The organism is Aeromonas sp. S19(2024) (assembly GCF_041402625.1).
GTDB lineage: Bacteria > Pseudomonadota > Gammaproteobacteria > Enterobacterales > Aeromonadaceae > Aeromonas > Aeromonas caviae.
Map to the genome: position 1 here is coordinate 856009 of NZ_JBGLQU010000001.1, position 56062 is coordinate 912070.

General features: G+C 61.6%; 48 protein-coding genes (1 of these 48 cut by a window edge). 24 read left to right on the forward strand and 24 right to left on the reverse strand.

Going from position 1 to position 56062, the window contains the following annotated elements; all coding sequences use genetic code 11:
- On the forward strand, positions 1-1606 hold the 3' end of the coding sequence (locus tag ACB037_RS04130) for an ATP-binding cassette domain-containing protein (protein ID WP_371174916.1). It extends 1955 nt beyond the left edge of the window; the window shows 1606 of its 3561 coding nt (coding positions 1956-3561); the start codon falls outside the window, past its left edge; it ends in the stop codon at positions 1604-1606.
- Positions 1607-1661: 55 nt separating this feature from the next.
- Here the strand turns inward: ACB037_RS04130 and ACB037_RS04135 are convergent, their stop codons facing one another.
- Positions 1662-1868 carry a YgdI/YgdR family lipoprotein gene (locus ACB037_RS04135; protein ID WP_010675497.1) on the reverse strand — a complete coding sequence of 69 codons (207 nt, stop codon included), beginning with the start codon at positions 1866-1868 and terminating at the stop codon, positions 1662-1664.
- 205 nt (positions 1869-2073) lie between these two features.
- Positions 2074-2475, reverse strand: a complete 402-nt coding sequence (locus ACB037_RS04140; protein ID WP_371174917.1) for a hypothetical protein — start codon at positions 2473-2475, stop codon at positions 2074-2076.
- Positions 2476-2744: 269 nt separating this feature from the next.
- Between ACB037_RS04140 and ACB037_RS04145 the strand changes: the two genes are divergently transcribed.
- The 6 genes from ACB037_RS04145 to ACB037_RS04170 all read left to right on the forward strand — a co-directional run bounded on the left by ACB037_RS04145 (position 2745) and on the right by ACB037_RS04170 (position 10186).
- Positions 2745-5285, forward strand: a complete 2541-nt coding sequence (locus ACB037_RS04145) for an SLBB domain-containing protein (protein WP_371174918.1) — start codon at positions 2745-2747, stop codon at positions 5283-5285.
- A 47-nt stretch (positions 5286-5332) separates the two neighbouring features.
- Positions 5333-6292, forward strand: coding sequence for a Wzz/FepE/Etk N-terminal domain-containing protein (locus ACB037_RS04150; RefSeq protein ID WP_371174919.1), 960 nt, complete (start codon positions 5333-5335; stop codon positions 6290-6292).
- A gap of 107 nt (positions 6293-6399) precedes the next feature.
- A complete protein-coding gene (locus tag ACB037_RS04155; protein ID WP_199770528.1) occupies positions 6400-6642 on the forward strand; it encodes a hypothetical protein in 243 nt (80 codons plus the stop codon).
- 66 nt (positions 6643-6708) lie between these two features.
- Positions 6709-7353, forward strand: a complete 645-nt coding sequence (locus ACB037_RS04160) for a YjbF family lipoprotein (RefSeq protein WP_371174920.1) — start codon at positions 6709-6711, stop codon at positions 7351-7353.
- Complete coding sequence (locus ACB037_RS04165; RefSeq protein WP_041212433.1) at positions 7350-8099, forward strand: capsule biosynthesis GfcC family protein; 750 nt, start codon at positions 7350-7352, stop codon at positions 8097-8099. The genes ACB037_RS04160 and ACB037_RS04165 overlap by 4 nt, the downstream gene beginning before the upstream one ends.
- Positions 8099-10186, forward strand: coding sequence for a YjbH domain-containing protein (locus ACB037_RS04170; RefSeq protein ID WP_048207000.1), 2088 nt, complete (start codon positions 8099-8101; stop codon positions 10184-10186). The genes ACB037_RS04165 and ACB037_RS04170 overlap by 1 nt, the downstream gene beginning before the upstream one ends.
- Positions 10187-10268: 82 nt before the next feature.
- Here ACB037_RS04170 and ACB037_RS04175 read toward each other — a convergent pair whose 3' ends face one another.
- The 4 genes from ACB037_RS04175 to trmB form a co-directional block, all read right to left on the reverse strand.
- Entirely contained in the window at positions 10269-11552 is a 1284-nt protein-coding gene (locus ACB037_RS04175; RefSeq protein WP_371174938.1) for a sulfurtransferase, read from the reverse strand.
- Between the two features lie 38 nt (positions 11553-11590).
- Positions 11591-12511: a glutaminase B gene (gene glsB / locus ACB037_RS04180; protein ID WP_371174921.1), complete on the reverse strand. Its 921-nt coding sequence runs from the start codon at positions 12509-12511 to the stop codon at positions 11591-11593.
- A gap of 96 nt (positions 12512-12607) precedes the next feature.
- On the reverse strand, positions 12608-12940 hold the full coding sequence (locus ACB037_RS04185) for a YggL family protein (protein ID WP_371174922.1): 333 nt from the start codon (positions 12938-12940) through the stop codon (positions 12608-12610).
- 26 nt (positions 12941-12966) lie between these two features.
- Entirely contained in the window at positions 12967-13680 is a 714-nt protein-coding gene (trmB, locus tag ACB037_RS04190) for a tRNA (guanosine(46)-N7)-methyltransferase TrmB (protein WP_010675501.1), read from the reverse strand.
- Positions 13681-13940: 260 nt separating this feature from the next.
- Between trmB and ACB037_RS04195 the strand changes: the two genes are divergently transcribed.
- On the forward strand, positions 13941-15008 hold the full coding sequence (locus ACB037_RS04195; RefSeq protein ID WP_045525680.1) for a M28 family metallopeptidase: 1068 nt from the start codon (positions 13941-13943) through the stop codon (positions 15006-15008).
- A 199-nt stretch (positions 15009-15207) separates the two neighbouring features.
- Positions 15208-16389, forward strand: coding sequence for a PLP-dependent aminotransferase family protein (locus ACB037_RS04200; protein ID WP_268451377.1), 1182 nt, complete (start codon positions 15208-15210; stop codon positions 16387-16389).
- Between the two features lie 65 nt (positions 16390-16454).
- Here ACB037_RS04200 and ACB037_RS04205 read toward each other — a convergent pair whose 3' ends face one another.
- Positions 16455-17996 (reverse strand): cyclic diguanylate phosphodiesterase, encoded by a 1542-nt coding sequence (locus tag ACB037_RS04205; protein WP_039040184.1) that lies wholly within the window; start codon positions 17994-17996, stop codon positions 16455-16457.
- A gap of 246 nt (positions 17997-18242) precedes the next feature.
- On the opposite strand from ACB037_RS04205, the gene ACB037_RS04210 reads away from it, so the two are divergent.
- A complete protein-coding gene (locus ACB037_RS04210) occupies positions 18243-19148 on the forward strand; it encodes a TIGR01777 family oxidoreductase (RefSeq protein WP_371174923.1) in 906 nt (301 codons plus the stop codon).
- 42 nt (positions 19149-19190) lie between these two features.
- Here ACB037_RS04210 and ACB037_RS04215 read toward each other — a convergent pair whose 3' ends face one another.
- A complete protein-coding gene (locus ACB037_RS04215) occupies positions 19191-21632 on the reverse strand; it encodes an ABC transporter permease (protein ID WP_049636604.1) in 2442 nt (813 codons plus the stop codon).
- 64 nt (positions 21633-21696) lie between these two features.
- Positions 21697-22407 (reverse strand): ABC transporter ATP-binding protein, encoded by a 711-nt coding sequence (locus ACB037_RS04220; RefSeq protein ID WP_042016058.1) that lies wholly within the window; start codon positions 22405-22407, stop codon positions 21697-21699.
- Between the two features lie 57 nt (positions 22408-22464).
- Between ACB037_RS04220 and ACB037_RS04225 the strand changes: the two genes are divergently transcribed.
- Positions 22465-23073, forward strand: a complete 609-nt coding sequence (locus ACB037_RS04225; RefSeq protein WP_319907159.1) for an arylesterase — start codon at positions 22465-22467, stop codon at positions 23071-23073.
- 86 nt (positions 23074-23159) lie between these two features.
- Here the strand turns inward: ACB037_RS04225 and ACB037_RS04230 are convergent, their stop codons facing one another.
- From ACB037_RS04230 to ACB037_RS04240, 3 genes are all read right to left on the reverse strand, one after another.
- The gene (locus tag ACB037_RS04230; RefSeq protein ID WP_041212426.1) at positions 23160-24104 is read right to left on the reverse strand and encodes a chemotaxis protein CheV; all 945 of its coding nucleotides are present in this window, start codon (positions 24102-24104) and stop codon (positions 23160-23162) included.
- A 335-nt stretch (positions 24105-24439) separates the two neighbouring features.
- Positions 24440-25540, reverse strand: coding sequence for a porin (locus ACB037_RS04235; RefSeq protein ID WP_029314791.1), 1101 nt, complete (start codon positions 25538-25540; stop codon positions 24440-24442).
- A gap of 329 nt (positions 25541-25869) precedes the next feature.
- On the reverse strand, positions 25870-26280 hold the full coding sequence (locus ACB037_RS04240) for a CBS domain-containing protein (RefSeq protein WP_010675511.1): 411 nt from the start codon (positions 26278-26280) through the stop codon (positions 25870-25872).
- Positions 26281-26427: 147 nt separating this feature from the next.
- On the opposite strand from ACB037_RS04240, the gene ACB037_RS04245 reads away from it, so the two are divergent.
- Genes ACB037_RS04245 through ACB037_RS04255 form a run of 3 tightly spaced genes read left to right on the forward strand, consistent with a single transcriptional unit; the run spans position 26428 to position 29640 of the window.
- Entirely contained in the window at positions 26428-28338 is a 1911-nt protein-coding gene (locus tag ACB037_RS04245) for an ABC transporter ATP-binding protein (RefSeq protein ID WP_151027891.1), read from the forward strand.
- Complete coding sequence (locus ACB037_RS04250) at positions 28331-28792, forward strand: DUF2390 domain-containing protein (protein WP_371174924.1); 462 nt, start codon at positions 28331-28333, stop codon at positions 28790-28792. The genes ACB037_RS04245 and ACB037_RS04250 overlap by 8 nt, the downstream gene beginning before the upstream one ends.
- On the forward strand, positions 28786-29640 hold the full coding sequence (locus ACB037_RS04255) for a 23S rRNA (adenine(2030)-N(6))-methyltransferase RlmJ (protein WP_180911392.1): 855 nt from the start codon (positions 28786-28788) through the stop codon (positions 29638-29640). The genes ACB037_RS04250 and ACB037_RS04255 overlap by 7 nt, the downstream gene beginning before the upstream one ends.
- A gap of 49 nt (positions 29641-29689) precedes the next feature.
- On the opposite strand, the gene ACB037_RS04260 is transcribed toward ACB037_RS04255, so the two are convergent.
- Positions 29690-30619 carry a LysR family transcriptional regulator gene (locus ACB037_RS04260; RefSeq protein WP_371174925.1) on the reverse strand — a complete coding sequence of 310 codons (930 nt, stop codon included), beginning with the start codon at positions 30617-30619 and terminating at the stop codon, positions 29690-29692.
- A gap of 109 nt (positions 30620-30728) precedes the next feature.
- Here ACB037_RS04260 and ACB037_RS04265 point away from each other — a divergent pair, with 109 nt between their 5' ends.
- Positions 30729-31328, forward strand: a complete 600-nt coding sequence (locus tag ACB037_RS04265; RefSeq protein WP_239052990.1) for an FMN-dependent NADH-azoreductase — start codon at positions 30729-30731, stop codon at positions 31326-31328.
- Between the two features lie 110 nt (positions 31329-31438).
- On the opposite strand, the gene ACB037_RS04270 is transcribed toward ACB037_RS04265, so the two are convergent.
- Positions 31439-31660, reverse strand: a complete 222-nt coding sequence (locus ACB037_RS04270; protein ID WP_010675517.1) for a hypothetical protein — start codon at positions 31658-31660, stop codon at positions 31439-31441.
- A 180-nt stretch (positions 31661-31840) separates the two neighbouring features.
- Here ACB037_RS04270 and ACB037_RS04275 point away from each other — a divergent pair, with 180 nt between their 5' ends.
- The 7 genes from ACB037_RS04275 (at position 31841) to ACB037_RS04305 (ending at position 36574) form a co-directional block, all read left to right on the forward strand.
- Positions 31841-32209 carry a DUF2061 domain-containing protein gene (locus tag ACB037_RS04275; RefSeq protein WP_048206987.1) on the forward strand — a complete coding sequence of 123 codons (369 nt, stop codon included), beginning with the start codon at positions 31841-31843 and terminating at the stop codon, positions 32207-32209.
- A 110-nt stretch (positions 32210-32319) separates the two neighbouring features.
- The gene (locus tag ACB037_RS04280) at positions 32320-32913 is read left to right on the forward strand and encodes an MliC family protein (RefSeq protein WP_069652043.1); all 594 of its coding nucleotides are present in this window, start codon (positions 32320-32322) and stop codon (positions 32911-32913) included.
- A 380-nt stretch (positions 32914-33293) separates the two neighbouring features.
- A complete protein-coding gene (locus tag ACB037_RS04285; protein WP_161470199.1) occupies positions 33294-33722 on the forward strand; it encodes a VOC family protein in 429 nt (142 codons plus the stop codon).
- 162 nt (positions 33723-33884) lie between these two features.
- Positions 33885-34493: a hypothetical protein gene (locus ACB037_RS04290; protein WP_339331789.1), complete on the forward strand. Its 609-nt coding sequence runs from the start codon at positions 33885-33887 to the stop codon at positions 34491-34493.
- Positions 34494-34572: 79 nt separating this feature from the next.
- Positions 34573-35325, forward strand: a complete 753-nt coding sequence (locus ACB037_RS04295; protein WP_371174926.1) for a hypothetical protein — start codon at positions 34573-34575, stop codon at positions 35323-35325.
- A gap of 157 nt (positions 35326-35482) precedes the next feature.
- A complete protein-coding gene (locus ACB037_RS04300) occupies positions 35483-35914 on the forward strand; it encodes a MerR family transcriptional regulator (RefSeq protein ID WP_041212963.1) in 432 nt (143 codons plus the stop codon).
- A 54-nt stretch (positions 35915-35968) separates the two neighbouring features.
- Positions 35969-36574, forward strand: a complete 606-nt coding sequence (locus ACB037_RS04305; protein WP_216987659.1) for an NAD(P)H-dependent oxidoreductase — start codon at positions 35969-35971, stop codon at positions 36572-36574.
- A 71-nt stretch (positions 36575-36645) separates the two neighbouring features.
- Here the strand turns inward: ACB037_RS04305 and putP are convergent, their stop codons facing one another.
- The 8 genes from putP to ACB037_RS04345 all read right to left on the reverse strand — a co-directional run bounded on the left by putP (position 36646) and on the right by ACB037_RS04345 (position 45539).
- On the reverse strand, positions 36646-38154 hold the full coding sequence (gene putP, locus ACB037_RS04310; protein WP_171865867.1) for a sodium/proline symporter PutP: 1509 nt from the start codon (positions 38152-38154) through the stop codon (positions 36646-36648).
- A gap of 274 nt (positions 38155-38428) precedes the next feature.
- Positions 38429-39355, reverse strand: a complete 927-nt coding sequence (locus ACB037_RS04315; RefSeq protein ID WP_010675523.1) for a L,D-transpeptidase family protein — start codon at positions 39353-39355, stop codon at positions 38429-38431.
- A 185-nt stretch (positions 39356-39540) separates the two neighbouring features.
- Positions 39541-40782, reverse strand: coding sequence for a mechanosensitive ion channel family protein (locus ACB037_RS04320; RefSeq protein ID WP_010675524.1), 1242 nt, complete (start codon positions 40780-40782; stop codon positions 39541-39543).
- Between the two features lie 131 nt (positions 40783-40913).
- On the reverse strand, positions 40914-42113 hold the full coding sequence (locus ACB037_RS04325) for an acetate kinase (RefSeq protein WP_041215759.1): 1200 nt from the start codon (positions 42111-42113) through the stop codon (positions 40914-40916).
- 218 nt (positions 42114-42331) lie between these two features.
- On the reverse strand, positions 42332-42802 hold the full coding sequence (locus tag ACB037_RS04330) for a YhcH/YjgK/YiaL family protein (RefSeq protein WP_010675526.1): 471 nt from the start codon (positions 42800-42802) through the stop codon (positions 42332-42334).
- A 309-nt stretch (positions 42803-43111) separates the two neighbouring features.
- The gene (locus ACB037_RS04335; RefSeq protein WP_113068921.1) at positions 43112-44218 is read right to left on the reverse strand and encodes a 1-acyl-sn-glycerol-3-phosphate acyltransferase; all 1107 of its coding nucleotides are present in this window, start codon (positions 44216-44218) and stop codon (positions 43112-43114) included.
- A 174-nt stretch (positions 44219-44392) separates the two neighbouring features.
- Positions 44393-44947 carry a GNAT family N-acetyltransferase gene (locus ACB037_RS04340; protein WP_286700844.1) on the reverse strand — a complete coding sequence of 185 codons (555 nt, stop codon included), beginning with the start codon at positions 44945-44947 and terminating at the stop codon, positions 44393-44395.
- A 37-nt stretch (positions 44948-44984) separates the two neighbouring features.
- Complete coding sequence (locus tag ACB037_RS04345; protein ID WP_042879697.1) at positions 44985-45539, reverse strand: GNAT family N-acetyltransferase; 555 nt, start codon at positions 45537-45539, stop codon at positions 44985-44987.
- A 351-nt stretch (positions 45540-45890) separates the two neighbouring features.
- On the opposite strand from ACB037_RS04345, the gene ACB037_RS04350 reads away from it, so the two are divergent.
- Complete coding sequence (locus ACB037_RS04350; protein ID WP_371174927.1) at positions 45891-47663, forward strand: M4 family metallopeptidase; 1773 nt, start codon at positions 45891-45893, stop codon at positions 47661-47663.
- 57 nt (positions 47664-47720) lie between these two features.
- Here ACB037_RS04350 and ACB037_RS04355 read toward each other — a convergent pair whose 3' ends face one another.
- Entirely contained in the window at positions 47721-48620 is a 900-nt protein-coding gene (locus ACB037_RS04355; protein ID WP_371174928.1) for a LysR family transcriptional regulator, read from the reverse strand.
- Positions 48621-48822: 202 nt separating this feature from the next.
- Here ACB037_RS04355 and mdtH point away from each other — a divergent pair, with 202 nt between their 5' ends.
- On the forward strand, positions 48823-50016 hold the full coding sequence (gene mdtH / locus ACB037_RS04360; RefSeq protein WP_029314794.1) for a multidrug efflux MFS transporter MdtH: 1194 nt from the start codon (positions 48823-48825) through the stop codon (positions 50014-50016).
- A 202-nt stretch (positions 50017-50218) separates the two neighbouring features.
- Here mdtH and ACB037_RS04365 read toward each other — a convergent pair whose 3' ends face one another.
- Positions 50219-56023, reverse strand: coding sequence for an Ig-like domain-containing protein (locus tag ACB037_RS04365; protein ID WP_371174929.1), 5805 nt, complete (start codon positions 56021-56023; stop codon positions 50219-50221).
- Positions 56024-56062 lie beyond the last annotated feature (39 nt).

A 56062-nucleotide genomic window follows, 5' to 3' on the forward strand; every position in this document is an offset into this window, starting at 1 on the left:
GGGCCAGGAAGGGCTGCGTATCGCCTCGGATCTCTGGCTCGGCGGCAAGGCCGAGGTGAGCGACGTCACGACCCTGCTCGGCATCTATGTGCTGCTGGGGGCGGGCTCCCTCACCTGCATCATGGCGGTGCGAGTCATCAACTACAAACTCGGCCTCAAGCTGGCCTGGACCCTGTTTGACGGCATGCTGGGACGCATCAGCCGCGCCCCCATGGCCTTCTTCGACAAGGTCCCCCAGGGGCGCATCCTCAACCGCTTCGACCGGGATCTGGGGGAGGCGCAGGAGATGCTGCTCTCCATGCTGGTGGGACTGTTCGGCATGCTAGTGTCCGTGGCCTTGCAGGTGGTGGTGATCGGCATCAATATTCCCCTGCTGCTGCTCATCGCCCCCCTGGTGGGATGGGCGCTCTATGTGTTGCAGCGCCGCTACCGGGCGGTGCAACTCAAGCTGCGGCGCCAGTCCTCGGTGCTGCGCTCCCCGCTCTACATCAGCATCAGCGAGACCATCCGCGGCGCCCCCGCCCTGCGCCTGGCCGGGGCCGAGCGTTTCGCGCTGGACCAGGTGCTGCACCACTATGACAACAACCTGCGCAGCTGGTACACCACCACCTCCATCAACCGCTGGCTCGGCATGCACCAGACCCTGCTCTCCGCCGCCCTGGTGGGGGCCGTGGCACTCATGGTGGCCTTTGGCAACAGCCCGCTGTTGGGGGCGGTTGCCATCACCTATGCCTTTACCGCTTCCGCCATGCTCAACTCCCTCATCCGCACCTTTGCCGAAGTGGAACAGGTGATGAACGCGGTAGAGCGGGTGCGCGAATACAGCGAAATAGAGAGCGAACGCCAGGAGGGGGAGGCCCTCGCCACCCCTCACCCCGCAGTGCGCTTCGACAACCTGGGGCTGCGCTACCCCCAGACCAGCCAGTGGGCGCTGCACAAGGTGAACTTCGAGCTGGCCCCAGGTGAAAAGGTGGGTGTGTGCGGGCGTACCGGGGCAGGCAAAAGCTCCCTGCTGGGGGTATTGCAGGCCATGTATCCCGCCTCCCAGGGGGAGATCTTCTACGGCAATCAGCCACTGTCACGACTTGCACCGGAGGCGGTGCGCGATCTCTACGACACCGTCTCCCAGATCCCGCTCACCTTCTTCGGTACCCTGCGGGCCAATCTGGCGCCCCTGACCGAGCATGAGGACGCCGTGCTTGAGCAGGCGCTTGCCCGGGTGGGCCTCGCCGAGCGCTGCGCAGGGCGGCTGGACGAGGATCTCGACAGGCTGCAACTCTCCGCCGGCGAGACCCAGTTGTTGGTGATCGCCCGCATCCTGCTGTCGCGCCGACCGCTCATCGTGCTGGACGAGGCCACCTCGGACCTCGATCACGGCGGCATGCGAAAGATGGCCGAGCTGCTCTACCGCTACCGGCCGGAGGCCAGCTATCTGGTGATCGCCCACCACCTGGAGCCGCTCTTGTCGGTGGACAAGGTGGTGGTGATGGAGGCCGGCACCGTGGTGGAGCAGGGGTCGCCGGTGAGCCTGCTGGCCAACTCCCACTCCCGCTTCCACCAGCTGTTCGTGGGTCAGGTGAACCGCCAGGTGCCCCAGACGGTGTGAGGGCTGAAAATGACAAGGGCTGCCCCCGGGCAGCCCTTGTTGCTTGAGGAGAGCCTCAACGCTCCATGATCTGGGTGATGTCGTCCTTGTTGATATGCACCTCCCGCCCCTCTTCATCGTAATAGCGATACATGCCTGTGGTCTCGTCCAACCTGGGTTTGCTGTCGGTGGCAATCATCTTGCCATCCTTGGTGCTCATGATGTATTGGGAGCTGCACCCCGCCAATCCCAACAGACAAATCAGCATCATCACAGCTTTCATCACTCTCCCCTTCTTCACGCTCACCCTGGCGGTGATAGATGAAGCCTAGCTCAGGGTGGGTTTCAGACTGCAGCAGCTACAAAATTAGAGCAAAAAGTCAACCTTACCAGACAAAACCCATACGAAACCCCCACACAGATACCAGAAACAAAGTCATTACGTCCGGCATGCTGAATTATCAACACGCAGTCACATACCCGGTCATTTATTGTGCCTTCTGTTCAAAGAAAGGAATAATCCGAGATTGGTCATAGGAATTGTCTGATATATGTTGCAAAAAAATACACTTTTGATAAATTTCCGCGCGGAAAACAAATCTCATAGTCATTGCCAATACAATCAACAATTTGACGCTTTGACCATCGGGATACGACGTACACTGTCGTCCAACCTGAAAAAACAACAAAAAATATACATCCCATGCCGATTTGCCCTTCGGATGCGGTAGCCATGTCTTTTTATCCCTGACCAGCATGGACGTTGTGACACGCATAATGAGTGAAGGCACAATAATTGCCGTACACAGGGCAGCACACTGACCCCAAGTACCAATCATGCCACCCCTGCCCCTGCGGGTGGTTTGCTCCTCATGCTGAGCGCTGGGCATACCCGGACCTTCCATTACCTGGGTACCTTGCATATAAAAACGTCACACAAGCATGTTCTAATATATGGGGCTTGTTATTTTTCACGGATATATAAAGAAAGTCTAATTTACTCGATGACCGAGTAAACACGCTATTTATTACCCACCATCTTCAGCAATCTGAACAAACACATTGCAAGGCTTTACCTAAAATGAAATTTATAACAGCGCCATGGATATTAGCTGCGATTAGTTTAAATGTATTCGCTGCGCCGCAAATCAGCCCGCAGATGATGGAACAATTCAAGCGCCTGCCCGCTGATCAGCAACAGGCTCTGGCCAAGCAATACGGTATTTCTGTCGACCAGTTCCAGAATGCCAGCGCCATGACTCCTGTCACCCCGTCAACACCGGTAGCGGCGCCACGGGAGGTCGACTATAGCCAGGTATCCCAGCGCCCGCTGATCGCAGGGGTCGCCCAGCCAGGGGAGCTCCAACCATTCGGTTACAATGTGTTCGCCGGTGAACCCATTCTGGATGCCCCCGTGACCGATATGCCCGTTGCTGATGATTATGTCATTGGCCCGGGGGATGAAATCCATGTGCAGCTGTATGGCAAGGAAAACGCGGTCTATGACCTGAGAGTCGGTCGAGAAGGCTTCATCGACTTCCCCAGTCTCGGTCCTATCTCTGCCAGTGGATTGACCTTCCAGCAATTCAGAAGCGACCTTGAAACCCGGATCAAGGAGCAGATGATAGGCGTCAATTCCTTCATCAGCTTTGGTTCCATGCGCGCCATGCAGGTATTTGTGATGGGGGATGCCTATCGCCCCGGTGCCTACAATGTCAGCGGCATGGCGACCGTCACCCAGGTCTTGCAGGCGGCTGGCGGCATCGACACCGTCGGCTCCCTGCGCAAGATCCAGGTCAAGCGGGCCGGACAGAAAGTCATCGATGTGGATCTATACAAGATGCTGGTCTGGGGGGATACCAGCCAGGATATTCGCTTGCAGGCGGGGGATACCGTCTTCGTCCCGGCCAAAGGCAGTGAAGTGTCCATCAGCGGACTGGTCAAGCGCCCCGCCATCTACGAATTGAGAAATTCTGCCCCCCTGGCGGACGTGCTCGCCCTGGCCGGTGGCGTAAAGGCGTCAGCCTTGCAGGAAGTCTCGGTAGAACGCCATACGGACACCGGTCTGAAAGTCTTCAACCTGACGCTGGCCAATGGCCATGATCGTCAGTTCAGCATCCGGGACGGTGACAAGATTTCGGTCAAACCGAGCAGCACCGAGTACAGCCAGGCCATCGTCGTCAAAGGGGCCGTGGTACGTGATGGCGTCTACAGCTATACCCCGGGCACCCGCATCAGCAACCTGCTCAAGAGCGTTCAGCGGGATCTCCTATCAGCGACCGACCTGAGCTATGCCCTGGTCGTCAGGGAAGTGGATTCCCAACGCAATATCAGCGTGATCCAGTTCAACCTGGGCAAGGCGCTGCAACAGCCGGGCAGCAAAGACGACGTGGTACTCCAGGCCAGGGACCAGGTACTGGTGTTCCGCAACGATGCCACTGACCGGCTCAGAGAGACCGCCGCAACCTCGACAAGAGTGAAAGATCTCAAGACCAAGACGAGAGAGCTGGACAACGCAGCCATGATGCGGACCGACGTCTCCACAGGCGCCGATGTCAAGACCGACGAGCTCAGCAATGACTCTCAGATCAAGCTCTCCTCCCTGTCCGACAAGACCGCCACGGACGCAGTGGTCGCCGATTCACGGCAAGCCCTTCTGGCGCCTGTCATCGAGCGCCTGAAGGCACAGTCTACGCTGGGTCAGCCGGTGAAGATCATGGAAGTGCGTGGTGAAGTGAAATACCCGGGCCTCTACCCGCTGACCGACAACAGCCGCATGTCCGATGCCATCCTGGCCGCCGGCGGATTCAACGAGCAGGCCAACGTGGTCGAACTCTCCCGCGTCAATGAGCGGGGCGACAGTATCCTGGTACAGAACGAACGATTCTCGCTGGATACCGCCAACAGCCCTTACGGTTCACCGCTGCTGCAATCCAAGGACAACATCAACGTCCTGCCCCATCCCCAGTGGCGGGAAGAGGCGACCGTCCAGGTCTTCGGTGAAGTGAAATTCCCGGGCACTTACACCGTGCGCCGGGGAGAAAGCCTGCATGATCTGATCGAGCGAGTGGGTGGCATCACGACCTACGCCAACCCCAACGGGGCCATCTTCGCCCGCAAGGCCCTGCGCAAGCAGGAGGAAGAGCGGCTGGTGATGCTGCGCGATGAACTTCGCCAGGAGATCTCGACCATGACCTTGCGCAGACAGAGCACCATTGCCAACTACAGCAGCTCCCCTGCCGAAGCCATGTCGGTGGTCAACCAGCTGGAAAACAGCAAGGCCATCGGACGCATGACCATCGACATGCCAGCCCTGCTGGCCGGAGAGAAACAGTCAGACGTCCTGCTTGAGGATGGCGACAAACTCTATATCCCGACCATGCAGAACGTGGTCTCCATCGCGGGCATGGTGCAGTTCCCCTCTTCCCATATCTACAAAGAGGAGACCAGCATCAACGAGTACATCAGCATGGCCGGTGGAACCAAGAAGCAAGCCGATACCGATCGCGTCTATGTCATCAAGGCCAACGGCAGCGTGATGCTGCCCAATGACAGCTGGTTTGGCGGACGCAAGAGCCTGGAGCCGGGGGACACCATCATAGTGCCGGTGGATTCCGACTATCTGGACAACCTGAGCATCATGTCTTCGGCGACCCAGATCATGTATCAGTTGGGCGTCGCCTGGTCCGCCATCAAGTAACGCGCTGGACGCGTCCAGTCATATTCCATAGGACTCATCACATCATCATGGAAGCACAAAAAGCGAACGTCATTCCCTTGCCGAGGGAGCTTGCTCCGGCAAGCGATGAAATCGACCTGCGAGAGCTGGCTATTGCCCTGTGGCAAGGCAAGTGGTGGCTCTTTGCCACTACATTGATCGCGACCTGTCTCGCCGTTGCCTTCGCACTGTGGAGTCCCAACATCTATCGTGCCGAAGCGCTCCTGACCCCCTCCCTTGAACAACAGGGGGGAGGACTCTCCGCGCTGGCCTCCCGCTTCGGCGGGCTGGCCAGTCTGGCCGGGGTCGATCTGGGCAACAAAGGAGGAGACAAGGCTTCCATCGCCATCGAGGTGGGCAAGTCGCGGCTGTTTCTCGGGGAGTTCATTCGCCGCCATCAACTGGCCGTCCCCCTGATCGCCGCCACCGGCATGGATAAAACCACGGGGGAGCTGCTCATCGACCCCGAAGTCTATGACACCCAGTCCCATCAGTGGGTCCGCGAGATGCCGCCCGGCAGGTCTCCCGAGCCCACTGACTGGGAGCTCATCAAGGCGTTCAGGAGTCTGGTCAATCTCAATAGCGACCCCAAGACAGGGCTGCTGACCGTCAGCGTCGACTTCTACTCCCCGCAACTGGCAAAACAGTGGGTGGACTGGTTGATCGACGATCTCAACAGCACCATGAAACAGCGGGATCAGGAGGAGTCAAAACGCAATATCGCCTATTTGACCGAACAACTCTCCAAAACTTCCGTTGCCGATATGCAGAAAGTCTTTTATCAATTGATAGAAGAGCAGACCAAAACCTTGATGCTCGCCGAAGTCAATCAGGAATATGTCTTTAAAGTGCTTGACCCTGCCGTTATCGCCGAAGAGAAAATAAAGCCGAAACGGGCACTCATCGTCGTATTGGGTGCCCTCTTGGGCGGCATGTTGGGGGTAATGATAATTTTGGTTCGATTTGCATTCCGTCATGATAAAAAATAATGGATGCAAATTGATCAAAAACGATGGCTTGCCATCACAATAGAGTAGAACGATCGTCGACTATTCTGATTTTATAAGGGAAATATATGAAGAAGAGTGTTTTGATTATGACTGCACTGCTGGCCCTGTCCAGCCCGACCATGGCTGCTGAAGAAGTCGCTGCTGGCGCAGGCTCCAGCACTGGTGCCGCTGCCGGTGCAGGTGCTGCTGGCAGTGCTGCTGTCGGTGGCATCACCGCTGGTGCCCTGGCCGTTGGCGTAGCCGCTGCTGCTGCCATCGGTGTTGCCGTTGCTGTTGCCAGCAACAACAACGACGACAACCCCTCGACTGTCACCAGCACAGCTCGTTGATATAATGAAATAAAGACTGCCTCAGGGCAGTCTTTATTATTTCTCTATTTACTCAGTGATGCTTTCATGCTAATCAAGCGCATTCTTTTATTGCTATCAATGTTGTTGTTTGGCTGTGCAGACAGCAACGTTGATAGCTATCAACAGCTCAAATATATCTTCACTGCGGATAATGAGATAACCATTACCCCGGAAGCCATCGAAAAGCTGCCCTATGCCAGTGCATTGCTCACCATTGACGACAGACCCACTATATTGCTCGTGCTCGCCTTTGCCGAGGGGGATCGCCTCTCCTGGGTCAGCAGCGACAGAGGCTTGATAGTGACCGAACATGGTCGAATTACCAAGACGCTCAAGCTGGATAATGATCTTCGCTATTTCGCCGCCACCATGGCTGATCCCTTGAGTCAGGCCGTCATTCCCGGCGATGCCCAATTCAGTTATCTGGCCGAATGGGCGCAACTTCGCCACAGCGGAAGAAACCTCCACACCACCTTCAAACAGCTGGCTGATGAAAATCTGGATATCAATGGCGCCGTGCTGACGACCTCCCTCTACGAAGAGACGGTCCAGTCGGGGAAGGATGACCTGACGTGGCAGAATTATTACTGGCTGGACAAAAAGACGGGCTTGGTCAGAAAAACCATTCAGCACATCGGCCCTGACAACAGCACCATCGAGATGGTCTTCACCAAGCCCTATGCACCATGAAAAAAATCATACTCTCGCTTCTGATTGGCTATGCCCCATGGCTTCATGCCGACAGCATCACCCGGGTGATGGTCGGCCATGCCAGCAAGACCACCATTTCCCTCTCCGATAGCCAGCGTCTGGAACAACTGTTGAATGCGCCCGGCTTGCCCGGCGACGTCTACTGGCCTGCCGCCATCATCTCCTCCCCCGCCCAAGATGAGTCTGCACAGCAAGCCAAAGAACAGCTGCTCAGCGATCTGAAAGCCCTCCAGGTTTTCTGGATGAGAGCGCATCAGGGCGGTCTGGTTCAGGCCACCCAGCAACTGCTGCGCGAGTTGGATCAGCTCGATGTGGCCGGCCGGATTGACATCAAGCTGGATCCGGATCTCAGCAGAGTGGAGCCTGCAAACAACCCTCGTCTGTCTGGCGACTATTCTCTCTATCTCTCTCGCAGGCCATCCAGCCTCTACCTGCTGGGATTGATCAACAGTCGCAGGTCCATGCCCCATGAACCCGCCAAGGGGCTGGCTGAATATTGGCAGGGCCACAGTCTGCTACCCGGCGCCAACCCTGGCGAGGTCTATCTCATCCAGCCGGATGGCCGCGTCCAGTTGTCCCCCGTCGCGGTGTGGAACGAATACCATATCGAGCCCATGCCGGGTGCAACCCTGTTTGCCGGTTTCGATCCGGCGCTGTTGCCTGCCCAGTTCAAGAACATCAATCTCCGTATTGCCGACATGATTGCTAATCGGATACCCGAGTAATGCTGACCAGAATCGCCACTCTCTCGCTGCTTGCCTCCCCCTTCGCGTTTGCCAACACGGACAGCTTCTCGCCTCTCCTCCCCACCCAGAGTGATTTTGGTGGCGTGGGCCTGCTCCAGATGCCGACGGCACGCATGGCTCCGGAAGGCGAGTTTTCATTCAACTACATGGATGACCAGGAATACCGGCGCTGGTCCATCTCCATGCAGCCATTCTCCTGGCTGGAAGCCACCCTGAGATACACCGACATTCGCACCCGGCTCTACAGCAATGACGAGAATTTCAGTGGCGACCAGACCTACAAGGACAAGGGGCTGGATGTCAAAGCCCGACTCTGGACCGAATCCACCTGGCGCCCACAGGTCTCTGTGGGACTGCGCGATGTGATGGGGACCGGGCTCTTTGACAGCGAATACATCGTCGCCAGCAAACGCTACAAGAACCTTGATTTCACCCTGGGAATGGCGTGGGGAAACATGGGTCAGAGCGGCAACATCAAGAACCCCTTCTGTGAGGTCCGTGAAGGCTGGTGTCAGCGTGATGACGGCTTCTCGGGCAGCGGCGGCAAGTTTGAATTCGGCAGCCTGTTCCATGGCCCGGCGGCCCTCTATGGAGGGATAGAGTACCAGACCCCCTGGCAGCCCCTCAGGCTCAAGCTCGAATACGAGGGCAACGACTACAGTCACGAGTCGGCGGGGGCCATCGTTCAGAGCACTCCCATCAATGTGGGCATCGTCTACCAGCCTTACGATGTGTTCGACATGCACCTCAGCTATCAGCGCGGCAATACCCTGATGTGGGGGCTGACATGGCATACCAACTTCAACGACCCCTCCCTGTCGCTGCCCAAGGTCATGGATCCCCCCGTTCCGGCCTATCAGGCCAGCCAGGTCGACTCCCTGGAGCAGGTCGACTGGTCGACGCTCTCTTCCCAGCTGGCCAGCAATGGGGGCTGGCAACAGGCCTCACTCTACAGTGATAAGGAGACCCTGACGCTGGAGGCAGAGCAGACCCGATACAGGGATCAGGCCCAAAGCGAGCAGCGAGCCACCCTGCTGGCCGTCAATGCCCTGCCTTCCACGGTGAAAGAGCTGCGCATCATCGAGCAGAAGCAGGGGATGCCCCTGCAGGAGAGCCGAGTCGATCTCGACTCCGTGCGTCGTGCCAACAGCGATCTCCCCCTCGGCCAGACACAAGAGATCGAGGTCAGCCGCCAGCCACCGGCCCCCGTCGAAGGCACACTGCGCCATGGAGCCGAACCCCGCTCATGGGACTTCAAGATAGTGCCCAAGCTGAGCCAGTCCATCGGGGGAGCCGAGAGTTTCTACATGTACCAGCTCGGGTTGAATGCCAACACCGACTGGCACATGACCGAGCACGACTGGGTGAGCAGCACCGTCTTCGTCAACCTCGTCAACAACTATGACAAGTTCAATTACACCGAGCCGCCGCCCGATGGAGAGGCCCTGCCCCGGGTCCGTACCTGGGTGCGGGAGTACGTGACGTCATCGAATGTACTGCTCAACAACCTGCAGCTCACCCACATGGACAAGTTTGCCGATGGCTGGTACGGCCAGGCCTATGGCGGTTATCTGGAGATGATGTATGCCGGTGTCGGCGGGGAGGCCCTGTATCGCCCCTTCAACCGCAACTGGGCCATCGGCGCCGATCTCAACCTGGTCAGGCAGCGGGACTGGGAGAACACCCTCCAGCTCGCCGATTACCAGATCGCCACCGGCCATGTCACCACCTACTGGCAACCGGCGTTTCTGGACAAGGTGACCGCCCAGATCTCGGTGGGTCGCTACCTCGCGGGGGACTATGGCGCCACGTTCAACTTCGCCAAGACCTTTGATTCGGGGATCAGCGCCGGTTTCTTTGCCACCTTCACCAATGTGTCGGCAGAAGAGTACGGCGAAGGGAGCTTCACCAAGGGCCTCTACATCACCATCCCGTTCGACCTGATGATGTTCAAGTCCACCATCGACAGCGCCAACATCAGCTGGGTCCCCCTGACCCGGGACGGCGGCCAGATGCTGTCGAGGAAGTACGGCCTCTACGACCAGACCAGCGTGGCCTCCTTCTGATCCCGGTTCACCATGCCTTGCAGACAAAAAAAGCACCTTCCATGAAGGTGCTTTTTTATTTCCGCTGCTCGGCTTTGCCGTCTCAGTTGCCCGGCTTGCGCTCGCCGGTGACGGTGGGGTTGGCCGGATCCATGCTCCACTCGAACCATCCGCCGTCGTAGACGCTGATCCGCTTCCAGTCCATCAACCAGGCGTAGAAGAACGCCTCGGAGGCGCGCCAGCCGGTGCCGCAGTAGAAAGCGGCCTGCTGGGTCGGCTCGATATTCCACTCATCCCACATGGCGAGGATCTCGCGGGCGGGCTTCATGGTGCCGTCCGGGTTGTGGAAGTCGCTCATGCTGTTGGCATCCACCCCGCCATGACCCCATCTGGCCCCGGGAATGTCCCCCTTGGGCTTGATGTAGCTGTAGCCCGAGGTATTGCCCACGAACTCGTCCCAGGTGCGCACGCTGACCAGGGCGCCGTCCGGCTGCTTGAGCAGGGCCTTGGCCTGGTCAAGGGTGGTGTAGTACTCGGGATGGGCCGGGATGGCCACGCCAAACTCCTTGGCCGGGGTGAACTTGTTGGCCAGCCCGGTCTCGGTGCGCAGATGCTGCACGAACCAGGCCTCCAGCCCGCCATCCAGCAGCCGCACATCCTCGACCCCCGCATACATCATCAGATGGGCCGCACGGGCCGCCGCCATGGTGTTGCGGCCATAGAGGATGACGGTGGTGTCATGACGGATGCCGTTCTCCAGCAGCAGCGCCTTGAGCGCCTCGTCAGAGACCTTGTTCCACAGCGGCTCCCCTTCCAGCCGGTTGGTGTCGATGTAGCCGGCTCCCGGAATGTGGCTCAGCAGATAGGCCTTGGGGGATCCCCAGTCCACCTCGAACACCTTCCACTCCCCCTTGGGGGCGGCGATGACCGGCTTGCCTGCCTGCAAGTCTGCCAGCCAGAGCGGATGGACCAGCTGCTGCCAGCGTGCCAGATGCTCCCGGGGCGCCTCTTTCCAGTCCTGCAGCTCGAACAGCTGCTTGATGCCCTGCTGGCGCAGCAGACGGGCCACCTCGGCCACCTCGCGAGGGGTGCCATAGAGGGCGACGGGTTTGTCGGCCTTCAGCCCCTTGCTCGCGAGTGCCGCAGGCCACTCCTCGTCACTGTATTTCCACTCTGCGGAGAGCAGCTCGGCACCGGCTACATGGCCCCCCTGCTTCTCCCCGTCCATGGGCCAGCCCTGATAGAAATAGCTCGGGCGGGTATCCAGGATCACCGCCTCCTTGCCCTTGGCATCCGCCAGGGAGAGCGGGGGCAGCTCGGCGGCCAGCGCGGGCCAGGCACACCAGAGCAGCAAGGCGGTCAGGCAGCTTCGCCACAGTCCAGTCATTCGTTTCATGATGTCGTCTCGATGCATAGTGAAGAGAGTTAAAAAATGGAGCGGCCCAGGCGCTCGGCCAGCAGCTCCAGCGCCGCCGTCCCGGCCAGGGAGTTGCCCGCCTTGTTGAGCTCGGGTGACCAGACGCAGATGGAAAGCTCTCCCGGGATCAGCGCCATGATGCCGCCCCCCACCCCGGATTTCCCCGGCATGCCGACCCGGTAGGCGAAGTCGCCCGCCTCGTCATAGAGGCCGCAGGTGGCGAGCAGGGCATTGACCTGCTTGGTGGTACGGGCCGGCAGCAGGGGCGTGCTCTCGCCAAGGGGGACGCCCCGGTTGGCCAGATAGACGAAGGCTCGTGCCAGATCGACGCAGCTCATGCGGATGGCGCAGGCATTGAAGTAGCTCTGCAATACCTTGTCCACCTCGTTCTCGAAGTTGCCATAGGCCTTCATCAGATAAGCGATGGCGGCATTGCGGGCGGAGTGCTGGTACTCGGAGCGCGCCACCACCTGATCCGCCATGATGGCCGGGTTGCCGCACAGGCGGCGCACCAGTTCCAGAGTGCGTTGGCGGGGAGCGGTGAGCCGGGTTTCCAGTAGATCGCTCACCACCAGGGCACCGGCGTTGATGAAGGGGTTGCGGGGAATGCCCTGCTCGAACTCCAGCTGGACGAGGGAGTTGAACGGCTGACCGGAGGGCTCCTTGCCCACCCGGGCCCAGATCTCCTCCTCCTGATAGAGGGTCAAGGCCAGCGTGAGGCTCAGGGCCTTGGAGATACTCTGGATGGAGAAGGGCTCGAAAGCGTCACCTGCGGTGAACAATTCCCCTTCAACGGTACAGACCGCGATCCCCAGCCGGTCGGCAGGCTCCTGGGCCAGGGCGGGAATGTAATCGGCCACCTTCCCCTGCCCGAGCAGCGGACGCACCTCTTCCAGGATGCCGGCCAGTAATTCGGATGACAACACCATTGGCTATTCCATGACGTGAAACGAGGCGGGGCCAGCCCACCGACAAAAATCCCGCCGGCGGCGGGATTTTCTATCTGCCCGGGAGGCAGTCAGATATCAGGCCGGCTCGCCGTACCAGAGATCGAACAGCTCGGTGACCAGCACGGCCTCCAGCCCTTTGCCTTGCAGCCAGGTCTGAACGGCGGAACGGTCTTCGTCGGTGCACTTGCCGAGCTGCTGGGTGCAGATCATCCCTTCCCAGGCCAGGTGACCCGAGCCGGCGAAGGCCAGCTTGCGAGGCTCAATCACCTCGTCGATCAGCGCATCGACCACGGCATCAATGGTCTCTTCGGCGGTGCCGACCGGGAAGTTGAAACTGATGTCGAACCCCATTTCCTGGAATTCATCGACGCGCAGTTTCTTGCGCAGACGGCGGCTACGGTTGGCCATGATAGCTCCTTAGTTGATACGTTGACTCAGTTGACTCGTTTGAAAATCAGATCCCAGACACCGTGGCCCAGACGATGGCCACGCTGCTCGAATTTGGTCAGGGGGCGCCAGTCGGGACGGGGCACCCAGTTGCCGGTGGCGGAGGTGTTCTCGTACCCCTCGGCGGCACTCATCACCTCCAGCATGTGCTCGGCGTAGTTCTCCCAGTCGGTGGCCATGTGGAAGACGCCACCGATGGCAAGCTTCTGGCGGATATCCTGGGCAAAGGCAGGCTGCACGATGCGACGCTTGTGGTGGCGGCTCTTGTGCCAGGGGTCCGGGAAGAAGAGCTGCAGGCAGGAGAGAGAACCGTTCGGGATCATGTGCTCCAGCACTTCCACCGCATCGTGGCAGATGACGCGCAGGTTGGTGACGCCCGCCTCCTGGGCGGTGCCAAGGCAGGCGCCCACACCCGGAGAGTGCACCTCGATGCCGATGAAGTTCTTCTCGGGGGCGTTCTTGGCCATCTCCACCAGGGAGGCGCCCATGCCGAACCCGATCTCCAGCACCACGGGTGCCTCGCGGCCAAACAGGGCCACCATGTCGAGCGGCTCTGGTGCGAAATCGATGCCCATGACCGGCCAGAGCTCTTCCAGGGCCTTCTCCTGCCCTTTGGTCAGGCGGCCTTCGCGACGGACGAAGCTGCGGATCTTGCGCATGAACTTGCCGTCTTCGTTAAACACATCTTGGGTCACAGACATAGTAAATTGCTCGTTATTGCATCGCTCTGGAACAGAGCCGACATAAATGGATCGCTCGTTATTGCATCAGTTCGCAAAAACAGGGGAGCGAATTATCCCAAGATAGGCACAAGGCGCAAGTGTTTCCCACAACAAATCCCCCGGGACTGCCCACTTCCACCGGCAAGGTTGACAAATGCCACCCCCTTCACAGAATCTGCCGGACGTCAGGTTCATCCTGACGCGGAAAAATAAAACCATATACAACAAAGGATTGCAGTATGAAGAAAACCCTGTTGGCCCTCGTCCTGCCTGCCCTGCTGGCCGGTTGCAACCCCTCTGACAACGACTCCCAACCCCCTGCCCCCGCGGCTCAGGCCCATGAATTTCTGGTGCAACTGAGCTCTGGCGCAGAAGGGATAGGCGCTCGTCCCACGGGCACCGAGGCCGAAACCCGCGCCGCCGCCTGGATCCAGGATCACCTGACCGGTTGGGGTTACGAGGTGCAGAACCAGCCATTCACCTACACCCGGGGCGGCACAGACCGAACCTCCCAGAACATCGTCGCCGAGCTCAAGGGTCAGAGCGACAAGGTGATTCTCATCGGTGCCCACTATGACAGCACCGGCGAGAAGAAAGGATCCGAAGGTGCCACCGACAACGGGGCCGGCGTCGCCGCCCTGCTGGCGGTTGCCGAGGCACTCAAGGGAGAGACCCTGCCCTACACGGTGCGCTTCGCCTTCTTCGGCGCCGAGGAAAACGGCCTCAACGGCTCCAGAGCCTATGCCGCCAGTCTCGACACCGATGCCGTCGCCAAGCTGCTGGCCATGGTGAACTACGACACCATCGCCGGGGGCGACATCGTCTATGTCCACTCGGCCCACTCCGACGTGGCCGAGTACAACTGCGCCGACCCGAGCCGCTACAGCTTCGATCCCAAGGTGCGCGATCGCCTGCTGGCCATCTCCCAGCAGACCGCCACCCCGTTTGCCATCCACCCCAGCTACAGCGGCTACCCGGAAGGGGAGACCGGCAGCTGGTCCGATCATGCCCCCTTTGCCTGCCTGGGGGTGCCCATCGCCTACGTGGAGGCCACCAACTTCACCATCAACGGGGAAGATGGCTATGACGGCTACTCCCAGAGCACCAATCCGGCGCTGTGGGACTGCTACGACGACGCCACCAAGAGCGCCTGCGACCGGGACAGCGAGACCCAGTGGGGCAAGATCTGGCACACGGAGCATGATCGTCTCGACAAGATGGCCGAGCTCTTCCCGGGCCGGATTGAGCAGCAGCTCGGGGCCAATACCGACCTGATGATCCGCTTCCTCAAGGCGCCGGGGCTCTGACCCCCATCTCGCCCGATGTCCCCCTGACAGGGGTTTTTGCGCCCCCGGCCGGGGTCGGGACGATAAAATTCGGGCAGGTGCCAAACCTGCCCTTTTTTATGGATTTTTGTGACAGCCATTGCCTCATTTCTGAAATCTGATACAAACGGATAACCTGGCGGTTGAATGGAGCGACCGCCACCTAGTCAGAGAGAACCCTATGCAGCCGTTTTTTGCCCAGCGCTTCGAGAAGGTCGAGCCTTCCTTTATCCGCGAAATCCTCAAAGTTGCCGCCAATCCGGAGATCATCTCCTTCGCCGGCGGCCTGCCCAACCCCCATCTGTTCCCGGTCAAGGCCATCGAGCAAGCGTGCCAGGACGTGCTGCGCGAGCAGGGAGCCGCCGCGCTGCAATACGCCACCACCGAGGGCTTTGCCCCGCTGCGCCAGTTCATCGCCGATCGCTACCTGAGCCGCCACGGCATGGCCGTCAATCCGGACAACATCCTCATCACCAGCGGCTCCCAGCAGGCGCTGGATCTGCTGGGCAAGGTGCTGGTGAACGAGGGGCAGGATCTCATCATCGAAGAGCCGGGCTACCTTGGCGCCATCCAGGCGTTCTCCGTCTATCAACCGAATTTCAAGCCCATCACCCTGGGTGAAGAGGGGCTGGATCTGGCCGCGCTGGATGCGCTGCTGGAGCAGGGTACCAGTGCCAGGCTGCTGTACGGGGTGCCGAACTTCCAGAACCCGAGCGGTGTTTCCTACAGCCGCGCCAACCGCGAGGCCCTGGCGGAGCGCCTGGTGCGCCACGATCTGCTGATGGTGGAAGACGACCCCTACGGCGAGCTGCGCTTCGAGGGAGAACACCTCCCTCCCATCGCCAAGCTGGCCCCCCACAACACCGTGCTGCTCGGGTCCTTCTCCAAGACGGTGGTGCCCGCCTTCCGCCTGGGCTGGATGGTGGTGCCGGACTGGCTGCGCAAGAAGGTCACCATCGCCAAGCAGGCCACCGACCTGCACAGCAACGCCTTCAGCCAGCAGGTGCTGCACCGCTTCCTGACCGACAACTCCCTCGACGCTCACCTGGAGAAGATCAAGGAGGTCTATGGTCGCCAGCGTGCCGCCATGGAAGCCGCCCTCGCCCGCCACTGTCCGCCCGGCGTCAGCTACACCCGTCCCGAAGGGGGCATGTTCCTCTGGCTGACCCTGCCGTCCAGCGTCAGTGCCATGGCCCTGTTCGACGAGGCCATCAAGGAGAAGGTTGCCTTCGTGCCCGGCGCCCCCTTCTATGTGCGCCCCGAGATCCAGAATACCCTGCGCCTGAGCTTCTCCTGTGTGGATGAGGCGACCACGGAAGAGGGTGTTCAGCGTCTGTGCCGCGCCCTGGCCCGCATGCTCTGAGCCATCCGGCCATAAAAAAACCAGCGACCCGGTCGCTGGTTTTTTTTTTGCCTCGCGCTTTCCCCTCAGCGCCCCTGCCCGGCCAGCTGGCTGACAAACTCCTTCATGGGCATGGGCCTGCCAAACAGGTAGCCCTGCAGGAAGGTCACCTCGCGGGCCTTCAGATAGTCGGCCTGCACCTGATTCTCCACCCCTTCCGCCACCAGTTGCAGACCGAGCCGGGTCGCCAGATCGATGACGTTCTCCACGATGTGGCTGGAGAGCGCGTCCGACCCAATCATGCCGACGAAGCTCTGATCGATCTTGAGGAAGTCGACCTGGAAGGTCTGCAGGTAGGTCAGGCTGGAGTGGCCGGTGCCGAAATCGTCGATGGCGATGAAGACCCCGAGGGCATGCAGCTCGGCAAAGAGCCGGTCCGTCGTCTCGTCCGCCACGATGAGCTCGCGCTCGGTCAGCTCCAGCACCAGCTTGATGGGATTCCCCTTGAAGGCGTTGATGAAATCCCGGCAATCTTCCACCAGGCTCAGATCCTTGCAGTGGCTGGCGCTGATGTTGAAGCCGAAGTGGAACCCTCGCGGCAGATGGTGCGCCTTGCCCGCAAACTGTTCGCGCACCTGCGCCATCAGCAACCGGGTCATGGGCACGATGAGGCCACTGTCCTCTGCCAGGGGAATGAAGCGATCCGGCGAGATCATCCCCTGACGGGGGTGTTGCCAGCGCATCAGCACCTCGCAACCGCTCCATTGGCCGTCCTCCCCGTTCACCACGGGTTGCAGATAGGGGATGAACTCCTGCTGGGAGAGTGCCCGTTTCAGCTCCTGGGCCGGCGACGTCGAACGGCCCATCAGCCAGAAGACCGCCACCCCGAGCAGCAGGCTCAGCAGAGGATAAATAATGACGCCCACCTTGGAGTAGTCCCAGATGTGGGCACGGTACTCATCCACCGACACCGTGGTCACTACCTTGAACGGGTACCTGGTCGAGACCTGTTCGAGATAGCCATTGCGATCCTTGGGGATCAGCTTGTCGGTGAGTTCGCTGTTTCGCAGCAGCATCTCGTTGCCGACCACCAGCCCCAGTGGGGAGTTGCGGCTCAGCATGTCCAGGATGTTGAGCAGGTAGTAGCCGTCGACCCCCACCAGCACGCTGAACTCGCCCACCTCTTCCCGGTAGGCGATGAGGGGGCGATTCGGGGTGACCGGGTTGCCCTTCATCAGGTCGAGCCTGCCTCCGACATAGTCATCCAGCTTGATGCCGCCATCGACCGGGCCATAGAGGGAAGAGCAGTAGATCCGATCCCCCCTGGCCAGGTTGACGCTGCGCACATCCGGCACCGTGGCCACCTGATCCCTGAGCCCCTGCACCACCTCGAGACAGGGCCTGCCCAGGCTGCCGGTGAGGGCCGACGCCGCCAACTGGGCATTGTCCAGAGTGCGGTCGAACATGACCCTGGCATGTTCCAGGCGCGCCACCGCATCCTGTTTCACGCCGGTGGCGGTCTGCCAGATGACGATGACGAGCCCAAGGAGCATGGGCAACAGACCGGCCAGCAAGGCACAGAGCAGCCGGACATAGAATTGACGCACCTTCAAACGTCGAAATGGCATAACGGCCCTCATGAACATGGCGAAAAAGCGCTCGATTTTACCCGCTGGCGCCCGTTTGGCAAGCCGGAATGAGCCCCTGATACCGCCGCGCCACGGCGCCCCCCCGTGGTCGCAACGCCCGGCAACCCCCTGGACAAAGGGGGCGGCGTCTTGGGAGACAAAAATCATAATGCTCATAAAAACAGGAGCTTGTCCATCGGGCACCCAGGCTCTAGAGTAGACCCTAGAGCGTCAGGGAGGCAGGACATGAAGATACTGATCACGGGGGGCACGGGGTTTATCGGCCGCCGTCTGGTGGCACACCTCAAGGTGGCGCACGAAGTCGTCGTGCTGACCCGCCAGGGCAGCCGGGCCTACGAGCTGCTCGGCCACGATGTCACCCTGCTGGACAGCCTGGACAGGCTGGATCACCTCAATGACGTGGACATCGTCATCAACCTGGCCGGCGAACCCATCGCCGCCGGACGCTGGAGCGAGTCCCGCAAGCAGTTGCTCTGCAACAGCCGCTGGCTGCTGACCGAACAGATGGTAGATCTCGTCAAACTCTCCAGCACGCCCCCCAGATTGCTGCTCAATGCCTCCGCCATCGGCTGGTATGGCCGCCAGGATGACGCTCCTCTGGATGAAACATGCCAGAGCCCTCACGACGAATTCACCCACCGTCTCTGTCAGCAGTGGGAGCAGCTTGCCCAGCAGGCCCGCTCGGCCCAGACCCGGGTCTGCATCCTGCGCATCGGCCTGGTACTCGGCATGGAGGGGGGCGCCTTGCCCAGGATGCTGCCCCCTTACCGCCTGGGCCTCGGCGGCCCCATGGGCAGCGGCACCCAGATGATGAGCTGGATCCACGTGCAGGATCTGGTGCGGGCCATGCTGTTTCTCATCGAGCACGGCGAGTGTGACGGCATCTTCAACGGCACGGCCCCGGAACCGGTCAGCAATCGCCGGTTCAGCGAGACCCTGGCCGCCACGCTCCATCGCCCGCACCTCTTCTTCGTACCGGCCCCCCTCCTGCGACTCCTGATGGGAGAGGCGGCGGATCTGCTGCTCACCGGACAGCAGGTACTGCCCGCCCGCTTGCAGCAGGCCGGTTTTCACTTCAGCTTCCCGGCTCTGCCCGGCGCTCTGGACAATCTGCTGCACTCACCCCGTTGACCCAATGACACATCCCGACCGAGGTCGGGATGTGTCGAGCCATCAGAGCAGCCCCTGCCCCAGTCCCCTGAGCCGGTCGCTCAGGGTACCCGCCAGCAGTTGGCGGCGCATGCCCTGTCCGGCCAGGGTCACCAGCACGGCCCCAAGCAGGGGGAGTGCAGCCCAGATGGCCCAGTGGAACTGCCACTGCGCCCCCTCCCACCACCACTGCAGACCGAAGGAGCAGAGCTCCACCACCATGGCGGCGCAGAGCCCTGCCAGGGCACCGCTCGCCACCAGCTCCCAGCGCAACATCTTCTCGAGCAGGGCGCTGCCCGCCCCCAAGGTGCGCATCAGCAGCAGCTCCCGGCGCCGATGGGCCATGCCGGCCTGGGTCTGGGTCAGCAGCACCAGCAGGGCGGCCACCGTCACCAGCCCGAGCATCAACCCCAGGGCGCGGCTCACCTGATCGGAGACCAGAGTGAGGCGGCCTATCAGATCCTCCACATCGATGAGGCTCACCGTGGGGTGGCGGCGGATGAGTTCCACCTCTGCCCCTCGCCCCTCAGGCGGCAGACGATAGCTGCCGAGCCAGGTCTGGGAGAAGGGGGCCAGCACGTCCGGCGAGAAGATCATGTAGAAGTTCGGCCTCATGTTGTCCCACTTGATGGACCTCAGGCTGGTCACCCTGGCCTCGAACGCCCGCCCCTCTATGGTGAAGCCGAGCACGTCGCCGAGTGCGATGCCGAGCCGTCCCGCCAGTGCCTCGTCGACGGAGACTTCCCCCTTGCCGGCCAGCCATTGACCGGCAGTGACCTTGTTGTCGGCGGGCAGGGCCGATGTGGTGGTGAAGTTGAGCTCCCTGTCCACCCCCTCCCGCGCCGCATCCTCCCCCACCGCCTCACCGGCGATACGGGTCAGGCGCCCGCGCACCATGGGGTAGAAGTCCGAGGTGATGGCCCCGGCCTGGTGCAGATCGGCCAGGATCCCTTCCCGCTCGCTGTCCGCCACATTGACCAGGAAGCGGTTCGGGGCGTCGGCAGGCAACCGGGTGGAAAAATCCTCCAGCAGATCGACCCGCGCTGCCCACAGCAGCCCGAACAGCATCAGGGCCAGGGCGAAACCCGCCAGCTGGAACAGACCACTGCCCCGCTCACGGGAGAGGTGATTGATGGCCAGGCGCAGGGCATGGGGCCCCTTGAGCCGACTGCCAAGGCGCAGCAGCACGGAGGCGAGCAGGGCCAGCAGCGCCATCAACACCCCCATGCCGCCGATGAGCCCGCAGGCCAGCCTGATGTCGGCGGTAAAGCCCCACACCAGGGCAAACAGCCCGATGAGCCCCACGGGCACCGTCAGCCAGGGGGGGATCCCCGCCTCCAGCTCCCGGCGCAGCACCCGCAGCGGCGGTACCTTGAGCAGCCTCAGGAAGGGGACGAACGCCAGCATCAGGGTGATGAAGAAGGCGACCGCGAGGCCCAGGGCGAAGGGTCGCCAGGAGGGGGGCGGCAGATCCGCAGGCAGCAGATCCCCCAGCAGGTTCAGGGTCAGCCACTGCATGGCGCTGCCCGCCACCAGCCCCATCAGGGCCCCCACCAGGGTCAGGGAGAACAGCAGGGTGCCCATCAGTTGCCACAGGGTGCGCCGCGAGGCCCCCAGGGTCTTGAGCAGGGCCACCATGTTGGTCTGGCGCTCGGCGAAATGGCGCACCGCTATCCCCATGGCCAGGGCGCCGAGCAGCACGCCGGCAAGGGATGCCAGACGGAAGAAGCGCTCGGCATTGCCCAGGGATTTCCCCACCTGGGTACCCTGATCGTCGGGTTTGACGAGCTTTTGCCCGGCGCTCAGCCTGGGGTTGAGCCAGGCCTCATAGCGGGTGATGGCGTCACGGGGCCCCTTGACGAGATAGCGCCACTGCTGGCGACTGCCCGGCAGCAGGGCCCCGGTCGCCTCGATATCGGCGCTGTGGATCAAGGCCCTTGGCGCCATCTGGAAGGGGCTGAACCCCTGATCCGGCTCCTGGCCCAGCTCCCCTGCCACCGTCAGCCGGGTGTTGCCGACCTCGAGTACCTCCCCCACCTTGGCGCCGAGCAGCTGCATCACCCTGGCGGAGAGCCAGATCTCGCCGGGCGCCGGGGCGCGCTGGGGAGTGAGCTCCAGCTTGCCGTAGAAGGGAAAATCCCCGGGCACGGCGCGGATGGAGGCCAGTTGCAGGGTATCACCGTGAAACAGCATGCTGTTGAAGCTGACCGTGGTCTGCACGGCCAGCCCCTCCTGATGCGCCTGCGCCAGCCACTCTGCCGGTGCCGGCGTCGCGGAGCGCAGCACCCTGTCCCCTCCGATGAAATCCCGCCCGGAGGCCTTGAGCCCCGCATCCAGCCGATCCGCCACCAGAGCCACGCTGAGCACGCAGGCGACGCTCAGCGCCAGCGCCAGCACAAACCAGCGCAGCTCCCCGCTGAACCCTTCCCGGCGCAGCAGCTTCAATCCCAGTCGCCACTGACTCATGACGCCTCCCTCACCGTCCATGCTGCTGCCAACGATCGCCTGGTGCAGCTCTGTCTCCAATGACTCATGACAGCTCTCCCACCCTGGCCGCCATGACAGCCTGTGCCTCCAGCCGCCCGGCTGACATCACCAGCTGCCGCTGGCAGCGCTGGGCCAGCTCATGGTCATGGGTCACCACCACCAGGGTGGTGTTGTGCTCGCGGTTGAGACGAAACAGCAGTTCGATCACCGTCTCCCCGGTCTTGCTGTCGAGGTTGCCGGTGGGCTCGTCCGCCAGCAGCAGGCTGGGGCGGGTCATGAAGGCACGGGCAATGGCGACCCGCTGCTGCTCGCCGCCGGAGAGGCGTGGCGGCAGGTGGTGCAACCGCTCTCCCAGACCGACCTGGGCCAGCAGCTCCCGGGCACGGGGCTCGCTGTCGGTCTCCCCCCGCAGCTCGGCCGGCAACATGACGTTTTCCAGGGCGCTCAGGGTGGGCAGCAGCAGGAACGACTGGAACACGAACCCCACCTGCTCGGCCCGTAGCCTGGCGCGTCCCTCCTCGTCCAGCCGGGTGAGGGAGTGGCCGAGGATCTCTATTTCGCCGCTGCTCGGCAGATCGAGACCGGCCAGCAAACCGAGCAGGGTGGACTTGCCGGAACCGGACGCACCGACCAGCGCCAGCGTCTCGCCGGTATTGACTTGCAGATCGATCCCTTCAAGGATGGTGAGGCTTTCCTGACCGAGGCGAACGGTTTTACCGAGCCCCCTGACGGCGATAATGGGCGTTGAACTCATCTTGGGTATCCTGTTTGCCTGAACCTGTAATGACAATAGAACGTGGGAGTTGACTGCATGATGCGTCTCTTGTTTGCCGTGAGTTGCCTGTGCTGCTGGGCGGCGTCCGTCCAGGCCCAGACCCTGCTGGTACTGGGCGACAGCCTGAGTGCCGGCTACCAGATGCAGGCCGAACAGAGCTGGCCTGCCCTGCTCAATGAAAAGTGGCAGCAGCAGGGGGGAGCACACACCCTCATCAATGCCAGCATCAGCGGTGAAACGACCCAGGGCGGCCTGGCCCGCCTGCCCGCCCTGCTCGAAACCCACAAACCGGACTGGGTGTTGATCGAACTCGGCGCCAACGACGGGCTGCGGGGCTTTGCTCCCGCCATCACCCGGGCCAACCTGACCAAGATGATCGAGCTCACCCGGGCGCACCAGGCGAAGACGGTGCTGACCCAGATCCTGCTGCCCCGCAACTATGGGGCGCGCTATCTGCAACAGTTCGAGCAGATCTTCCCGGATCTTGCGAAGGCCAACGACCTGCCGCTGATGCCCTTCTTTCTGGATGATATTGTGCTGCGCCCTGAACTCATGATGAACGATGGACTGCACCCGACGGCCGCCGCCCAGCCCCGGATCCGCGACAAGGTCGCCCGCTTTGTCGAGCCTCTGCTGACACAATAGCCCGGTGGCCGGGCCCCTGGCCTTCCCCTTGCCCAGCAAAAAGCCCCCGCATGGCGGGGGCTTTTTCATGGTTCGGCGTGCCGGGTTCAACGGCCCAGGATCTGCCGCATCCGCTGCTGTGCCACGTCCACCAGCAAGTCGGGCTGGAATTTGGAGATGAAGCGATCACACCCCACCTTCTTGACCATGGCCTCATTGAAGTTGCCGCTCAGGGAGGTATTGAGGGTGATGAAGAGATCGGACATGCGCGGATCGCTGCGCACCTCGTGAGTCAGGCGATAACCATCCATCTCCGGCATCTCGGCATCCGTGATCATCAGCATGATCTCGTCGGTCACCTTCTTGCCCGCATCGCACCACCCCTTGAGCAGCTTGAGGGCCTGCAAGCCGTCCTGGCACTCGATGACCTCGAGCCCGAGCTGGGCGAGGGTCTCGCGCACCTGGTTGCGGGCCGTGCTGGAGTCATCGACGATGAGCACCCGACGTCCCTGCATCTGGGGCAGGATCTCCTCGTCCAGCACCTCGGACGAGATGCGCACGTCATAGGTGATGATCTCCGCCAGCACCTTCTCCACGTCGATGATCTCGACGATCTGGTCGACGCCCCCTTCCGGGATGCGGGTGATGGCGGTGAGGTAGTTGGCACGACCCGCCGAACGGGGCGGCGGCAGTATGTCCTTCCAGGTCATGTTGACGATGTGGGCCACCTGCCCCACCAGGAACCCCTGAATGGTGCGGTTGTACTCGGTGATGATGAGGTTGGACTCCTGATCGATGGCCATGGGACGCATCCCGATGGCACCGCGCAGGTTGATGACGGGGATGGAGACGCCGCGAATGTTGGCGACGCCGCTGATGTTGTGGTGGGACCCTGGCATCTTGTTCAGATGGGGCAGCTTGACCACTTCCCGCACCTTGAAGACGTTGATCGCAAACAGTTGCTGGGCACCCAAACGGAACATCAGCAGTTCCAGGCGATTCTCCCCTACAAGCTGGGTACGTTGATCCACTGAATCCAATATGCTCGCCATATAACGCCCTTACGTCCATTTCCCGAAATTGCCCCGCACCGGAGCTGCGACATGCCAACCAGCCCCGCTTTCCCTGTCGGGACAACGCAAGCCTATATAGAAATAATGAAAAGCGTCGAGGAAAGATAGGATCTTGACCACGGGGCGTGATCATCGCCCCATCACTGCCTCATGGCAAGCACAGCCACGCACCGGCCCCGACAACAAGGGTATCGACCACACAGGGCCATTGCTGAACCCCGGCGTGCCGCTCTTGTCATCCAGCGCGGCCCGCCAGCAACAAAAAGACCGGCCACATGGGCCGGTCCTGGGATGTGCAGTGCGTCCGGGACGACTTAGAAGTTGTACTGCAGGGCCACGGCGACGATGTCGTCGGTGGACTTGTTCAGGCTGTTCTTGCCGGTGGAACCCACTTCGTCCAGCAGGTTGATCTTGTAGTCCACGTAGGCATTGAAGTTGTCGGTGAAGTTGTACCAGGCACCCACGGAGACGTATTCGGTCGCGGTGTCATCGATGCCGTGAGCGCTGTCCTTCACGTCGGTACGCAGGTAGGCCAGGGAGGGCTTGAACTTCGGCGTGATGTTGTACTGCACGACCGCTTCGTAGCCATCCATCTTCTCGGCGTAACCGCGCAGGGAGCCGGTGTCCACGAAGAGGTGATCTTCACCGTGGGAGTAGGTGGCGGCCATGTAGAGGTTGCCGACGGCATACTTGGCGCCCACCCCGAACAGCTTGGCGTCGTTGTCGCCGCCGAAGCTCACGTTCTCGGCCTGTTCGTCGGTCTTGCCAGCCTGGTTGTAGGCGGCACCCAGGCTCAGGCCCATGTTGAAGTCATAGTTGGCAGAGAGGGCATACCCCTCGGAAGAACCTTTCGGGCTCCAGGTGCTGTTCGGACCGACGCGCTCGCTGCGGCTCGCGTTCTGCGGGTCGTTGTTGCCGGTGAACTGGGCACCCAGGGTCAGCCCCTGCCAGTTGTACATGTACTGGGCCAGGCCGTTGGTACGACCGGTACCGAACACCTCGGTGTCCTTGCCCAGACCATCACCACCCCACTCCGGCAGCACGTCGGTGTAGTTGTTCACCGCCTTGGTGAACAGACCGTCCTGGCGGCCGTAGCTGAAGGCACCGAAGCGATCGTGCTTGATGCCCGCATAGGCGTAACGCAGCTCGTCGTTGTCAGAACCGGAGACCGGCAGGTTGTACTCGGCGAAGCCGAACGCGGTCAGATCCTCGTCAACCTTGGTTTCACCTGCGATGTGCAGACGCAGGTAGCTGGCATCGCCTTCGGTGGCATTGTCATCGGTGCCGTAGTACATGCCGTTGACGCGGCCGCCGATGTCCAGTTTGGTACCATTCTGATCGTAAACGTTGGCGGCCTGTGCACCACCGGCCAGCAGCAGGCTGGAGATGGCCATCGTCAATGCTGTCTTTTTCATTGTTCTTTCCTCAGGTGTAAGCACTCTCTGTCAGACCAGAGTTCGGTCGTGATGATCGGTTGATGTGCCGATGGCCTAAGGTAGATCCGGAAACCTTGATGGGAACTGAAGCGGCGAACGATTAATTATAAAAGCATCAATTCGAGCTGACGCCGCGACATATAGTGTCACATGAAATGACACTGGTAGAATTTATGACCATAAAAAATCATATTTTAAACACAAGTTATCTGAAAAGCCTGATTAATGCAGTTTAATCCTTCAGCATAGCGAGAAGCAGGGGAGCCCTGCCGGGCGACACGGACTCCCCGCTTATGTTCCCCGCCTCGTCAGACCGGCTGCCAGCCGCGCATGACCCTCAGCAGGTCCTTCCAGCTCACTATGCCCACCAGGGCGCCGTTTTCCAGCACAGGCAGACAGGAGATCTGGTGCTCCAGCATGAGGCCGGCGGCCTCTTTCAGGGAGCGTTCGGGGGAGACGGTGATGGGTTCACGGCTCATGATCTGGTGGGCGCGCCGGTTGAGGGTCTCGGTGTCCCGGTTCATCTCGGCATCCGTGTCCAGATAGGGGCTGATGGCACGCAGCAGATCCCGGTCCGAGATGACCCCCACCAGCTCCTCTTCTTCCACCACCAGGAGGTGGCGGAAATGGGCCTGCTCGAAGATCTCCTTGATGACGCTCAGCCTGTCATCCATGGAAACGGTCGCGACCCGGGTCGTCATGATCTCTTTAATCAACATGGTCAGCCTCCTGCCCCCCAGATGTCTCTGTTATGACACGTTTTTCCGGCGGCAGCCATCCCCCCCGCCCTCAAGTGCAAATTTGTGTCATTTCACGTAAGATCCGCGCCAGTTTCTCTCCTTCAATCGAGCCAAGCAGACCCATCCATGATAGTTGCCAGTCAAATCGAACTGATCCGCGGCGGCCGCACGCTGCTGGACAACGCGTCCGCCACCATACACCCCGGCCACAAGGTGGGCCTGGTGGGCAAGAACGGCTGTGGCAAGTCCACCTTCTTTGCGCTGGTGCGGGGCGAGCTGGCCATCGACAACGGCAGCTTCAGCCTGCCCGCCGGCTGGCAGATTGCCGGCGTGGCCCAGGAGACCCCGGCGCTGGACTGCTCCGCCCTGGAGTACGTGATCGACGGCGACAAGGAGTTCCGCGCCCTGGAGGCCGAGCTCGCCCGGGCCGAGGCGGATGACAACGGTCTGCTGGTGGCCGAGCTGCACGGCAAGCTCGATACCATAGGTGCCTACAGCATTCGCGCCCGCGCCGCCGAGCTGCTGCACGGTCTGGGTTTTGGCGGCGATCAGCTCGACTCGCCGGTCAGAAGCTTCTCCGGTGGCTGGCGCATGCGCCTGAACCTGGCCCAGGCGCTGCTCTGCCGCTCCGATCTGCTGCTGCTGGATGAACCGACCAACCACCTGGATCTCGACGCCGTCATCTGGCTGGAGAAGTGGCTCAAGGGCTATCAGGGCACGCTGGTGCTCATTTCTCACGACCGCGACTTCCTCGACTCCGTGGTGAATCGCATCATCCATATCGAGAACGGCAAGCTCAACGAATACAGCGGCGGCTACTCCGACTTCGAACTGCAACGGGCCGAGCACCTGGCCCAGCAGCAGTCCATGTACGAGAAGCAGCAGCGGGAGATGGCCCACATGCAATCCTATGTGGACCGCTTCCGCTACAAGGCCTCCAAGGCCCGTCAGGCCCAGAGCCGCTTGAAGGCCATGGAGCGGATGGAGAAGATCCTGCCCGCTCACGCCGACTCCGAGTTCAGCTTCGAGTTTCGCGAGCCCTCCGCTCTGCCGACCCCGCTCATCGCCATGGAGAACCTCAGCGCCGGTTACGGCGACAAGGTGATCCTGGAGAAGATCAAACTCAACCTGGTGCCGGGGTCGCGCATCGGCCTGCTTGGTCGCAACGGCGCGGGCAAGTCCACCTTCATCAAGATGCTGTCGGGCTCCAACCCGCCCCTCTCCGGCAAGCTGGAGGTGAGCGCCGGGGTGAGCATCGGCTACTTCGCCCAGCATCAGCTCGAGACCCTGCGCCTCGATGACAGCCCCCTCGATCACCTGGTGCGCCTGGCCCCGGACAAGACCGAGCAGGAGCTTCGCAACTACCTCGGCAGCTTCGGTTTTCATGGCGACAAGGTGCTCGACAAGGTGGCCCCCTTCTCCGGCGGTGAGAAAGCGCGTCTGGTGCTGGCCCTCATCACCTGGCAAAAGCCCAACCTGCTGCTGCTGGATGAACCGACCAACCACCTGGATCTGGAGATGCGCCACGCCCTGACCATGGCCCTGCAAGGGTTCGAGGGGGCCATGGTGGTGGTCTCTCACGACCGTCATCTGCTGCGCACCACCACGGATGACTTCTATCTGGTCCACGGCGGCCGGGTCGAGCCCTTCGATGGGGATCTCGACGACTACCACAAGTGGCTCGGCGAGCAGGAGAAAGAGGCCAATGCCAAGCCGGCAGATGGCACCGTCTCCGCCAACTCGGCGGTGGCGCGCAAGGATCAGAAGCGCCTTGAGGCCCAGTTCCGGCAAGCGACCCGGCCGCTGCGCCAGAAGCTCGAGAAGCTCGAGGCCAGCATGGAGAAGCTGCAAGGCAGGCTCGCCGATATCGAGCACCAGCTCGCCGATCCCGCCATCTATGAAGAGAGTGCCAAGGGCAAGCTCTCCGAGCTGCTCAAGTCCCAGGGCCCTCTCAAGGAGGAGCTGGAGCACGTCGAGCTGGAGTGGATGAGCCTCTCTGAAGAGCTGGAAACCATGGAGCAGGCCTTCTTTGCGTGATGAAGTCTTGATGGCCAGCGAGCGGGTCAGCCCCGACGCCCTCCCCACCCCTTCCGAGTTCTGGACATGGAGCACAGGCGCCTATGGCCAGCGCAGCCAGGACTGGCTCCACGTGCAAAGCATGGGGGGCAACGTCAACCTGGCACTCCTGCTGCACCACCTCGACCTGCTCCGGATCCCGGTCGACCTCACGGACTTGCAACCGGCCCTGGTACAGACCGAGGCGGTGCTGCTCCCCTGGCGCACCCTGCGCCAGCAGGCCAAGTCACGGGTGGGGGCCGAGGAGTACCAGACCATGCTGGCCCACGAACTGGAGCTGGAGCGGCTGCAACAGGGGGTCTTACTGCAGACCCTGCGCACCCTCGCCCTGTTTCGCGGCGACAGCCGCAACCTGTTTCACTATCTATCGTTACTGGGTGCCCAGCAGGGCCCCCTCAGAGATCTCATATGCTGAGCTACCGCCACGCCTTTCACGCCGGCAACCACGCCGACGTGCTCAAACACGCCGTCCAGGCCCTGATCATCGAGTCCCTCAAGAAGAAGGAAAAACCCTTCATCGTGCTGGACACCCATGCCGGTGGCGGTCTCTACGACCTGCGCGGCGACTGGTCCCAGAAGAAAGCGGAATATGCCGACGGGATCAAACGCCTGTGGGATGAGCGGGCCCAGTGGTCTGCCATGGCCCCCTATCTGGGTGTCATCGAGGAGATGAACAGCGATGGTCAGCTGCACTACTACCCCGGCTCGCCGGAGCTGTCACGCCGCCTCATCCGCGATCAGGACAAGCTGGCGCTGATGGAGCTGCACAACAACGAGGTGGAGGATCTTCGCGCCAACATGGGGTACGACCCCCGCGTCGCCGTCCACCATCGCGACGGCTTCGAGGGGCTGGTGGCCCTGCTGCCGCCCACCCCGCGCCGCGGCCTGGTGCTGATCGATCCTCCCTATGAGCTCAAGGAAGATTACTTCGCCGTGGTCGATACCCTGAAAAAGGCACAGAAGCGCTGGGCCACCGGCATCTATGCGCTCTGGTATCCCATCCTCGGGCAAGAGGCTGACAAGTCCCGCGACATGCTCAAAGCGATCAAGCGCGAGAACTTCGGCAACGTCCTGGTAGCGGAGCTGGAAGTGGCCGGCCAGACTGCCGATTGGGGCATGAACGGCTCCGGCATGCTCATCGTCAGCCCCCCCTGGATGCTGGACGAGCAGATCGAAGCCTTCTTGAAACCCTTGTGCGCCAGGCTGGCGCAGGGCGCCGGCGCCCAGTACAGGGTGGAGTGGCTGAGCAAGGCCGAGGCCTGACCCTCGGAACCACAGAAATGAAGAAGGGCCTGTCACAGCAGGCCCTTTTTCATTGGGGCTGATGACCCGGCCCGCTCACGCTGGCCAGCTGCTCGGGTAGGCGGCTCGCCAGCCAGTCGATGGCGAGCCGGGTCTTGAGGGGCAGATGCGGACCACGGGGCCAGAGGGCGTTGATGGGATAGCGCCGACCCGGCAACCGGGCCAGCAGCTCGCGCAGCTCGCCCCGCTCAAGGTGAGGCCGCGCCAGCCAGGTCGGCAGCCAGGCGAGACCAAAGCCCGCGATGGCCGCCTGGGCGATGGCGTTGAGATCGTCCATCTGCAACCGCCCTCTGGGTTGAACCTCGCGCCATGCCTCGGCCTCCTGCCACCACCACGACAGCACCCGCCCCTGGCGCAGATAGGCGATGCACTCGTGCTCCGGTAACTCGGCCAGGGTCACAGGTTCCCCCCGCTCGGCCAGATAGGCGGGCGAGGCGCAGAGCGTCATGCCGTGCTCCCCGAGCCTGCGCGCCGCCAGATCCAGGCTGTCCGGCGGCTCTGCGTTGCGGATCACCAGATCCACCCCCTCCTCCACCAGATCCACCTTGCGGTCGCTAAACGACAGCTCCAGGGCCAGCCCGGGATGCGCCTTCGCCAGCGCCAGCAAAATGGGGGCCACGCACTGCTGGCCGAACAGCACCGGCATGGAGACCTTCAATCTGCCGTTGAGGGTGAGCTTGTTGCTGGCCAGCGCCGTTTCCCCAAGACGCACCTCCTCCAGCGCCCGCAGGCAGTGGCGATAGAAGAGCGCCCCCTCTTCGGTCAGGCTCTGGCTGCGGGTAGTGCGATGAAACAGTTGCACGCCGAGACGCAGCTCCAGCCGCGCCACCCCCTTGCCCACCGCCGAGCGGGTGAGGTGAAGCCGCTCCGCCGCCTGGGCGAAGCTGCCCGCCTCTACCACGGTGGCGAAGAGATCGATGCCGTTGAGCGTGTTTGCCATCTATTGCATACCTTTTGGAACCAATATGGCGAAATACTATCAGCACTGCGGAAAAAAATGACTGGTAAGCTCCCTTCATTCTTCACACGTTTCAGATGGAGTTCCCCTCATGAGCCAGATCCTGCTGCTGCAATCCAGCCTCAACGGCCCCGCATCCCGCACCAACCAGTTGATGGAGCACTTCCTGCAAACACGCCGGGAGCAGGGCCACCAGGACCAGGTGGTGGTGCGCGACCTGACCGCCCTCGACTTGCCCGCCCTCGACAGCCCGTTGTTTCACGCCCTGCGCGGGGCGGAACCGGCCAATGAGGCCATCCGGCAGGCGGTGGCGCTGTCGGATCGGCTGATTGCCGAACTCAAGGCCGCCGACCTGCTGCTGATCGGCGCCCCCATGTACAACCTCAATGTACCGACCCCCCTCAAGAACTGGTTCGATCTGGTGGCACGGGCCAGGGTGACTTTCCGTTACACCGACACCTACCCCATGGGGCTGGTGGAGGGGGTCAACGCCCTGGTGTTCAGCAGCCGCGGCGGCGTGCATCAGGGACAGGCGACGGATGCGGTCACCCCCTACCTCCAATCCGTGCTCGGCCTGATGGGCATCGCGGAGGTGGAATTCGTCTACGCAGAGGGGATGGATCTGCACCCCCACGGGGCGGAACAGGGAATGCGCGAGGCCCATGCTCGGATCGCTGGCCTCGGCAGGTAGGGCCATCACCCGATCTTGCCCCTTCCAACCGGCCACCTGCTGCGCGGGACATTCCAAGTAAAAAAGCCCCGCAAGGGGCTTTTCTATGACTGCGGCAGTAGCGGAAGAGACTAGGCTTGCCTCGCATCAGGGCCTGCGGGCATGTCCCGCCAGAGCGCCAGAATGAGCAGCGCCAGCAGGGCAAAGGGCGGCACCAGGCAGAGCAGCACGCACAGGAAGGTGACAAGCCCCGGGTGGCGGCTCTTGCGCCGGGCCAGTCGCCAGGCCACCACGCCGACGACGATCATCAGCAGCAGCATGAAGAGAACAAACAGGTTGGAGTTGATGGTCATGAAAGCTCCTTTTTCATGGCAAAAGGCACACTCTAGCGCCGTTGCGGTCCCGGGCAACTCCCAATCTGGTGGGGCCTCCCCCGGTCGATAGGCATTTTCTATTTCGCCGATAGATGAGAATGGTTTTCATTTGATGGGGTTCTGGGTGATACTGCCTTCATCGCCAGAGGAGACACCACCATGAAAAAGACCATCAGCTTCGCCATCCTGCACTTCAGTGTCGCCTTCACCGTGGCTTACCTGCTGACCGGCGAACTGCTCACCGCCAGCCTGATCGCCCTCATCGAGCCCGCCGTGAACACGGTCGCCTTCTACTTCCACGACCTTGGCTGGCACAAGCTCAAGCCTGAGCACAGCCTGCAGGCCAAGACCAGCAGCTTCGCCCTGGTCCACTTCTCGGTGGCCTTCGGTGTCGCCTACCTGCTGAGTGGCGAGCTGCTCACCGGCGGCGTGATGGCACTGATCGAACCTGCCATCAACACCGTCGTCTTCTTCTTCCACGAGCGGCTGTGGCGCAGCCGCCAGACCTTGGCGCTGGCCGGCGTCTGATTGCCACGCAGGGCCGCCCGGCACCCAAAAACACGGGGTGCTCCTGCCTCTTTAGGGTGTAAAGTGTGCTCTGGTCACGGGGCATCATGCCCCCTGTTGGAGCCCTGTCGATGAACAAGATCTTGCTTGGAACCTTGCTGTTTTCCCCTCTGCTAGCCGCGGCGGCCACCCCGTCCTTCGAGTGCGCCAAGGCGAAAGGCGCCGCCGAAACCCTCATCTGCAAGGATGCCGGACTGGCTGCGCTGGATAACGAGCTGTCAGCCCTCTATCCCAAGGCGATTGCCGGGTTCTCCCCCGAGCAGCAGAAGAGCGAGCGCGCCATCCAGCGCGGCTGGATCAAGGGGCGCAACGACTGCTGGAAGGCGGGCGACCTGCGCCAGTGCGTGGAAGAGAGCTACCAGTTGCGGATCACCGAGTTGCAGATAAAAGGCGGCCAACTGAGGGTGCCGACGCCGGTCGATTATCAGTGCGGCAAGAGCGTCACCCTCTCCACCTACTTCTACAACGAGGCCAAGCGGCCCGCCGCCATGATCAATCTGAGCGAGGGTAACAACCAGCAGCAGGTGCTCGCCTATGAGACCCCCAGCGCCAGCGGCGCCCGGTACGAGGGGCAAAACCTCACCCTCTGGACCAAGGGGAGCGACGCCATGCTGGAGCGCTACGGTCAGCCCACCCTCAACTGCAGCGAGATCCCGGGCAACTGATCCCCCGCCCGGCCAGAGGCCGGGCAACCACTCCCGAACAGGCAGCAAGTGGGTCACCAGTTGGTGGCCGCTCGCCCCCTTTTACCTATCCCCAGCCCCCTCTCGCCAATCCAGCCCGGACGCCAGGCTTTCGGGCTGACCTCCATTTGTTGATCTTGCCCGGCAATTCGCCATTTCCTCCTTTCCCTTCGCTCGCGGGCCGTTAATATAGCCAATTGGCAACACACGCCTCGTCGGAGTCTCCCATGAGCCATGCCAACCACGCCCCTTTGGTCAATCGCAGCAAACTGGAAGCTGACATTCAGGGCGATAGCGTCGCCAAAGGGCACAACCGGCAAGAGGTAAGTGACTGATTCAACCATGTCGAGTGGAGTGAATGTATGGAAACGCACACACTGCATCGGGGTCGGCTGATCGACCATCTCCAGCTGGTGGTGAAAGACCTGACCGCCAGCGAGCGCTTTTACAGGGCCATACTGGCCACCCTCGATGTGCCAATCGGCGGTGCGGGTGAGGGTTACTTCTGGGCTGACGAGCTGTTTGTCACATCCATCGACAGCCCGGCAGCGCTCGGCGCACTGACCGGTCGCCATCACCTCGCCTTCCAGGCGCAGGACCGCGCCACAGTCGATCGCTTCTATCAGGCAGCGCTGGCCCATGGCGGCCAGGATAACGGCGCCCCCGGCGAGCGGGTCTATCACCCCGGCTATTACGCCGCCTTTGTCCTCGATCCGGACGGCAATAATATCGAAGCGGTCTATCACGGCGAGGCAAAGCGCAGCGCGGGGTCGGTGGAAATTCGGTTTTAGCAAGAAAGCGGGACGCCTGTGACTTAGAGTCCACTATGGTGCCGCAGTGGGCAACTGCCAGCTCATAATGGTGGGTGTCCAAATTTTTAATACGGAAGGCTCATTTATCGGATTAGTACCGTCTTCCATCTAATCACTGTTAGATCCCACGGAGAAGTTCCTATGACCGAAGCAATGCTTGCCCTGACCATTCGGGGCGTTGTCATGGTGCTCATGATTGCGGCAGCGATGTGTCAGTTGGTGTTTGGATATCGTGCCTACCGAGCGAAGTCCGAGCTTGGCTCTGAGAAATCAACCCTTCACCTCGGAGATCTAATGATTTCTTCCAATTCCGTTGGCGCGTTCGTCATGGCGTCTGCGGTTGCTTGGGCTATTCCTCCTATGTTCCTTGCACCAGACTACAGCCGCACCCCTGATTCTGAACAAGTTGCAGCCCTTCCAAGCGCGCTGAACTTTCAGACAGCTTCGTTGAAGGCAGCAAACCCTTCTGACTCACGTAGCACACTTAGCAATCCTGCCGAGCTAGAGAAGCTATTTTCCGCCGCGGCCGGCAAGGCACAGCAGGCATCCTTTGGACCGGTTGCACTCGATGGAGTGTCAGCGAGCTTCGACCTAAACACTGTAAAGGCTGTAGAGACTGGCCCTAATACATACGCCGTTGAGTCGCTGGTTTCTAATGGTTCACAAGCCGCTATTGTCACCTTTACCGCCACCCAGCAAGACGGCGAGATCAGTTTTACGCCCACACAAGTGACGGGAAAGGAGCGCTAGTGGGGTCTAACATTTCATTCAAGCCGAAGCCGCTTCGCGGCTCGGCTTAATTCATACGTTAGCTATATCGGGGGATAGATTGAATCGGGAAGTTTTTCAAAAACAATACGACTTTGAGCTCGAGCAGAGAAACGGTATAGCTTCGGCGACAAACACACCTATTGTTGCATTAACAATACTCGGTGGAGCGCTTTCTGCTGTAACAACTGAATTTAAATACTCTAATGAGCCAGTTACATATTTGTTTTTGTTGTTTGTCACTCTTGCAATCGGCAGTATGTTAATATCGGTTTATAAGCTAGTTCGGACATTATTAGGCTATTCATATCAAAAAATACCGCCAGCAAAACAGTTGAGAAAACATCTAGACAATCTGAAGAAATGGCACAATGAAAATGGCTCAAGTGAAGATGGAGCAGTTACTGATTTTGATGAGTATTTTGACGAAAAATTATCGGAGGCTGCAGAGCATAACAGCACAAACAATATAAAAAGAGGTAACTACTTACACGATGCAACTTTATTCGTGGTTGTTTCCTTTGTCTTTCTATTCTGTGCTTCACCTTTTTATATTTATGAGCAAGTCACTTCAGAAAATATGGTTTACCAAGTAAATTTAATTGACAACATATCCAACAAAGAGGAAGAAATTATGGCCAATAACGATTCAGGTAGCAGCAATCAAGGACAGCAAGCAGCTCCCAGAGCAACCCCTTCGCAGACGCCTTCAGCAGCGCCTAAGCCAACAGGCCCACAAAATGTGGTCTTTAAAGGCAATACTGATGGCGGTAAGACAAGTGCTTCCGACAGCGGACCAAAAGACAATAAATAGCTAAAAAATTCTGGGACACCCACCATCTCGATAGCAGACTTGTCTGGCAAGGTGGGTGTTCCCTGCCAATCCAACTCCTCCCTCCCCCTGGGGATTCAATCCCCCCAGCCACTGACCTATAGTGGCCCCTACTCGAACAACCTTTGCGAGCAGCACCATGTATATCGGCGAATTTGCCCGGCTGGCGGGCACCACCCCAAAGGCGGTCCGCCTCTACGAGCAGCTCGGGCTGCTGCCCGAGCCCAGGCGGCGCGGCAAGTATCGCGTCTACCGGGCCGAGGATCTGGAGTGGGTCGGCTTTATCCGCGAGGCCCAGCGGCTTGGCTGCAAGCTCGGGGAGCTGGTTCCCCTGCTCGCGGGCGTCACCAGCCTCGATCACTTCCCTTGGCAGAAGGTGGAGCAGCTTATCGCGGACAAGCTGGCGCAGATCGAGGCGGAGGTCGCCCGGCTGCAACGCCAGCATCAGGGCTTGAGCCAGTGCGCCACGCTGCTGGCGCAGCACCCCTGCCGCTATGGCGCCCCGGCGCGGCAATCCCCCGACGGGCGGGATCATCCCGCCGCCGCGGATCGGGGGCAAAAGGTGGCTTGACTCTGTCCCATGGGACAAGGGGTGTAATGGGGGCTCACTTCAAGGAGCCATACCATGACCCCCAACCTGCTTGTTCTCAACGGCAACCCCAAACCCGACAGCCTCTGCCACGCTCTCGCCCGGGAGTATGCCCGCAGCGCCGAGCAAGGGGGCGCGCGCGTCACCCTGCATCACGTGGGGGAGCTCGCCTTCGCGCCGGATCTTCACCATGGCTATGACGAGGCGCAACCCCTCGAACCGGATCTGCAGGCGGTGCAACAGAGCCTGGTGCAGGCCCACCATCTGGTGATCGTCGCCCCCGTCTGGTGGGGCCACCTGCCAGCCCGGCTCAAGGGGCTGCTGGATCGCACCCTGCTGCCGGGTTTCGCCTTTCGCTACCAGCCGGGGAAGGCCCACCCGGAGCAGTTGCTCGCCGGCAAGACGGCGCGCCTGCTGCTCACCATGGACAGCCCCCCCTGGTATTACCGCTGGTGGCAGGGTGCCCCCCTGGAGCGCACCCTGGACAAGCCGGTGCTGGGGCTGTGCGGCATCCGGCTGACCCACCGCCAGCATCTGGGGCCCGTCCACACCTCGGATGAGGGGGCCCGCCAGCGCTGGCTTGCCCAAGCCGGGGCCGCCGCCCGCCAGGATGTGCAGCGGCTGGGCAGGCGTCCCGCCTAATCCCTGCCATGGGCATGTTTTGCCCATTAAAAAGCCCCGCAGTTGCGGGGCTTTTGTCGTCGAGGCGGAGGTTATTTTGCCGCGATGGCGTCTGCCATGGGGCTCTGGAACTCCTGCTCGGCTTCTGCGAAGCGATCCTGCATGGCCTTGGAGGGGGCCTTGTCCAGCAGGCTGAACAGCACGATGGCCAGGGTGGCAAACAGGAAGCCCGGGATGATTTCGTACAGACCCAGCCAGCCGAACTGCTTCCAGATGATGACGGTCAGGGCACCGACCAGCATGCCAGCCAGGGCGCCGTTGCGGGTCATGCGGGACCAGAGCACGGAGAGCAGCACCACGGGGCCGAAGGCGGCACCGAAACCGGCCCAGGCGTAGCTCACCAGCCCCAGCACCCGGTTTTCCGGGTTGGTGGCGACGGCGATGGCCACCAGGGCGATCAGCAGCACCATGGCGCGGCCGACCCACACCAGCTCTTTCTGGGAGGCGTTCTTGCGCAGGAAGGGCTTGTAGAGATCCTCGGTGATGGCGCTGGAGCAGACCAGCAACTGGCAACTGAGGGTGCTCATCACCGCCGCCAGGATGGCGGAGAGCAGCACGCCGGCAATCCAGGGGTTGAACAGGATCTTGGAGAGCTCGATGAAGACGCGCTCCGGGTTGGTGGTCACGCCGCCCGCCTGCTCGGTGAAGGTGGAGAAGTAGGCCAGGCCGAAGAAACCGATGGCCACGGCACCGCCCAGGCACAGCACCATCCAGGTCATGCTGATGCGACGGGCGCTGGCCATGGAGTGGTGGGAGTCCGCCGCCATGAAGCGCGCCAGGATGTGGGGCTGACCGAAGTAGCCCAGGCCCCAGGCCATCAGGGAGATGATGGCGATGAAGTCCAGGTTCTTGAACATGTCGAGGTTGCTGGCGTTCTGCGCCGCCACCTGCACCATGGCGGTGTCGATGCCGCCCACGGCGATGATGACGAACACCGGAGTCAGGATGAGGGCGAAGATCATCAGGGTCGCCTGCACGGTGTCGGTCCAGCTTACCGCGAGGAAGCCGCCGAAGAAGGTGTAGGTGATGGTGGCCGCGGCACCGATCCAGAGGGCGGTGTCATAGCTCATGCCGAAGGTGCTCTCGAACAGGCGGGCACCGGCCACCACGCCGGAGGCGCAGTAGATGGTGAAGAACAGCAGGATCACCAGGGCGGAGAGGATGCGCAGCACCCGGCTCTTGTCTTCGAAGCGGTAGGTGAAGTAGTCCGGCAGGGTCAGGGCGTTGCGGTTCTTCTCGGTGTGAACCCGCAGCCGACCGGCCACCCAGCGCCAGTTGAAGTAGGCGCCGATGATGAGGCCGATGGCGATCCAGCTCTCGGAGATACCGCCGATGAAGACGGCACCAGGCAGGCCCATCAAGAGCCAGCCACTCATGTCGGAGGCACCGGCGGAGAGGGCGGTCACCCAGCTCCCCATCCGGCGGCCGCCGAGAATGTAGTCGTCAAAGTTACGGGTGGCGCGATAGGCGATGAAGCCGATCAACACCATCCCGAGGATGTACACCAGAAAGGTGATGAGCATGGGGGTGCTAGCTGTCATTCAAAACTCCGTTATGTGACGTCTGTGCCCGTTCTTGCGACGGACTCTTCCTTAAAAAAACCGGCCTAGAGTAATCAGCAGATCGCCGGACCACAACCACTTTTAACAAATAAAAAACACATGGAAAACGTTTAACACCTAACCAAGCAACCACTCAATTGCAATAAGGCCGGATTTTATCCCGACCTGCCAAGGGTTTACCCTGATGATCCCCTCCCCCGCGCCATAAAAAAGCCCCGACAGTGGCCGGGGCTCGGAATACCGACGGGCGGGATCAGCGGTTGATGGCGATGGGCATGCCGCTGCGCTGCTCCAGGGCCTGCTTGACCAGCTGGGAGTCGCTGTCCGCGTGGGCGATGAAGCGGGTCACGGCGGTGGACATGGGCAGCGGGGCCGGCAGGCTGGAGTTGAACTCCTCCTGGTTGCGGGAGAGGGGCTGGTGCACTTCCAGGTAGCGGCGGCCATCCGGCTCGACAGAGGCCTTGATGGGCTGGTTCACGAACTGGACGCGGGTACCGACCGGGACCTGCTTGAACAGGTACTCGATGTCGTCGTTGCGCAGACGCACGCAGCCGTGGCTCACCCGCAGGCCGATGCCGAACTGGGCGTTGGTGCCGTGGATGGCGTACATCTTGCCGATGTAGAGCGCGAACAGCCCCATGGGGTTGTCCGGACCGGCCGGCCAGACCGCAGGCAGGGTCTCGCCACGGGCGGCGTACTCGGCGTGCATCTTCGCGGTCGGGGTCCAGGTCGGGCCCGCCTTCTTGCGCTGCACGCTGGTCACCCAGTCTTCCGGGGTGTCGGTGCCGAGCTGGCCGATGCCAATCGGCAGCACTTCCACCACCTTCTTGCCTTTGGGGTAGTAGTAGAGGCGCATCTCGGCCACGTTCAGCACGATGCCTTCACGGGGGGCATCCGGCAGGATCAGCTGATGCGGCACGACCAGCTTCTCGCCCGCCTGCAGCAGCAGGGGGTCTGCCTTGGGGTTGGCTTCCAGCATGTTGGTCAAGCCGAGCTGGAATCTGGCCGCTGCCGCTTCCAGGGGTTGGCCCGCCTCTTCCGGGGACACCACGTAGTCCAGGTTCTCCCCCACCAGGCGGCTGTTGGCTGCGGGCAGGGCATATTCGATGGCGAGGGCGGGCATGGCGGCCAGGATCAGGGAGCAGCACAGTGCGGCCGCCGTGTTGTGGAGGAGCTTCATAACTTTCCTGTGATAAAGGGGGTGGTTCAGCACTCTGGCCAGCGCGGAGGCGACGGGCGCGCCCGGGGCGAAGAGAAGGCCGCCATTTTTCTCCTCTGCCATGCAAATTTCAACCGCCACGTGCTGACGGGTCGGTGATTAAATACGGTGCCGCGCTGCGCCACGGCACCTTGTCATAAGCGGGATCAGCCGTTTTTCCAACTGTGCATATCATAACCGGTTGGCGACTGATGCAAACGCAGATGGAATTGCTCAATTATCGCAAATATGTGGTCGAAAATATCAGCCTGTATCCCTTCATACTCGGCCCAGGCGGTGGTCGCCGTGAAGCAGTAGATCTCCAGCGGCAGGCCGTCCGTGGTCGGTGCCAACTGGCGCACCATCAGGGTCATGTCCTTGCGAATGCCCGCATGGGCCCGCAGGTAGGCGTCCAGATAGGCGCGCAGGGTGCCGAGGTTGGTGAGGTGGCGACCATTGATGGGGCAGCTGATGGCATCGCTGAGCTGCTGGTTGTAGCTGCTGAGCTCCTGCTCTTTGCGGCTGAGGTAGGGCGCCAGCAACCTGGCCTGCTTGAGCTGCAACTGCTCCTGCGAGGTGAGGAAGCGCACGCTGGTCATGTCGATGTTGACGCTGCGCTTGATGCGGCGCCCGCCGGATTCGGTCATCCCCTGCCAGTTCTTGAAGGAGTCGGAGATGAGGGCATAGGTAGGGATGGTAGTGATGGTCTTGTCCCAGTTCGACACCTTGACCGTGGTGAGGCCGATGTCGGTCACCTCGCCGTCCGCCCCGTACTTGTCCATCTGCAACCAGTCACCGACACTCAGCATGCGGTTGGCGGAGAGCTGGATACCCGCCACCAGGCCGAGGATGGGGTCCTTGAACACCAGCATCAGGACCGCGGTCATGGCCCCCAGGCCGCTGAACAGGAAGAGCGGCGACTTGCCGAGCAGCAGGGCGATCATCAGGATGCCCACCAGGATGCTGGCCACCAGTTTCACCCCCTGGAAGATGCCACGCAGGGGCAGATCCCGCCCAAGCCGGGTATGACGGCTCAGGGAGAGCAGGCAGTCGAGCAGGGCGAACAGGGCCAGCAGCAGGAACAGCAGGATCCAGAGCTGGGCCAGCAACTCGATAAGCGCCAGGCTCTCGGACGCTTTGGGCAGCCAGATCTCCGCCTGACCGAGCAGCACGGCCCCCTGGAACACGAAGGCAAGCCGGTAGAAGAGGCGCTGCTGCAACTGGGGCGGCAGCCACATCTGCTTGGTCTTGCCAAGCAGCCCCACCAGGCGCACCAGCAGGATGCGGTGCAGCACCAGGTGCAGCACCATGGCGGTCAGCACGATGAACCCCAGGGCGATCACCAGGGCCATCATGGGGGTCACATCGACCCCCAGGCCTGACAACCAGTTGAAAAACATCTCTTTCATCGTTACCTCCGCAATATCACACAGCGGTCAGGGTACGCATCTGGTCCCCCATGTCAAATGACAGGCCGATCACTATTGCCGAAACGACAACGCCCGGCAGGGGCCGGGCGTTGTCATCACCAGAGGGTGCCTTAGCCGACCAGGCTCAGGGCATCACGGGCGATCACCAGCTCTTCGTTGGTGGGCATCACCAGGGCCAGACGGCTGCCTTCGACGGTGATGGGGCCTTCACCGCCCAGCACGGCGGCGTTGTTGGCCTCCTTGTCGATCTTGAAGCCGAGCAGGGCCAGTCGGGCCAGCACCATCTCGCGCACCATGGCGGCGTTCTCGCCGATGCCGCCGGTGAACACCAGGGCGTCAAGGCGACCATCCATGGCGGCAGCATAGGCACCGACGTACTTGGCAACGCGATAGGTGAAGACGTCCAGCGCACGCTTGGCACCGGCGTCGGTGGCGTAGTTGCCGGTGACGTAGCGGCAGTCACTGCTTTCCTCGGTCATGCCCAACAGGCCGGATTCGCGGGTCAGCACCTGGTTGATCTTGTCCACGCTGTAACCCAGGTTGTCGTGCATGAAGAAGACGATGGCAGGGTCGATGTCACCGGAGCGGGTGCCCATCGCCAGCCCTTCCAGCGGGGTCAGCCCCATGGAGGTGTCGACGGACTCGCCGTTCTTGATGGCGCAGACGGAGGCACCGTTGCCCAGGTGGCAGTTGATGATATTGAGCTCATGGAGCGGTTTGCCCAGCGCCTTGGCGGTCTCTTCGGCGATGAAGCGGTGGGAGGTGCCGTGGGCGCCGTAACGACGGATACCATTCTCGCGATAGAGCTTGTAGGGCAGCGCGTAGAGGTAGGCTTCCTCAGGCAGGGTCTGGTGGAAGGCGGTGTCGAACACGGCCACGTTCTTGTCGGCCAGGGCCGGGAACACCTTGAGGGCGGCACGGATGCCGATGAGGTGCGCCGGGTTGTGCAGGGGGGCAAACGGAATGGCGGCCTCGATGCCGGCGATCACGCCCTCATCGATGCGCACGGAGCGGGAGAACTGCTCGCCGCCGTGCACGATGCGATGGCCGATGGCGACCAGCTGATCGGCCAGGGCGGGATCCTGGGGCAGGATGTGGCCCACGATGTGGTCGAGGGCTTCCTGGTGCGCGGCACCGGCGCCCAGCATGGCGTCGCCCTTGACCCCGTGGAGTTTCCATTTGATACGTGCGTCATCCAGATTGAAGCATTCGGCCAGGCCGGACAGCATGTCCTCGCCCGTTTCAGCGTCCATTACGGCAAATTTCAGGGAAGAGCTACCGCAGTTAAGGATCAATACCAACTTGCTCATGTTCTACATCTTCCTGTGCTTCGGCTTTACGCCGACAGTGTCGTGTCATCCAGCGATGGATGGGATTCCCCTGCCGGGGGCTTATGGTCGCAGGAGGGTGCGTCCAATTTTTCAAATCGTTGGGCGCAGACCGTTCGTCTGGCGCGCGCGTCGAATCAGCGATTCGCAACGGGCCTCTGTTGGCCCAATCACTCGGGACTCCAGGCCCCGGTTGCCACTCAGGCGCCGGTCAGCAGCGACTGGTGAACCTTGACGACCAGCTTCTTGACCGGACCTGGGGTCGTCAGGGTACAGAGGGGGCGATGCAGTTCTCCCGGCCAGAAGATGGCGAAGTCGCCGGGCTGCAACGCCAGATAACTGGTCTGCTCGTCATCGACGAACCAGAGATCGGGGTGAGGATGATCGGCACCGTCCCGGCTGTAGGCGTGAGGGCCCACGCCGATCCACTCCTCGCCGCGCAGCAGCAGCTGGATGTCCAGATACTGCTCATGAAACTCGCCCCGGCGATCCGCCACCGGCTCTGTCAGATCCTCGCTCACCAGGCAGAACAGCGTGAGGCCGTCGACCTCCTGCTTGCCGAGGGGGGCGTGCAGCCAGCGTTCAACGCTTTGCACCACCTCGGCCACGATACGGTTCAGGGGGGCGGGCAAGGGGGTGCGTTGCAAGGTATCCAGACTGCCGGTGATCATGAGGTTCGCATCCTTAGATATATCTGTGGTCTATCTTTGTGCACCAATGAAAAAGGACCATTGAAGGTCCTTTTATCGTCTCGTCTGCCATCCGTGCAGACGGGGGCGCTGTCGCTTCCTAGCCGATGGCGCCGAGTCACTGTTGCATACTCGTCCGCCCCTGCCAAGAGATACTCGCCCATTCACCCGATGATCGTACCAGTTGAAACAATATTATTCACTACCCAATCTCCCCCGACTTTGACCAGACGCAAAAACGGGAGCATCTGCTCCCGTTTTTTTTCCATCACCCGCTCAAAGCGGTGCCATTCAAACCTTGCCGGCGTTTTCCACCGGCTTGGCGTACATGGCGCGCCAGATGGCTTTGTGCTCTTCCGGCACCTCGGACTGGCGAGTCAGGAAGGCACTCTGCTCTATGGTGCTGGCCTTGCCGGGCACATCCGCCGCGAGGTAGTTGCCCGGGAAGAGGCGATAGCTGCTCCAGATCGCCTTGTCGATGAGCGCCGCCAGCTCGTCCGGATCGCTGAAGCCCTCGGTGATAGGGGCGCCGAAGGAGACATGTACCCGCCCCTTCTGGCCGACGATGCCCGCGACGATACTCTCGATGTCCTCGAACTCGCCCTTCTCGTAGCTGCCGTTGACCGACTTCTCGTAGAGCTCGCGCGCCTTGGCCTTGTCGGTGGGATCCAGCTCGTAGCTGATGCTCACCGGCACGATGTTGAGGCTGCGCATGTAGTCGACGAACTCGATCTTCTGCTTCTTGCCGTCCACGTAGAACATCTTGAGGATGGCAGGATCGGTCTTGTCATCGCCATTCTTGGCGCGCCCTTCCTTCTGGGCGATCCAGATGGAGTGCCCCTCGTGCACCGACTGGCCGATGTAGGCCGACAGCTCCCCGAGGGCCTTCATCATCTCCCGCGGTCCCTTGGCGGAGCGCTTGACGATGAAGCTCTTGTTGAGCTTCATCAGCTCGGTGGCGCAGGGCTTGCGCAGCAGGTTGTCGCCGATGGCGATGCGCACGGTATCGAAACCGTGGGTGTGCAGTCCCCAGTTGACGAACGCCGGATCCATGGCGATGTCCCTGTGGTTGGAGACGAACAGGTAGCCCTGCTCCTTCTTGAGGTGTTCGAGCCCGGAGAAGCTCACCCCCTGGGTGGAGGTGGCGATCATTCGGGTCATGTAGCGGGTCACCCCCATCTGTACCTGATGGATGGTGCTGACCTTGGCCCACTTGTGGCGCAGGAACTGGCGGATCAGCGGGCGAATGGCCCAACCCAGCCAGCTCATCAGGGAACCGAAGCGGTATTTGGCGATGGCGCCGATAAACTCGTCATCCTGGATCAGCCGCTCGATGGCAGCCGGTACTTCTTCATCGCGATAGGGGCGAATGTCCGCGAATCTATCTACTTCTGTCACAATGTCTGCCTTGCATGTATGGAGTCGCGGCCTGCGTCTGCTGGCCGGGAAAATTCAGGGCGCAATTTTACACGCTTTTATCCCCAGGGGTATGAGAGGCGTACAGATAGTGCGATCTTGCAGTGAAAAAGCGATGGCGGTCACCCGCCAGCCCCCCTTTCGACAACGGCTGCGCTAGCCAGCGGGATTGATGAGCGCGGTGAGGACGTGGTCCTCCCAGCGGCCGTTGATCATCAGATAGTCCCGAGCGTATCCCTCCTGCTCGAACCCCAGCCGTTCGAGGAGCGCGCCGCTTCGCAGGTTCGCGGGCATGTAGCTGGCCATGATGCGATGCAGGCCCCGCTCCCGGAACAGGTGATCGATGCCAGCGGCCACCACCTCCTGCATCAGGCCCTGCCCCTCGTGCTCCTTGTCGATGGCATAGCCCAAGTGGCACGCCTTGAACATGCCCATCACAATGTTCGTGAAATTGCAGGTGGCGAGCACCCGCTCCCCCCTGGGATCGAGCGCCACCAGTTGCACGGCACTGCCCTCGAAATAGTGGCCGTAACCGTCGCGCAAGCGGGTCTGCCAGTGGGCCAGGGTGTAGAAGCTCTCCTCCCGCCTGGGCTCCCAGGGGGACAGGTGGGTGCGATTGCGCAGATAGAAATCCACCATCAGGCAGGCCCGCTCCGGGGTCAGCACGGTCAGCCGGGTACGGGGGGTGGCAATGTGGGGCAGCGTCGTCATCTCACCCTCAGGAGGTTGGAAGCGGACAGGAAGGTCATCAGAGATCCCTCAGCCTCAGCCACTCGTCCCGCAGCAGGCCGTAGTGCACATGATCCACCACCCTGTCCGCCAGCCGCTCCGCCCGCCGGGTCATCCCCTCCTGGGTCATTCCCAGCCGCTCGCACACGGCCCGGCTCGCCTCGTTCTCGAGGGCGGCGCTGATCTCTACCTTCTCCATCCCCATCTCCTCGAAGGCGTGATGGATCAGGGCCTGGCAGGCCCGGGTGATGATGCCGTGCCCCTGCCAGCGCTCCGCCAGCCAGTAGCCGATGGTCACCTTGCTGAGATCCTGATCGATCTGGTTGTAACCGATGACGCCGACCACCTCCCCCTGATACTCGATGGCCGTGGTCAGCCCCTCCCCCCGGGCAAACTTCTCGATGGCGTGGCGAATGAAGGTGGCGCTGTCGGCGGGCTGCTGGATGTGGGGCACCCAGGGCAGCCACTGGGAGAGGTAGTCGCGGTTGCGCTGGCAGAGGCGAAACAGCTCGCTGGCCATGTCGGGTTGCAGGAACAGGAGCGCCAGCTCGTCATCCAGTTGCCATGAAAACATCGCCACTCCTCCCCGGTTCCGCTCCGGCCATCTGCCGTCATGGGAGCCAATGTAGTCAATCAATCCCTTGTTTGCCAAGGACTTTTCAACCGGCTTCCCCGCTGGCAACCCCCATATGGCGATCCCCATGCGGGCACCTTGATCCCAAGGTCATCAATCACCCCTCACAGCGGTTCAACATGCTGCCATTACCAGTATTTGTGGATGATTGGCGCTGTAAAAGTGAATCGTGCTACCTGTTTTCGCTGCCCTGTGACAAATGACAGGCCGTTATTTTCCCCCTTCCCACTAGTGTAAGAGCGCCGGGCAACGGACCCGGCGTGTAATCTTCATCGACTAAGGAAAGACGAGATGAACAAAGTCTATTTGGCCGTCATGCTGGCCTGCTGGGGAAGCGCCGCCATGGCGGCAGAACAGGTGGAAGTGAACCAGGTCTCCGACCTGACCGGTGCGGTGAGCGGCGCCGCCAAGATTGGCGCCCTTGGCGCCGGGGATGGCGAGTTTCGCAAGGTACGGGCGGTGACGCTGCCCAATGGCCAGCAGCGGATACGCTATGAGCAGACCTGGCAGGGGATTCCGGTGTGGGGCCAGGTTCTGGTGGCCGATCAGGCGCTGGGGGGCCAGGTCAATCAGGTGTCCGGCACCATGCTGCGCAAGATCGATGCCGACCTGACGGGCCCGGCCGTTGCCCTCTCCGCCAGCGACGCCGCACGCCAGGCTCGCAGCGGTGCCAAGGGGAGCAACGAACAGGTCAAGCTGTTCGTGATGCAGGATCAGACCGGCCAGGCCAGACTGGTCTATCTGGTCTCCTGGCTCGCCGCCAGCAAGGAACCGAGCCGCCCCTTCGTGATGATCGACGCCCAGACCGGCAGCGAGCTCAAACGCTGGGAGGGGATCAACCACAAGGACGCCACCGGCCCGGGGGGCAACGTCAAGACCGGCAAGTATTTCTACGGCGCCGACTTTGGCCCCCTGCAGGTAGATGACAACTGCCGCATGACGGGGACCAACGTGGACACCCTCAACATGAATCACGGCACCACGGGGGGCACCATCCACCAGTTCACCTGCCCGGAGAACACGGTCAAGGAGATCAACGGTGCCTATTCCCCTCTCAACGATGCCCACTACTTCGGCAACGTGGTGTTCGACATGTACCGCAACTGGTACAACACGGCGCCGCTGAGCTTCAAGCTCAAGATGCGGGTGCACTACAGCCGCAACTACGAGAACGCCTTCTGGGACGGCAGCCAGATGACCTTCGGCGACGGGGCCACCACCTTCTATCCGCTGGTGAGCCTGGATGTGGCGGCCCACGAGGTGAGCCATGGCTTCACCGAGCAGAACTCAGGACTGGTCTACTCCGGTCAGTCTGGCGGCATCAACGAGGCCTTCTCCGACATGGCGGGGGAAGCGGCCGAATACTACATGAAGGGCAGCAACGACTGGCTGGTGGGGGCCCAGATCTTCAAGGGCAACGGCTCCTTGCGCTACTTCGAGGACCCGGCCCGGGACGGCAAGTCCATCGGCCACGCCAGCGATTACTATGACGGCATCGACGTGCACCACAGTTCCGGGGTCTACAACCGCGCCTTCTACCTGCTGGCCAACACCAGCGGCTGGCAAACCCGCAAGGCGTTCGAGGTGTTCGTGCTGGCCAACCGCCTCTACTGGGGCCCCAACACCACCTTCGATCAGGGGGCGTGCGGGGTGACCAGGGCCGCCACGGATCTCGGCTACAGCGTGAGCGACGTGGCAGCCGCCTTCACCGCCGTCGGGGTCAATGCCACCTGCGGCGGCACCACACCCCAACCGGGCAGCGTGCTGCAAAACGGGGTACCGGTGAGCAATCTCACCGCCGCCAAGGGGGGCAAGCTGAACTTCACCGTCGAGGTGCCCGCCGGCAGAAGCCAGCTGGTGGTGACCAGCAGCGGCGGCAGCGGGGATGCGGATCTCTACGTGAAGTTCGGCAGCGCGCCGACCGCCAGCAGCTATGACTGCCGCCCCTACAAGAGCGGCAATGCCGAAACCTGTACCCTGAACGCCCCCAAGGCGGGGACCTGGCACGTGCAGCTGAGCGGGTTCAGCGCCTTCTCCGGCGTCACCCTCAAGGCCAGCTACTGAGTCTGAGCGGGCATCAAGGGGAATAAGCGAAGAGCGCCGGCCTGGTCCGGCGCTTTTTTATGTCCGCTTGCCCGACCAGCGCCGGGCAAGGGTACGGGCCGCCTCCAGCACCCGCTCCTTGGCGGGATTGGGGCGCTTGCCGCTGCGCCAGGCCATCATCACGTCCCAGTGATCCGGTGGCAGATCCACCACGTCCAGCTTCACCAGGCGACCGAACTCCAGATCCCGGGTGATGGCGAGCGCCGGCATCAGGGTGATGAAGCCGTGCTCCAGCGCCAGCTCCCGCGCCGCACTTGCTGGCTGGATGGCGTGCAGCGGGCTCGCCACCTGACGCAGCAAACGCAACTGCAGGATCAGCTCGTCGCAGCCCGTCCCCCACTGCTGGGGCGCCAGCCGCTCGTTGGCAATGTCCTGCAGGGTCAGCCCCTGCCGCCCGGCCAGCGGGTGGGTGACGCAGGCCACGGCGATGATGGGGGAACGGTAAAGCAGTTCGAGCTGGATGCCCGCGATGGCAGGGCACTTGAGAATGAAGCCCACGTCGGTCTCGCCGGTCAGCAACTCCTGCATGATGATGCCAGAGTGATCCGTGTTGCAGCGGATCTCGAAGGTCTCGTCCACCAGGGCCAGCAGCAGGGGGCCGAACACCGCCGTGGTCAGAGAGGGGAGGCAGGAGAGCCGGATCCGCGGCAATGCAGGCGCCCCCTGCATCGCCAGCCGCCCCCCTTCCAGTGCGCTCAGGGCCGCGGTCGCGGCAGGCAGAAACTGCTCGCAGGCCGGGGTCGGGGTGGCCCCCCGACGATGGCGACGGAACAGGGACTGGCCCAGCTCCTGCTCCAGCACGGCAATGCGCTGGCTCACCATGGGTTGTGACCAGCCGCGAATGGCGGCCACCTTGCTGAAGCTGCCACGGTTGGCCACATCCAGCAGCAGTTGCAAATCGTCGAGGGTCATAGCCATAACCAAATCCAATATGAAATATAGCCAGTTGTCGGCTACCACTATATCTGGAGCCCCACCAGAATAGCAGCATCAATCGTCATGAACCGGCTGAACGCCACCGAGCCAGGGAGTTGTCATCCCCCTTGGCTCTGTTTGGTGACGGCGCCGTTCGGGCAAGAAAGACAACAATATCAGCGAAGCAAACAGAGGTATCAGGGTCATGGTGGATCGGGCGAGGCGGTTGGGGCGGTGGTTCTTGGCATTGGATTCCCTGCTGGTGATCCTGGGCTTTTTCGTGGTGATGCCCATGATCAGCCTGCGCTTCGTCGACCAACTGGGCTGGGCCGCCGGTGTGGTCGGACTGGCACTGGGGCTGCGTCAGCTTACCCAGCAAGGGCTGGGGGTCTTTGGCGGCTCCCTCGCCGACAAGTTCGGGGCGCGCCCCCTCATCGTCTGCGGCATGCTGCTGCGGGCGCTGGGGTTTGCCAGCCTGGCCTATGCCCAGAGCGGATTGGAGCTGATCCTCTCCTGCATCATCTCGGGGCTGGGTGGCTGCCTGTTCGATCCCCCCCGCGCCGCCCTGGTGATCAAGTTCACCCGGCCACGGGAGCGGGGTCGCTACATCTCCCTGCTGATGATGCTGGAGAGCGCCGGCGCCGTGGTGGGAGCCCTGCTTGGCAGCTGGCTGCTCAACTTCGATTTTGAATATGTCTGCCTGCTGGGTGCCGGTCTCTTCGTCTGCGCCGCCCTGTGCAACCTGCTGATCCTGCCCCCCTACAAGCTTTCGGTACGTCCGACGCCGATCCGGGACGGCCTCGGCCAGGTGCTGGCGGACAAGGCTTTCTGCCGACTGGTGCTGATCCTGAGCGGCTACTACGCGCTCTGGGTGCAGGTCATGCTGATCTTCCCCATTCTGGTCAAACAGATGGCGGGCAGCACCACGGCGGTGGGCTGGATGTATACCCTGGAGACGGCCATCTCCCTGGCCCTGCTCTACCCCCTTGCCCGGTTCGGCGAGCGCCACTTCAAGCTGGAGAACCGCCTGATGGCGGGGGTGTTGCTGATGACCACGGGGATCGGGCTGGTGGCCTTTGCCACCACCTTGCCCGCCGTCTTCCTGCTGCTCGCCTGCTTCTATCTCGGCATCGTCATCGCCGAGCCGGCGCGGGAAACCCTGATGACCAAGCTGGCACAACCGGGGGCGCGGGGCAGCTACATGGGCTTCAGCCGACTGGGGCTGGCGCTGGGGGGCATGACGGGTTACGTGGGGGGCGGCGCCCTGCACGACTACGCCATGGCCCAGGGGCAACCCTGGTTGCCCTGGCTGGTGCTCGGCACCGTCGGTGTCACCACCCTGCTGCTGCTGGCCAACTGCTTCCAGCGCGGCTCTCGCCTGGCAGGGGTCAACGCCTGATCCCTGAGCACACATGCAGTCGACATAGTCCCCCGGGCGCCCCTCATTCGAGTCGGCGCCCTTCTTTTATCCGGCAACACAGGATCGACGACCAGCCTCCCCATGCTAGTCCCTCGTCCCTATTTTCCTCACTTCACTGACCGAATCGCGCACATAAAAAAAGCGGCAGATTGCTCTGCCGCTTTGTGTCCATCTGGCTGGGTTACTTGTCGATATCCAGCATGTGATTGTTCGGATTTAACATGTAATCGATCACCTGGTTGGCAGTGGTCCCCGACCCCCCCGTCAGGGTGTCGAAGGTGTGGTTCATCAGCACTATCTCCTGGGTCACCGGCGCGGCACTGCTCTCCTTGACCTGCAGATGCACCCCTTCGCTGTCCTGGAACACCGAGAGCAGGCTCTTCAGGGAGCTCTCGCTCTTGCTGCCATCGCTGTCGAGCAAGTCGCTCAGATCCAGCTTGTCCCCTTCCGACTTGCTGAAATCGACGATGTAGTCCTTGGCCACCTTGCCGACTTCGGTATCCCCCTTCAGCCAGATGAAGGTATCGGATCCCGCATCCCCCTTGAGGATATCATTGCCAAGCCCGCCGACCAGGATGTCATTGCCCAGACCGCCGCTCAGGGTATCGTCGCCGATACCGCCAAATAGGGTGTCGTTGCCGCTGCCACCATAGAGGCGATCGTTGCCGCTCTCGCCATAGAGGGTGTCGTTGCCGGCACCACCGAACAGGGTGTCGTTGCCAGCTCCGCCGAACAGGAAGTCATCGCCCCCCTGGCCGAACAGGATGTCGTTGCCATCACCGCCGAGGAGGGTGTCACCCTTGTCATTGGTCGACGACTGATCGAACTCGCTGGCGTGATCCGTGATGTAGGAATGCACCTGGGCATCGGTCACCGACCCGGCCCCCAGCTTGCCGCTCACATACTGCTTGATGGCCGCATACCCTTCCCCGCTGATGCCGGTGAAGCGTACCGCGTCGCCAAACAGGATGTCGTCGCCCGCACCGCCATCGATCCGGTCACTGCCCGGCTTGTTGTTGATGGAGGTTCCCAGAATGGCATTGGCCAGATCGGAGGCTGATACGTTGAACTGCACCACCTGATCGCTATCGAACTGCTTCAGGGTATCGATGGAGACCTTGCTACCGATGCCGATGGCCTGCAGCACTACATTGTTTGCCTCCAGCAGCGGCAGCACGCTCAATGCGTTGTTTCTGGCTGTGTCATTGGTATACCCAGAAATGTAAGCATCTGAGATTTCGAAGCTTCCGTCTCCCTGGGGTTTAAGGGTTCCAATGATGCTATATTCCCATTTCTTTCCATTCTGTGACCACTGTCTGACATCGCCGTTGGCATCCACTATCACCCTCTGATCGCCCCCGATATTGGCGTAGAAGGCCTTGCCCGGTACGTAGTTGTTGACGTTGACAAAGGTATCCAGCCTTTGCACAGTCTTGGTGTTCACCACCGGATTGGTATTTTCGTTGTAGAAGAAGGAGTTGGGTGCCCCATCGGTGATGAAATAGGCCAGATTCTTCGCATTGGTGTTGTTCTTGGCTATGTCACTGTTGAACCAGTTCGAGGTCGCCTTGAGCGGGTCCTCATAGTTGGTATATCCCTCATAGCCATTCATCTGACTAATAACATCCTCCAACAACCCCGAAGCATTGGGATCTTTCAGATCCACGCTGACGGAACGCTTGACCTGGGTATCAAAATCGACCAGGAAGACGTTGACCTTGCCCGCAGCCTCCTTGCCCGCGCTCGCCTGAAGATCTTCGAACACCTGAATCAGCTGATTTCTAATCGTCGCCATATCGTCACCAATACTGCTCGATGTGTCGACCATAAAGGCAAGGTTGTAGTTCTGGCCTGGCAGCACCACGCTACCGTCCAGATCCCCCACCACGATATTGTGTTCACTGCCATAGGTCCGGTTCTGATCGCCAGGTTCACCTTCGGTGGACTGGAAGTAGCTCAGACGGATGCTGTCACTGTCGGTCGCGGTACTGGTTTGATCGGTACCCACCTCCTTGGCGATGGCCTCGACCTTGAGATCCACCAGACCGGCGCTGCTGCCCGGCACTCGCAGCGTCAGTCCGCTCAACTTCACATCCAGCGCGCTCGCACTCCACAGACCGCTGTTGACGGTGAGGGTAAGCTTGCCATCAACCCCGACGGTGCCCAGCAACTGGCTGCCCTTGTAGAGCTCGGAGCCTTTGGGCATCCCGCTTAGTACCAGGCTGTCGAGCACTTCGCTGCCATCCCGATCGCTCAGGGAGGCGCTCACCTCCAGCGGGTAGTCGACCACCACCGGCTGCACCAGGGTCAGCACGCCCGTATCCTGATTGATCTGGTAGACACCGTCGGCGAACTGGACATACTCCACGTCGTGCAGCGCCTTGGTGATGCCGACCCCCTTCTCCGTGACGGAGAAGTTGAACCAGCGATCATTGATCGAGTATCCGCTGCCCTTCGTGATGGCGTAGTCGGCACGGTTGCCGGACAGTACAGCGATATCTTTATCACCAGCACCGCCATAGAGAGTATCGCCACCCAACCCAGCGACCAGAATGTCGTTTCCAACGCCGCCGTCGAGGGTATCGCCCGACACTGAGTTGCCACCGACCAGCACGTCATTGCCGTTGCCACCGACGAAGTGGTCTCCGCCCCCCTTCTGGCTCACGATGTAGTCGTTGCCATCACCACCCACCACGGTTTCCTTACTAGAAGTGCTATCGGTCAGAGTGTTGGTGATCCCGAGGGCCCCCTTGTCGAAGTTGCCGGACTGGAACTGGCCCGTGGTGATCCCCGCGCTCGGGAAACTCTGGCTGTAAGACGGCATGCCATTCCCCATCAGGGTGACGTTGACCGTGGGCTTGTCGGCCACCGCCGCCACGTCGATCACCAGCTTGCTGCCGTTGCTGAGGTTGGCACCGTCGCTTATCTGATAGCCGATGCTGGCATAGTCGCCCTTCATGTTGCCGACCACGGCGCCGTTGCCGTTGGCGGCATGGGTGCTCGATTCGTTCAGACCGGGCACGAAGCGCAGATGGCCTGCGTTCACCTCGGCATAGGAGATGAGGGATCCGGTTTGCACCGCAACCCACTGCCCAGCCGCATTGAGGTATTCGAGGGTACCGTTCAGCGGCAGGGTGTTGATCTGCACCCCGAGATCGGTCGCGTCCTGATCATCGCTGGCACCGAACTGGGCCCAGGTCAGGACCTGGGGCTGATCTTCGGCACCGGTGCTGTGGCCGCCAGCCGCCGTCGGCGCCCGATCGTTGTCCACTATGGTACCGGTCCCGCTCTGACCACCGATGGTCACCGAGAGGGTCTCGTTCGTCTCGACCAGGCGATCGTTTACCGTCGGGATGGTCACCGTGAAGTCTGTCACGCCCGCCGGTACCGTGATCTTGCCGGTGGTGCTGTTGTAGGTCACGCCGTTGCTGAACTGGGCATTGCCCCAGTCCTGGTAGGAGGCGGGGTTGTTGCCCGATCCGCGAATGGCGAAATCGTATTCGGTCGCTTCCTGGGTCGCATCGGACAAGGTGACCTTGTGCAACAGGTTGCCCCCTTCAGTCACGCTCTCACTGGAGACACCCTGAACCAGCGGCGTGAACAGAGGCTTGGTGGCGAAGGAACCAATGCTGGCGTCACCGTCACCATCCACCACCCGGATCTGGAAGTCGATGTCACCATCACCCAGGGGTTTGGACATGCGCTGGTACTGGAAGAACTCCCACTTGCCGGTGGCTGGGGTGAACTCCAACCTGAACACCAAAGTGCCGTCACTGGCTTCGCCATACAGGGTATTGGGTAGACCTGCTTTGCTGGAAATTGAGATCTCTTTACCAGTAGCTGTCATCAAACCCACTTCATTGGATCCCAAAAGCGCTATATGCCCCTTGCCATCAGCACCCCATTGCGGTGCAACCGTACCCGAACCATAGGCAATTGCCTGCGGCGTATCAGCCCCCAGAAACTCGATAGACTTGACGGTAAAGTCGCTGTTGTCTTTGGTATTGATGTTGCCGTTATTGGTCGCCTTGATCACCATGGTATCGAAGCCACCCTGCTGCACCTGGAAGTTCTGGTTGAACTCTCCGCCCGCTGCATCCGATCTGAATGAAAGTGTGGAAATCAATACGTTGTCTCGGTAGAACTCCACGACCCCGCTCTCCAGCTCGCCACCAAACATCTTGCTGAACTTGATGTTGGCGCCGTAGGCAACCTTGCCCGCATCCAGCGTGACGATAAGCCGCTCGGATACGGAAGAGCCATCAGCAAAATGGCGGAAGTCAATTTCATTGGCGAGGTTGTGGTAAGGCGCAGCACCGCTAGCCACCCCCAGCCCCGAGCTGGAGCCGTTGACATCCGCCGTTACCAGTGAGGAATCGGTTGCCGACTTGAAGCCCAAGGCGCTGATGGTAAAACCCGCCATGTTCAGGGTGCTCTGGTTGTCACTGTACTTGGTCAGATCGAAGAACCCGGTCAGCACGTTCGGAATATCGGTCTTCACCACGGAAACGGCATCGCTGTTGCCAGCAATGGGGGAGTCGTCCTCCACGCTGACATCCAGCTTGCCCTTGGTGACGCCGCTGCCATCGGAGACCTCCACGTCCAGCTGGAACGACAGCTTGTCTTCCGAGGTCGTATCCCCGTGGTCGAGTGGCTCCTTAAGGGTCACATCATAAGTCCACGCTCCCTTGCCGCTGGCATTGGGTGCCGTCAGCTTGACCTCGACCACAGCCTTGTAATCGGCGCCGCCAATCGCCCCCGTGTAGCCGACCAGCGTCTTGCTGCCCGCATCCCAGCTCCACTGGACCTTGGCCCCACCGGATGTCAGCCCGGCCGGTCCGTTCAGGGAGATGCTGAGCGTGCTGCTGTCGATGTCGCCCACCGAGAGGGTACCGGACGCCTTGATGGCGTTGGTGGTATCCGGGTTGCCGACCGTGTCGGCAATACCGTTTGCCAGCCCCTCTTCGGAGACGACAGCCCCGTTGGAGATGGTCAGCGTCGGCAGATCGTTGACCGCATCCACCTTGATGGTCACGGTTGCGGGACTCGCATCCACGGCGCCGTCGTTGTCTACCGCCGCATAGTTGAAGGTGGTGTTGCCGTTCCAGTTCGCATTCGGAGTGAAGGTGAGCTTGCCGGCGTCCGCCACCGCAATGCTCTGATCCACCGTCACAGCCACCCCGTTCAGATAGAGGATGCCGTTGGCAGGCAGGCTCTTGATGGTGAAACTCACCACGTTGCCATCGATGTCGCTGCCACTGAGGGTCGGAATGGCGATGCTGGCGGCATCTTCCTGACCGTTTGCCTGCTTGTTTGCCGTCTCCGGCGCTTCATTCAGGATCTGCGCGTTGTCGCTGCCCGGCAGCGAGACGTTGCCCGCCTTGTCGGTCTGGGTCGCCGTCACCGTCAACGACTTGCCGTTGGCCGGGGTCGTTTCCGTCCAGCTGATGGTGCCATTCTGATAGCCGTAGCTCTTGCCATTGCTTGCCAGCAGGGTGCCATCGGCCTTGAGCGTCAACTGGACAGTGCTGTTCACCCCGCCATTGTTGATGGTCAGCGTCACCTTGCCGCCCGCAACCAGGTCTGCGTGATTGATTCCGGCGCGAACCTGGATCTGATCATTGCCAATCTCGGCCTTGGTCAGCATCTGGTCGTTGTTGGCATCATCCACGATAACCACGGTCGGGGCATTGGGGGCCAGGGTGTCGATCGCGGTGTCGTCACTGCCGCCAGTGCCCACGTTGCCGTTGAGATCGGTGTAGCTGCCGTCCTTGACGGTGACGCTGGCGGTGCCTTCAAAGCCCGGCGTCGGGGTGAAGGTCGCCGTCCAGGTCTTGCCGCCATCGGCGGTGGTCAGCCCGGTCACGGTGCCGCCCACCACGGTCAGATCGCCCAGCTCGAACCCGGTCACCTTCTCGCTGAAGGTGAAGGTCACCGGACTGGTCTCACCCACGGTCAGCTTGTCGTCAACAATGTTGACTTCCACGCTCGGGGCCGAGGTGTCCACCGGGGCACGGTCGCTGCC

Coding starts and splice junctions, on each gene's coding strand:
- ACB037_RS04135 (WP_010675497.1), bottom strand. CDS start 1,868: ATGAAAGCTGTGATGATGCTGATTTGTCTGTTGGGATTGGCGGGGTGC.
- ACB037_RS04140 (WP_371174917.1), bottom strand. CDS start 2,475: ATGCCCAGCGCTCAGCATGAGGAGCAAACCACCCGCAGGGGCAGGGGT.
- ACB037_RS04145 (WP_371174918.1), top strand. CDS start 2,745: ATGATGGAACAATTCAAGCGCCTGCCCGCTGATCAGCAACAGGCTCTG.
- ACB037_RS04150 (WP_371174919.1), top strand. CDS start 5,333: ATGGAAGCACAAAAAGCGAACGTCATTCCCTTGCCGAGGGAGCTTGCT.
- ACB037_RS04155 (WP_199770528.1), top strand. CDS start 6,400: ATGACTGCACTGCTGGCCCTGTCCAGCCCGACCATGGCTGCTGAAGAA.
- ACB037_RS04160 (WP_371174920.1), top strand. CDS start 6,709: ATGCTAATCAAGCGCATTCTTTTATTGCTATCAATGTTGTTGTTTGGC.
- ACB037_RS04165 (WP_041212433.1), top strand. CDS start 7,350: ATGAAAAAAATCATACTCTCGCTTCTGATTGGCTATGCCCCATGGCTT.
- ACB037_RS04170 (WP_048207000.1), top strand. CDS start 8,099: ATGCTGACCAGAATCGCCACTCTCTCGCTGCTTGCCTCCCCCTTCGCG.
- ACB037_RS04175 (WP_371174938.1), bottom strand. CDS start 11,552: ATGACTGGACTGTGGCGAAGCTGCCTGACCGCCTTGCTGCTCTGGTGT.
- glsB (WP_371174921.1), bottom strand. CDS start 12,511: ATGGTGTTGTCATCCGAATTACTGGCCGGCATCCTGGAAGAGGTGCGT.
- ACB037_RS04185 (WP_371174922.1), bottom strand. CDS start 12,940: ATGGCCAACCGTAGCCGCCGTCTGCGCAAGAAACTGCGCGTCGATGAA.
- trmB (WP_010675501.1), bottom strand. CDS start 13,680: ATGTCTGTGACCCAAGATGTGTTTAACGAAGACGGCAAGTTCATGCGC.
- ACB037_RS04195 (WP_045525680.1), top strand. CDS start 13,941: ATGAAGAAAACCCTGTTGGCCCTCGTCCTGCCTGCCCTGCTGGCCGGT.
- ACB037_RS04200 (WP_268451377.1), top strand. CDS start 15,208: ATGCAGCCGTTTTTTGCCCAGCGCTTCGAGAAGGTCGAGCCTTCCTTT.
- ACB037_RS04205 (WP_039040184.1), bottom strand. CDS start 17,996: ATGCCATTTCGACGTTTGAAGGTGCGTCAATTCTATGTCCGGCTGCTC.
- ACB037_RS04210 (WP_371174923.1), top strand. CDS start 18,243: ATGAAGATACTGATCACGGGGGGCACGGGGTTTATCGGCCGCCGTCTG.
- ACB037_RS04215 (WP_049636604.1), bottom strand. CDS start 21,632: ATGAGTCAGTGGCGACTGGGATTGAAGCTGCTGCGCCGGGAAGGGTTC.
- ACB037_RS04220 (WP_042016058.1), bottom strand. CDS start 22,407: ATGAGTTCAACGCCCATTATCGCCGTCAGGGGGCTCGGTAAAACCGTT.
- ACB037_RS04225 (WP_319907159.1), top strand. CDS start 22,465: ATGATGCGTCTCTTGTTTGCCGTGAGTTGCCTGTGCTGCTGGGCGGCG.
- ACB037_RS04230 (WP_041212426.1), bottom strand. CDS start 24,104: ATGGCGAGCATATTGGATTCAGTGGATCAACGTACCCAGCTTGTAGGG.
- ACB037_RS04235 (WP_029314791.1), bottom strand. CDS start 25,540: ATGAAAAAGACAGCATTGACGATGGCCATCTCCAGCCTGCTGCTGGCC.
- ACB037_RS04240 (WP_010675511.1), bottom strand. CDS start 26,280: ATGTTGATTAAAGAGATCATGACGACCCGGGTCGCGACCGTTTCCATG.
- ACB037_RS04245 (WP_151027891.1), top strand. CDS start 26,428: ATGATAGTTGCCAGTCAAATCGAACTGATCCGCGGCGGCCGCACGCTG.
- ACB037_RS04255 (WP_180911392.1), top strand. CDS start 28,786: ATGCTGAGCTACCGCCACGCCTTTCACGCCGGCAACCACGCCGACGTG.
- ACB037_RS04260 (WP_371174925.1), bottom strand. CDS start 30,619: ATGGCAAACACGCTCAACGGCATCGATCTCTTCGCCACCGTGGTAGAG.
- ACB037_RS04265 (WP_239052990.1), top strand. CDS start 30,729: ATGAGCCAGATCCTGCTGCTGCAATCCAGCCTCAACGGCCCCGCATCC.
- ACB037_RS04270 (WP_010675517.1), bottom strand. CDS start 31,660: ATGACCATCAACTCCAACCTGTTTGTTCTCTTCATGCTGCTGCTGATG.
- ACB037_RS04275 (WP_048206987.1), top strand. CDS start 31,841: ATGAAAAAGACCATCAGCTTCGCCATCCTGCACTTCAGTGTCGCCTTC.
- ACB037_RS04280 (WP_069652043.1), top strand. CDS start 32,320: ATGAACAAGATCTTGCTTGGAACCTTGCTGTTTTCCCCTCTGCTAGCC.
- ACB037_RS04285 (WP_161470199.1), top strand. CDS start 33,294: ATGGAAACGCACACACTGCATCGGGGTCGGCTGATCGACCATCTCCAG.
- ACB037_RS04290 (WP_339331789.1), top strand. CDS start 33,885: ATGACCGAAGCAATGCTTGCCCTGACCATTCGGGGCGTTGTCATGGTG.
- ACB037_RS04300 (WP_041212963.1), top strand. CDS start 35,483: ATGTATATCGGCGAATTTGCCCGGCTGGCGGGCACCACCCCAAAGGCG.
- ACB037_RS04305 (WP_216987659.1), top strand. CDS start 35,969: ATGACCCCCAACCTGCTTGTTCTCAACGGCAACCCCAAACCCGACAGC.
- putP (WP_171865867.1), bottom strand. CDS start 38,154: ATGACAGCTAGCACCCCCATGCTCATCACCTTTCTGGTGTACATCCTC.
- ACB037_RS04315 (WP_010675523.1), bottom strand. CDS start 39,355: ATGAAGCTCCTCCACAACACGGCGGCCGCACTGTGCTGCTCCCTGATC.
- ACB037_RS04320 (WP_010675524.1), bottom strand. CDS start 40,782: ATGAAAGAGATGTTTTTCAACTGGTTGTCAGGCCTGGGGGTCGATGTG.
- ACB037_RS04325 (WP_041215759.1), bottom strand. CDS start 42,113: ATGAGCAAGTTGGTATTGATCCTTAACTGCGGTAGCTCTTCCCTGAAA.
- ACB037_RS04330 (WP_010675526.1), bottom strand. CDS start 42,802: ATGATCACCGGCAGTCTGGATACCTTGCAACGCACCCCCTTGCCCGCC.
- ACB037_RS04340 (WP_286700844.1), bottom strand. CDS start 44,947: ATGACGACGCTGCCCCACATTGCCACCCCCCGTACCCGGCTGACCGTG.
- ACB037_RS04345 (WP_042879697.1), bottom strand. CDS start 45,539: ATGTTTTCATGGCAACTGGATGACGAGCTGGCGCTCCTGTTCCTGCAA.
- ACB037_RS04350 (WP_371174927.1), top strand. CDS start 45,891: ATGAACAAAGTCTATTTGGCCGTCATGCTGGCCTGCTGGGGAAGCGCC.
- ACB037_RS04355 (WP_371174928.1), bottom strand. CDS start 48,620: ATGGCTATGACCCTCGACGATTTGCAACTGCTGCTGGATGTGGCCAAC.
- mdtH (WP_029314794.1), top strand. CDS start 48,823: ATGGTGGATCGGGCGAGGCGGTTGGGGCGGTGGTTCTTGGCATTGGAT.